49 protein-coding genes, 1 tRNA gene and 3 pseudogenes (1 of these 53 cut by a window edge) are annotated in these 54,996 nt (G+C 71.9%); 24 read left to right on the top strand and 29 right to left on the bottom strand.

Annotated elements, in window-relative coordinates; all coding sequences use genetic code 11:
• Window positions 1-349 precede the first annotated feature (349 nt).
• Window positions 350-1,696 (top strand): MFS transporter, encoded by a 1,347-nt coding sequence (locus ACZ5AJ_RS13565; RefSeq protein WP_464135563.1) that lies wholly within the window; start codon window positions 350-352, stop codon window positions 1,694-1,696.
• A gap of 16 nt (window positions 1,697-1,712) precedes the next feature.
• Here ACZ5AJ_RS13565 and ACZ5AJ_RS13570 read toward each other — a convergent pair whose 3' ends face one another.
• The 6 genes from ACZ5AJ_RS13570 to ACZ5AJ_RS13595 form a co-directional block, all read right to left on the bottom strand.
• Window positions 1,713-2,996, bottom strand: a complete 1,284-nt coding sequence (locus ACZ5AJ_RS13570; RefSeq protein ID WP_464135565.1) for a mannitol dehydrogenase family protein — start codon at window positions 2,994-2,996, stop codon at window positions 1,713-1,715.
• A complete protein-coding gene (gene uxaC, locus ACZ5AJ_RS13575; protein ID WP_464135567.1) occupies window positions 2,993-4,426 on the bottom strand; it encodes a glucuronate isomerase in 1,434 nt (477 codons plus the stop codon). The genes ACZ5AJ_RS13570 and uxaC overlap by 4 nt, the downstream gene beginning before the upstream one ends.
• 103 nt (window positions 4,427-4,529) lie before the next feature.
• Window positions 4,530-5,534, bottom strand: coding sequence for a LacI family DNA-binding transcriptional regulator (locus ACZ5AJ_RS13580; protein ID WP_464135568.1), 1,005 nt, complete (start codon window positions 5,532-5,534; stop codon window positions 4,530-4,532).
• A gap of 157 nt (window positions 5,535-5,691) precedes the next feature.
• Window positions 5,692-6,387, bottom strand: a complete 696-nt coding sequence (larB, locus tag ACZ5AJ_RS13585; protein WP_464138772.1) for a nickel pincer cofactor biosynthesis protein LarB — start codon at window positions 6,385-6,387, stop codon at window positions 5,692-5,694.
• A 91-nt stretch (window positions 6,388-6,478) separates the two neighbouring features.
• Entirely contained in the window at window positions 6,479-7,474 is a 996-nt protein-coding gene (gene larE, locus ACZ5AJ_RS13590; RefSeq protein ID WP_464135570.1) for an ATP-dependent sacrificial sulfur transferase LarE, read from the bottom strand.
• Window positions 7,471-8,829 (bottom strand): lactate racemase domain-containing protein, encoded by a 1,359-nt coding sequence (locus ACZ5AJ_RS13595; protein WP_464135572.1) that lies wholly within the window; start codon window positions 8,827-8,829, stop codon window positions 7,471-7,473. The genes larE and ACZ5AJ_RS13595 overlap by 4 nt, the downstream gene beginning before the upstream one ends.
• 84 nt (window positions 8,830-8,913) lie before the next feature.
• Between ACZ5AJ_RS13595 and ACZ5AJ_RS13600 the strand changes: the two are divergent.
• A pseudogene (locus ACZ5AJ_RS13600) lies at window positions 8,914-9,191 on the top strand (IS1634 family transposase); the annotation flags it as partial.
• 155 nt (window positions 9,192-9,346) lie between these two features.
• Here the strand turns inward: ACZ5AJ_RS13600 and ACZ5AJ_RS13605 are convergent.
• Entirely contained in the window at window positions 9,347-10,702 is a 1,356-nt protein-coding gene (locus tag ACZ5AJ_RS13605; RefSeq protein ID WP_464135574.1) for an MFS transporter, read from the bottom strand.
• A gap of 95 nt (window positions 10,703-10,797) precedes the next feature.
• On the opposite strand from ACZ5AJ_RS13605, the gene ACZ5AJ_RS13610 reads away from it, so the two are divergent.
• Window positions 10,798-11,409, top strand: coding sequence for an ArsR/SmtB family transcription factor (locus tag ACZ5AJ_RS13610; protein ID WP_464135575.1), 612 nt, complete (start codon window positions 10,798-10,800; stop codon window positions 11,407-11,409).
• Here ACZ5AJ_RS13610 and ACZ5AJ_RS13615 read toward each other — a convergent pair.
• Window positions 11,373-12,209: an ABC transporter ATP-binding protein gene (locus ACZ5AJ_RS13615; RefSeq protein ID WP_464135577.1), complete on the bottom strand. Its 837-nt coding sequence runs from the start codon at window positions 12,207-12,209 to the stop codon at window positions 11,373-11,375. The two genes, ACZ5AJ_RS13610 and ACZ5AJ_RS13615, sit on opposite strands and share 37 nt — an antisense overlap.
• Window positions 12,206-13,270 (bottom strand): ABC transporter permease, encoded by a 1,065-nt coding sequence (locus ACZ5AJ_RS13620; protein ID WP_464135579.1) that lies wholly within the window; start codon window positions 13,268-13,270, stop codon window positions 12,206-12,208. The genes ACZ5AJ_RS13615 and ACZ5AJ_RS13620 overlap by 4 nt, the downstream gene beginning before the upstream one ends.
• 152 nt (window positions 13,271-13,422) lie before the next feature.
• On the opposite strand from ACZ5AJ_RS13620, the gene ACZ5AJ_RS13625 reads away from it, so the two are divergent.
• The 3 genes from ACZ5AJ_RS13625 (at window position 13,423) to ACZ5AJ_RS13635 (ending at window position 16,650) form a co-directional block, all read left to right on the top strand.
• Window positions 13,423-14,661 (top strand): sensor histidine kinase, encoded by a 1,239-nt coding sequence (locus tag ACZ5AJ_RS13625; RefSeq protein ID WP_464135580.1) that lies wholly within the window; start codon window positions 13,423-13,425, stop codon window positions 14,659-14,661.
• Window positions 14,658-15,449, top strand: a complete 792-nt coding sequence (locus ACZ5AJ_RS13630) for a response regulator (protein WP_464135582.1) — start codon at window positions 14,658-14,660, stop codon at window positions 15,447-15,449. Before ACZ5AJ_RS13625 ends, ACZ5AJ_RS13630 begins: the two co-directional genes overlap by 4 nt.
• Window positions 15,450-15,837: 388 nt before the next feature.
• Complete coding sequence (locus tag ACZ5AJ_RS13635) at window positions 15,838-16,650, top strand: LOG family protein (RefSeq protein ID WP_464135583.1); 813 nt, start codon at window positions 15,838-15,840, stop codon at window positions 16,648-16,650.
• An 87-nt stretch (window positions 16,651-16,737) separates the two neighbouring features.
• Here ACZ5AJ_RS13635 and ACZ5AJ_RS13640 read toward each other — a convergent pair whose 3' ends face one another.
• Entirely contained in the window at window positions 16,738-17,274 is a 537-nt protein-coding gene (locus tag ACZ5AJ_RS13640) for a GNAT family N-acetyltransferase (RefSeq protein WP_464135585.1), read from the bottom strand.
• 67 nt (window positions 17,275-17,341) lie between these two features.
• Between ACZ5AJ_RS13640 and ACZ5AJ_RS13645 the strand changes: the two genes are divergently transcribed.
• Window positions 17,342-17,959 carry a GNAT family N-acetyltransferase gene (locus ACZ5AJ_RS13645; RefSeq protein ID WP_464135586.1) on the top strand — a complete coding sequence of 206 codons (618 nt, stop codon included), beginning with the start codon at window positions 17,342-17,344 and terminating at the stop codon, window positions 17,957-17,959.
• A gap of 118 nt (window positions 17,960-18,077) precedes the next feature.
• Window positions 18,078-19,004 carry a phosphotransferase gene (locus tag ACZ5AJ_RS13650; RefSeq protein WP_464135587.1) on the top strand — a complete coding sequence of 309 codons (927 nt, stop codon included), beginning with the start codon at window positions 18,078-18,080 and terminating at the stop codon, window positions 19,002-19,004.
• 683 nt (window positions 19,005-19,687) lie between these two features.
• Here ACZ5AJ_RS13650 and ACZ5AJ_RS13655 read toward each other — a convergent pair.
• Entirely contained in the window at window positions 19,688-22,633 is a 2,946-nt protein-coding gene (locus tag ACZ5AJ_RS13655) for a family 78 glycoside hydrolase catalytic domain (protein WP_464135588.1), read from the bottom strand.
• 293 nt (window positions 22,634-22,926) lie between these two features.
• Between ACZ5AJ_RS13655 and ACZ5AJ_RS13660 the strand changes: the two genes are divergently transcribed.
• Window positions 22,927-23,577 carry a hypothetical protein gene (locus ACZ5AJ_RS13660; protein WP_464135589.1) on the top strand — a complete coding sequence of 217 codons (651 nt, stop codon included), beginning with the start codon at window positions 22,927-22,929 and terminating at the stop codon, window positions 23,575-23,577.
• On the opposite strand, the gene ACZ5AJ_RS13665 is transcribed toward ACZ5AJ_RS13660, so the two are convergent.
• Window positions 23,567-23,977, bottom strand: a complete 411-nt coding sequence (locus ACZ5AJ_RS13665; RefSeq protein WP_464135590.1) for a VOC family protein — start codon at window positions 23,975-23,977, stop codon at window positions 23,567-23,569. The two genes, ACZ5AJ_RS13660 and ACZ5AJ_RS13665, sit on opposite strands and share 11 nt — an antisense overlap.
• Before the next feature lie 298 nt (window positions 23,978-24,275).
• Between ACZ5AJ_RS13665 and ACZ5AJ_RS13670 the strand changes: the two genes are divergently transcribed.
• Window positions 24,276-24,692, top strand: a complete 417-nt coding sequence (locus ACZ5AJ_RS13670) for a hypothetical protein (RefSeq protein WP_464135591.1) — start codon at window positions 24,276-24,278, stop codon at window positions 24,690-24,692.
• Between the two features lie 143 nt (window positions 24,693-24,835).
• Complete coding sequence (locus ACZ5AJ_RS13675; protein WP_464135592.1) at window positions 24,836-25,126, top strand: hypothetical protein; 291 nt, start codon at window positions 24,836-24,838, stop codon at window positions 25,124-25,126.
• Window positions 25,127-25,219: 93 nt separating this feature from the next.
• On the opposite strand, the gene ACZ5AJ_RS13680 is transcribed toward ACZ5AJ_RS13675, so the two are convergent.
• The 3 genes and pseudogenes from ACZ5AJ_RS13680 to ACZ5AJ_RS13690 form a co-directional block, all read right to left on the bottom strand.
• The gene (locus ACZ5AJ_RS13680) at window positions 25,220-26,008 is read right to left on the bottom strand and encodes an OST-HTH/LOTUS domain-containing protein (RefSeq protein WP_464138773.1); all 789 of its coding nucleotides are present in this window, start codon (window positions 26,006-26,008) and stop codon (window positions 25,220-25,222) included.
• A 20-nt stretch (window positions 26,009-26,028) separates the two neighbouring features.
• Window positions 26,029-26,593: pseudogene (locus tag ACZ5AJ_RS13685) on the bottom strand (NYN domain-containing protein); the annotation flags it as partial.
• Between the two features lie 524 nt (window positions 26,594-27,117).
• Window positions 27,118-28,239: an aminoglycoside phosphotransferase family protein gene (locus ACZ5AJ_RS13690; protein WP_464135593.1), complete on the bottom strand. Its 1,122-nt coding sequence runs from the start codon at window positions 28,237-28,239 to the stop codon at window positions 27,118-27,120.
• A gap of 409 nt (window positions 28,240-28,648) precedes the next feature.
• On the opposite strand from ACZ5AJ_RS13690, the gene ACZ5AJ_RS13695 reads away from it, so the two are divergent.
• The 4 genes and pseudogenes from ACZ5AJ_RS13695 to ACZ5AJ_RS13710 form a co-directional block, all read left to right on the top strand.
• Window positions 28,649-28,936 (top strand): helix-turn-helix domain-containing protein, encoded by a 288-nt coding sequence (locus ACZ5AJ_RS13695; protein WP_464135594.1) that lies wholly within the window; start codon window positions 28,649-28,651, stop codon window positions 28,934-28,936.
• A gap of 69 nt (window positions 28,937-29,005) precedes the next feature.
• Entirely contained in the window at window positions 29,006-29,149 is a 144-nt protein-coding gene (locus tag ACZ5AJ_RS13700; protein ID WP_464135595.1) for a hypothetical protein, read from the top strand.
• Window positions 29,149-29,382 (top strand): hypothetical protein, encoded by a 234-nt coding sequence (locus ACZ5AJ_RS13705; protein WP_464135596.1) that lies wholly within the window; start codon window positions 29,149-29,151, stop codon window positions 29,380-29,382. The genes ACZ5AJ_RS13700 and ACZ5AJ_RS13705 overlap by 1 nt, the downstream gene beginning before the upstream one ends.
• Window positions 29,367-29,513, top strand: a pseudogene (locus tag ACZ5AJ_RS13710) (ISL3 family transposase); the annotation flags it as partial. The gene ACZ5AJ_RS13705 and the pseudogene ACZ5AJ_RS13710, both read left to right, overlap by 16 nt.
• Here the strand turns inward: ACZ5AJ_RS13710 and ACZ5AJ_RS13715 are convergent.
• Together ACZ5AJ_RS13715 and ACZ5AJ_RS13720 are read right to left on the bottom strand one after the other, a co-directional pair.
• Complete coding sequence (locus ACZ5AJ_RS13715) at window positions 29,470-31,593, bottom strand: heavy metal translocating P-type ATPase (RefSeq protein ID WP_464135597.1); 2,124 nt, start codon at window positions 31,591-31,593, stop codon at window positions 29,470-29,472. The pseudogene ACZ5AJ_RS13710 and the gene ACZ5AJ_RS13715 sit on opposite strands and share 44 nt — an antisense overlap.
• A 29-nt stretch (window positions 31,594-31,622) precedes the next feature.
• The gene (locus ACZ5AJ_RS13720) at window positions 31,623-31,892 is read right to left on the bottom strand and encodes a heavy-metal-associated domain-containing protein (RefSeq protein ID WP_464135599.1); all 270 of its coding nucleotides are present in this window, start codon (window positions 31,890-31,892) and stop codon (window positions 31,623-31,625) included.
• A gap of 282 nt (window positions 31,893-32,174) precedes the next feature.
• Here ACZ5AJ_RS13720 and ACZ5AJ_RS13725 point away from each other — a divergent pair, with 282 nt between their 5' ends.
• The 4 genes from ACZ5AJ_RS13725 to ACZ5AJ_RS13740 all read left to right on the top strand — a co-directional run bounded on the left by ACZ5AJ_RS13725 (window position 32,175) and on the right by ACZ5AJ_RS13740 (window position 35,678).
• A complete protein-coding gene (locus tag ACZ5AJ_RS13725; protein ID WP_464135600.1) occupies window positions 32,175-32,957 on the top strand; it encodes a Crp/Fnr family transcriptional regulator in 783 nt (260 codons plus the stop codon).
• A 190-nt stretch (window positions 32,958-33,147) separates the two neighbouring features.
• Entirely contained in the window at window positions 33,148-33,579 is a 432-nt protein-coding gene (locus ACZ5AJ_RS13730) for a VOC family protein (protein ID WP_464135601.1), read from the top strand.
• A gap of 61 nt (window positions 33,580-33,640) precedes the next feature.
• Window positions 33,641-35,197 (top strand): nickel pincer cofactor biosynthesis protein LarC, encoded by a 1,557-nt coding sequence (gene larC, locus ACZ5AJ_RS13735; protein ID WP_464135602.1) that lies wholly within the window; start codon window positions 33,641-33,643, stop codon window positions 35,195-35,197.
• Window positions 35,198-35,330: 133 nt separating this feature from the next.
• Window positions 35,331-35,678, top strand: a complete 348-nt coding sequence (locus ACZ5AJ_RS13740) for a cupin domain-containing protein (RefSeq protein WP_464135603.1) — start codon at window positions 35,331-35,333, stop codon at window positions 35,676-35,678.
• Window positions 35,679-35,709: 31 nt separating this feature from the next.
• On the opposite strand, the gene ACZ5AJ_RS13745 is transcribed toward ACZ5AJ_RS13740, so the two are convergent.
• The 6 genes from ACZ5AJ_RS13745 to ACZ5AJ_RS13770 form a co-directional block, all read right to left on the bottom strand.
• Entirely contained in the window at window positions 35,710-36,438 is a 729-nt protein-coding gene (locus tag ACZ5AJ_RS13745) for a class I SAM-dependent methyltransferase (protein WP_464135604.1), read from the bottom strand.
• A gap of 106 nt (window positions 36,439-36,544) precedes the next feature.
• Window positions 36,545-37,585: a hemolysin family protein gene (locus tag ACZ5AJ_RS13750; protein ID WP_464135605.1), complete on the bottom strand. Its 1,041-nt coding sequence runs from the start codon at window positions 37,583-37,585 to the stop codon at window positions 36,545-36,547.
• Entirely contained in the window at window positions 37,582-39,018 is a 1,437-nt protein-coding gene (locus ACZ5AJ_RS13755; RefSeq protein ID WP_464135606.1) for a hemolysin family protein, read from the bottom strand. The genes ACZ5AJ_RS13750 and ACZ5AJ_RS13755 overlap by 4 nt, the downstream gene beginning before the upstream one ends.
• Window positions 39,019-39,369: 351 nt before the next feature.
• A complete protein-coding gene (locus ACZ5AJ_RS13760; protein ID WP_464135607.1) occupies window positions 39,370-40,047 on the bottom strand; it encodes an alpha/beta hydrolase in 678 nt (225 codons plus the stop codon).
• A 515-nt stretch (window positions 40,048-40,562) separates the two neighbouring features.
• Window positions 40,563-42,035, bottom strand: a complete 1,473-nt coding sequence (locus ACZ5AJ_RS13765) for a mechanosensitive ion channel (RefSeq protein WP_464135608.1) — start codon at window positions 42,033-42,035, stop codon at window positions 40,563-40,565.
• Between the two features lie 263 nt (window positions 42,036-42,298).
• A complete protein-coding gene (locus ACZ5AJ_RS13770; protein ID WP_464135609.1) occupies window positions 42,299-44,080 on the bottom strand; it encodes a protein adenylyltransferase SelO in 1,782 nt (593 codons plus the stop codon).
• A 192-nt stretch (window positions 44,081-44,272) separates the two neighbouring features.
• On the opposite strand from ACZ5AJ_RS13770, the gene ACZ5AJ_RS13775 reads away from it, so the two are divergent.
• Together ACZ5AJ_RS13775 and ACZ5AJ_RS13780 are read left to right on the top strand one after the other, a co-directional pair.
• Window positions 44,273-45,628 carry an ROK family transcriptional regulator gene (locus tag ACZ5AJ_RS13775; protein WP_464135610.1) on the top strand — a complete coding sequence of 452 codons (1,356 nt, stop codon included), beginning with the start codon at window positions 44,273-44,275 and terminating at the stop codon, window positions 45,626-45,628.
• A complete protein-coding gene (locus ACZ5AJ_RS13780; RefSeq protein ID WP_464135611.1) occupies window positions 45,625-46,176 on the top strand; it encodes an NYN domain-containing protein in 552 nt (183 codons plus the stop codon). The genes ACZ5AJ_RS13775 and ACZ5AJ_RS13780 overlap by 4 nt, the downstream gene beginning before the upstream one ends.
• 61 nt (window positions 46,177-46,237) lie before the next feature.
• Here ACZ5AJ_RS13780 and ACZ5AJ_RS13785 read toward each other — a convergent pair whose 3' ends face one another.
• Window positions 46,238-47,971 (bottom strand): MDR family MFS transporter, encoded by a 1,734-nt coding sequence (locus tag ACZ5AJ_RS13785; RefSeq protein ID WP_464135612.1) that lies wholly within the window; start codon window positions 47,969-47,971, stop codon window positions 46,238-46,240.
• A gap of 170 nt (window positions 47,972-48,141) precedes the next feature.
• Between ACZ5AJ_RS13785 and ACZ5AJ_RS13790 the strand changes: the two genes are divergently transcribed.
• Window positions 48,142-48,843 (top strand): TetR/AcrR family transcriptional regulator, encoded by a 702-nt coding sequence (locus ACZ5AJ_RS13790; RefSeq protein WP_464135613.1) that lies wholly within the window; start codon window positions 48,142-48,144, stop codon window positions 48,841-48,843.
• A gap of 521 nt (window positions 48,844-49,364) precedes the next feature.
• Here ACZ5AJ_RS13790 and ACZ5AJ_RS13795 read toward each other — a convergent pair.
• From ACZ5AJ_RS13795 to ACZ5AJ_RS13805, 3 genes are all read right to left on the bottom strand, one after another.
• Window positions 49,365-49,448, bottom strand: a tRNA-Leu gene (locus tag ACZ5AJ_RS13795).
• Window positions 49,449-49,623: 175 nt separating this feature from the next.
• A complete protein-coding gene (locus ACZ5AJ_RS13800; protein ID WP_464135614.1) occupies window positions 49,624-49,920 on the bottom strand; it encodes a ribosomal protein L7/L12 in 297 nt (98 codons plus the stop codon).
• A 21-nt stretch (window positions 49,921-49,941) separates the two neighbouring features.
• Complete coding sequence (locus ACZ5AJ_RS13805) at window positions 49,942-51,300, bottom strand: amino acid permease (protein ID WP_464138775.1); 1,359 nt, start codon at window positions 51,298-51,300, stop codon at window positions 49,942-49,944.
• Between the two features lie 390 nt (window positions 51,301-51,690).
• Here ACZ5AJ_RS13805 and ACZ5AJ_RS13810 point away from each other — a divergent pair, with 390 nt between their 5' ends.
• Complete coding sequence (locus tag ACZ5AJ_RS13810; protein ID WP_464135615.1) at window positions 51,691-52,131, top strand: MarR family winged helix-turn-helix transcriptional regulator; 441 nt, start codon at window positions 51,691-51,693, stop codon at window positions 52,129-52,131.
• Complete coding sequence (locus tag ACZ5AJ_RS13815; RefSeq protein ID WP_464135616.1) at window positions 52,128-53,525, top strand: MFS transporter; 1,398 nt, start codon at window positions 52,128-52,130, stop codon at window positions 53,523-53,525. The genes ACZ5AJ_RS13810 and ACZ5AJ_RS13815 overlap by 4 nt, the downstream gene beginning before the upstream one ends.
• A 33-nt stretch (window positions 53,526-53,558) precedes the next feature.
• Here ACZ5AJ_RS13815 and ACZ5AJ_RS13820 read toward each other — a convergent pair whose 3' ends face one another.
• Both ACZ5AJ_RS13820 and ACZ5AJ_RS13825 read right to left on the bottom strand, forming a co-directional pair.
• On the bottom strand, window positions 53,559-54,263 hold the full coding sequence (locus ACZ5AJ_RS13820; RefSeq protein WP_464135617.1) for a TetR/AcrR family transcriptional regulator: 705 nt from the start codon (window positions 54,261-54,263) through the stop codon (window positions 53,559-53,561).
• Window positions 54,264-54,345: 82 nt separating this feature from the next.
• Window positions 54,346-54,996: the 3' portion of an IS110 family RNA-guided transposase gene (locus ACZ5AJ_RS13825; RefSeq protein ID WP_464135618.1), read on the bottom strand. Its footprint extends 573 nt past the window's final position; 651 of the gene's 1,224 nt are visible here — the last part of the coding sequence; its start codon lies beyond the right edge, outside the window — the gene reads right to left on this strand; the stop codon is at window positions 54,346-54,348.

Raw genomic sequence — 54,996 nt, forward strand, 5'->3', positions numbered from 1 at the left:
GTCGAAGAGCCGCCGGATCTCCAGCGCGCGATCGATCTGCTCCGCCAGCTCTGACATCCGGGGACGCTCCTTCCGGAACGATGCTCTGGTCTCGACCGGTGGGCCCATGCACTTCCCTCGGACATGGACGCCGGCACTCATCGGAATCACCTCGGAACCAGTCAAACCCCTCATCGCGGATGCTCCGGGCGGTTTCACCCCGGATTCACCCTGGGGAGACCAGCCCGGCTTCCGGTCAGGACTCGACTCCCGGTCAGGACTCGACTCCCGGTCAGCATGGGGAAGAATGGGCTGTCGTCCCTCGCATGCCGCCGCGCGGGATGCCCAGAGCCGCGAGGAGATCCGCACCGTGCAGAGAGTCCTCCGGCTGGCCGCGATGCAGTGCGCGGCCCTCGGCGCTCTGACCGCACCGGCGATCGTGGCGGTCTCCGTCCTCGTCGGCCGGCTCGTCGGCCATGCGGACGCCCCGCGGACGCTCGCCCTGGTCGACGGCGCAGCAGCCGTCGCGGCAGTCATCGCGGCCCCGCTGTTCGGAAGGCTCGCGGACCGTGGCATCGGGAGACTGGGTCGGCGCCGTCCCTGGTTGATCGCCGGTGCCCTCCTCGGCATCGTCGGCAGCGCCGCGATGGCCCATGCTCCCGGAATCGGAGCGCTCACGCTCGCCTGGATGGGGACCCAGGCGGCCTACAACATGGTCTTCGGAGCCGTCAACGGACTGGTCGCCGAGGGCCTCGCGGCGGAGGATCGCACCCGAGCCTCCGGTGCGCTCTCCGCGGTCAGCTTCGTCGGCACCCTTCCCGGGCTCGCCGCGGCGGCTCTGTTCGCCGATCAGGTGGAGACGACGCTGCTGGTGGTGCCGATCCTCGCGGCGCTCGTCATCATCCCTCTGGCCTTCTCCGTGCCCGATCCGCCGCCCCCGGACGCATCAGTCGCGGCCGACGGCGCCTCGTCGGCGGCGTCGGACGAGACACCTCGTCCGGAGGGCGCTCGGCGCACGGAGCAGCTCCGGTCAGGAGCATGGAGGTCCGCTCTCGATCGTCGCCTCGCGATCGTCGTGCTGTCGCGGTTCGCGCTGTCCGCTCTGCTGTCGGCGAGCATGGCCTTCGCGCTGTACCTGTTCATCGCACGATGGGGTCTGGACGAGGCATCTGCCATCCGGGCGACGTCGTTGTCCACGATGCTCGGATCGGTGGGCATCGTCATCGCGTCCGCCGGGCTCGCCCTGGTGCGCCGACCGCTCCTCTCCGCGCGGATGCTTCTCCTCGTCTCCTTCTGCGCCCTGGCGACTGCCATGGCGGCGCGCGGTCTCGCGACAGCACCGGTGTGGTTCCAGATCGCGACGGCCCTGACTGGACTCGCCATGGGGCTCGGCTTCACGGCTGTGCGTTCGCTCGCCTATGAGGTCGTCCCCGCTCAGAACGCGGGCTTCGGGCTCGGGCTGGTGAGCGCAGCGGGCAGCGCTGCGGGCATCGTCGCCCCGCTCGGCGCGTCCTATCTGCTCGACCTCGGACGATGGCTCCCGTTCGGTGACGCCTATGCCGGGATGTACATCCTCCTCGCCGTCGCGGCCCTCCTGCTGGTGCCCGTCACTCATCGCCTCGGCCGGTCCGGGAAGGACATCGACCGAGCCGTTCCTGCCTCAGCACCGGCAGCCGCGGAGGACGTCCCTCCACGGCTGCCGGCAGACCGAGACTGATCGCCAGGGGGCGGCGTCAGCCTCGCGGCAGGCGCTGCTCCTCGGCGACGACCGCGGTGACCAGCGGATCCTCGGCTCCGACGCCCAGCAGCGCGAGGAGTGCACCCACCCGGGCGATCTCGGCGGCCTCGCCGGACGCAGCAGCACCAGCACCCACGGCGGCGGCGATGGCCTCGGCCTGCGGGTCGGAGACCTCGGCGCCGGCGCGGACACGATCGGTGACCCAGGCGGTCCAGGCGGCGACCGCGGAGACCTCGCCGGGGGCGGCGTCGGGCCCGCCGCGCTCGGCGATCACCGGCAGGGCGCGCACGGGGAGCTTGACGGTGCCGTCGGCGGCGATGCGGATGAGGTTGTCGGCGAGGCGCGGGTTGCGGAAGCGCTCCTCGAGGGCCTCGGTGTAGGCGTCGAGCTGCTCGACGGGCAGGTCGAGGGTCGAGCGGGCCTCGGACCACAGGGCCTCGACGAGGGCGCGCACCTCGTGGTGGCCGATGGCCTCGTCGACGCGCTCGACGCCCGCGACCTGGCCGGCGTAGGCCATGAGGGTGTGGGCGCCGTTGAGCAGGCGCAGCTTGCGCAGCTCATGCAGCTCGATGTCGTCGGTGAACTGGGCCCCGGCCTTCTCCCATTCCGGGCGTCGGCCGCGGAAGACGTCCTCGAGGACCCACTCCGAGAAGGGCTCGGTGACCACGGGGACGGTGTCGGCGAGGCCGGTGCGCTCGGCGACCAGGGCTGAGGCGCCGTCGTCGGCCGAGGGGGTGATCCGGTCGACCATGGTGGAGACGACGTCGACGTGAGCATCGAACCAGGCGCGGGTCTCGTCGTCGGCCGCGGCGAGGACCGCCTCGCGCAGGACCGCGCCGTTGCCGGTGAGGTTGTCGCACGAGACGAGCGCGATGATCTCCTCGACGCCTGCCTCTCGGCGCGCCCGGAACCCGAGGGCGAGGCGGGCCGGGGCGGAGACGGCGGGATCGTCGCCGGCGGCGTAGCCCTTCTCGGTGATGGTGAGGGTGACGACGGCGGTCAGCGGGTCGGCGATGAGCCGCACCAGGGCGTCGACGTCGGAGGCCGGATGCACCTCGTCGAGGACGTCGATGATCTCCACCTCGTCGTCCTCCGCCCCGCGGACGATGAGCCCGTACTTCCCGCCCTGGGCGTTGAGGGCATCGGCCATCGCGGCGGAGCGGCCCGTGAAGGCGCTGACGGTCCAGCCCCCGGCGCGCTGGGTCATCAGCAGGGTGTGGGCGCGGGCGAAGTTGCCGATGCCCAGGTGGACGAGGCGGCCCTCGGGTGCGGCGGTCACTTGCTGCTCTCCTGGTCGAGGCGGAATACGTGGCGGGGCTGCTGCTCGGGGAGCGTGTCGGCGATCGCGGCCGCGTCCTCCTCGCGCATGCGGTGCTCGGCCACGAGGCCCGCGAGGTGGGTCGCATCCAGCCGGCGGGCCATGTCATGACGGGCCGGGATGGAGCAGAAGGCGCGGGTGTCGTCGATGAAGCCGCTGGTGCGGCTGTATCCGATGGTCTCGGAGACGGCGCGCCGGTAGCGCAGGATCGCGTCCGGTGCGTCGATGAACCACCAGGGGGCGCCCGCGTACACCGAGGGGTACACCCCGGCCAGCGGCGCGATCTCGCGGGAGAAGACGGTCTCGTCGATGGTGAAGAGCACCGAGCGGAAGTTCGGGTCCAGGCCGACGTCGTTGAGCATCGGGCGGATCGAGTGGACGTAGTCGACCGAGGTCGGGATGTCGAAGCCGACGTCGGCCCCGTACTTCTCGAAGATCACGTCGCTGTGGTTGCGGTCGACGGCCGGGTGGATCGTCATGACCAGGCCGTCCTCGGCGGCCAGGCGGGCCTGGTCGGCAAGCAGGTGGCGGCGCAGCGCGACGGCCTCGTCGGCCGCGATGGTGCCGGCGAGCGCCGAGGAGTACAGCCGACGGGCGTCCTCGATCGCGAGGCGCTGGGTGCCGGGGTCCAGGTGCGCGTGGTCGGAGGAGACGGCGCCGTGGTCGCGGAAGTGGAGGCGGCGCACGCGCATCGCCTCGAGGTGGCCGTCGTAGCTGCCGGTGTCCACGGCCGCCGAGGCGCCGAGCGCCTCGACCAGCTCGCGGAAGTCGGCGCGGCCGGGCTCGAGGTACTTGTCGGGACGGAAGGTCGGCAGGACCTGGCCCGTGAAGGAGGCGTCGGCCGCGAGGGCCGCGTGCGGGGCGAGATCGTCGGTGGGATCGTCGGTCGTGGCCATGACCTGGATCCGGAACCGCTCGAACAGTGCGCGGGGACGGAACTCGGGCTGGGCGAGCTTCGCGGAGATCTCGTCGTACATCTCATCGGCGGTCTCCGGGGAGAGCACCGTGGTCAGGCCGAAGACCTCATGGAACTCGTGCTCCATCCAGAGCCGAGAGGGGGTGCCGGCATAGGCGTGCCAGTGCTCGGCGAGCAGGCGCCAGGCGGTGCGGGAGTCGGCCTCGTCGAGGGGTCCGCGGCCGACGCCGAGCTCGGCCAGGTCCACGCCGCGCGAGAACATCAGCCGGTTCACGTAGTGGTCCGGGGTGATGAACAGCGAGGTCGGGTCGCGGAACGGCTCGTCGTCGAGCAGCAGTCGCGGATCGACGTGGCCGTGCGGGGAGATGATCGGCTGGTCGGCCATCCGCGCGTAGAGGGTCCGCGCGATGTCGCGCACGGCCGGGTCGGCGGGCAGCAGTCTGTCCTGATGGGGAACGTAGGCCTCGTTGCTCATAGGGGCATCGTGCCGTCCCTGTGCGCGCGCCGCGCATCGTTGTCATCGGTTGCCTGCCCTGGCAATCGCTTTCCGCCGTGTTCGCGCCTGCTGCGCTCCCCCGTCAGCGACCGTTGCGGGGACCGCTCGAGCCGCGCGGGACCAGCTTCACCGGCAGCGACCCCTCCACCGGGGTGCGGTGCGAGGAGGGGCTCTCGATGCGGCGCACCAGGCGCTCGACGGCCGCGCGGCCCTGTGCGCGCTTCGGGGTGACCAGCGTGGTCAGCCCGCCGCCGACGAAGCGCGACAGCGGGATGTCGTCATGGCCGACGACCGAGAGGTCCCCGGGGACCCGCACGCCCGTGCGTGCCGCCGAGACCAGGAATCCGAGCGCGATCAGGTCGTTGTAGCAGATCACGGCGTCGGGGAGCTCGGGGATCTCCGCGAACGCCTGCTCCCCGCCGATCGCCGTGGGGGCGTACGGGCCGTGCCGGGTGATGTGCAGGCCGTGGGCGCGGGCGGCCGTGCGGGCCGCCCTCCAGCGCTCCCCGTCGGACCACGAGTTCACCGGCCCCGCGACATAGGTGACGGTCCGCGCCCCGGTGCCGGCGATGTGCGCCATCGCCTGTCCCATGCCGTGCTCGTAGTCCGGCGTCACCGAGTCCAGGCCCGCGACGCGCCGGTTGAGCACGACCACCGGCAGGCGCTTGGTCAGATGGTTCAGGACCGCGTCCGGCAGCCGCGTGCCGGAGAGGACGACGCCGTCGACGACGTTCACGGCGCTCTCGAGGCTCTCGCGCTCGCGCTCCTCGTCCTCGACGCTGTCCAGCAGGAGCAGCAGGTATCCGTGCTCCTTCGCGGCCTCCTGCATGCCGGAGATGAGCTCGGCGAAGTACGGGTTCGTGAGATCCGGGATCTCGATCCCCAGACGGTGATGGCGCTGGTCGCGCTCCTGCGACGCCGGTGCGGAGGTGCGGTAGCCGAGCTCCTTCGCAGCCGCCATGACCTTCGCGTGGGTGGCGGCGCTGACACGGCCGGGCCGCGAGAACGCGCGCGAGACGGTCGACGGCGCGACATCGGCGAGCTTGGCCACGTCGTAGATCGTCACGCGCTGCTCGTCGCCCACCATCGGTCTCCTTCGTCATCGTCGCCGTCGGGGATCGCCCGCGGAGCGGAGGTCCGCTGCACAGCACCGGAGTTTACCGTCCGCGATGACAGCGCCCGACGGGACCAGGCGGGACCCGACGCGACCGGGCGGGACCGGGCACAACCAGGCGGGACCGCTCTCAGGCGCCGTGCGTCGGCTCGGGGGCCCAGCGGGCGATCTGGGCGGCGAGATGGCCGGCGCCGTAGCCGTTGTCGATGTTGACGGTGCCGATGCCGGGGGCGCAGGCGGAGAGCATGGTCAGCAGGGCGGTGCGCCCGCCCTCGGCGACGCCGTAGCCGACGGAGGTGGGAAGGGCGACGACGGGTGCGGCGATCTGCCCGGCGACGACGGTGGGGAGCGCCCCGTCCATCCCGGCGGCGACGACCACGCACGCCGCCTCCCGCAGCTCGGGAAGGCGCGCGAGAAGGCGGTGCAGGCCGGCGATGCCGATGTCCGCGATCAGCCGCGTGGGCCGGCCGAGGTAGCGGGCGGTGGTCTCGGCCTCGCGGGCGACCGGGAGGTCCGAGGTCCCGGCGCAGGCGACGATCACCAGACCCCCGCTCGGCGCGGGCGGCTCCCCCGGCCAGGCGAGCAGGCGGGCGACGGGATCATGGAAGGCCCCGGGGAGGGCATCGAGGATCGCGGCGGCGCGCTCGTCGTCGGCCCGGGTGAACAGCACCGGACCGAGGGCGGCGAGCTCCTCGGCATCGAGCGACCCGGCCAGCCGCGCGTACTCGCCCGCGATGGCCGCGACCTGCTCGACGCTCTTCGCGTCGCACAGCACGGCCTCCGGCGCACCCCGGCGCCGGGCACGGCCGAGGTCCAGCTCGAGCATCCCGTCGATCCGTCCGTCGGCCGACGCACCCTGCCCGGCCGACGGACCGGGGCCGCTGGTCCCGCCGTCGGCCGACGGGCCCGGGCGCCCCTCAGCCACGGGTCCCCTGGCCGACGATCTGCAGGGAGAACAGACCCGAGCGGATGCCGTCGAGATCGATCGTGACGTGCAGGAACCCCGTCTGCCTGCCCGCCTGGACGAGGGCGGAGCGGATCGCGGGATCGAGGGCGCGGGCGATCTCGTCCGTCGGCAGCTCGATGCGTGCGAGATCGCCGTGATGGCGGACCCGGCAGTCGCTGAAGCCCTGCTCGTAGACCGCGTCCTCGAGATCGTCGATCTGGCGGAGCTTCTCGGGGGAGACGGGCTGACCGAAGGGGATGCGGGAGGCGAGGCAGGGGGCGGCGGGCTTGTCGGCGACGGGCAGCGAGAGCGCCCGAGCGACATCCCTGACCTGGGACTTCGACATGCCGACGACGGACAGCGGACGCAGCACCCGATGCCGGGTCGCCGCGCCGGCGCCGGGCCGGTCGTGCTTCTGGGCGTCGTCGGCGTTCTCCCCGTAGGCGACGGCGTCGAGGCGATGCTCGGCGACGATCTCGGCGTCGATGCGCGTGAACAGCTCGTCCTTGCAGTGGAAGCAGCGCGCGGCGTCGTTCCTCTGGTAGTCGGGGTTCTCGCCCTCGAAGGTGCGCACCTCGACGACCTGGGCGCCGATGACCTCGGCGGTGCGCAGGGCGAGGCGGTGCTCGCGCCGCGCGAGGGAGGGGGAGACCCCGAGCAGCGCGACCACGTTCTCGGCACCGAGGCTGCGCACGGCGAGCGCGAGCAGGGTCGCCGAGTCGACGCCCCCGGAGTAGGCGACGCCGAGGCGGGTGACGCCGGCGAGCTCCCGGCCCACGGCGTCGGCGAGCGCGAGGGCCTCGCCCTCCAGCGCGTCCGGGGTCATGGCGGCATCCTCGAAGGCGCCGTACGCGGGATGGAAGACCGACGTCGGCGGCTGGGCCGACAGCGGAGCCGCCGGCTGAGTGGACGGCTGAGTGGACGGTGGGGCCGACGGGCGATGGTCGGACAGCTGGTGGATGGTCACAGGGGCTGGCGCTCCTCGGCGAGTCGGAACAGCACCTCGCCCGCGTGGTCGATCACGAGGGTGTCGGGATCGGCGCGCAGGGCGTCGAGGTCGAGGCTGTCGGGGTCGACGTAGGTGACGTTGTACTCCTCGCAGACCTCCTTCGGGATGCGGGTGGCGAAGGAGCGGCGCACGCGCTGACGCTCCTCCCCCGTCTCCGGATCGTAGGTGCCCAGACCGGTGACGTGCGTCGAGTGCGCGAGCTCGCCCCACGGGTGGTCCGCGAACCGATCCCACTGCTTCGTGAAGTACTCGATGCTGTGGTAGCCGATGTCCCGCAGGCCGGGGTGCATGGCGGCGACCTCCGTGATGTGGGGGGCGAAGATGATGACCTCGCCGCCGTCGGCGCACACGGGCTCGGACTTGTAGAAGCCCTTGGCCCCCGTCCAGATGTCCTCGTACATCTCGGGGACGATCGCCACGATCCGCCGGTAGGGCTTCTCGACATAGGTGATGTGGGTGAGCGCGGAGATCTTCGCCATCGCCGCCCAGGCGGCCTGCGGGTCGCCGAAGGCGATCGCGTTGAGGTCCTCGCCTCCGGAGACGACGTCCATGGTGAAGCACAGCTTCTCCGCGGGGACGAGCTCGGTCGCCGCGTCGATCAGCTGCCGCACCGGCGTGATCCCGAGGGTGCCGATGATGCGGCTCGCGGTGATCAGCGCCCCCACCCAGTGGGACACGTCGATGACGTCGTGCACGGAGCAGCCGGGGAAGAAGTACTTGTTCCCGCCGGAGAAGCCGACCACCTCGTGCGGGAACACGGGGCCGACGACGAGGTCCACATCGCTCTCGACGCACAGGCGGTTGATCTGCACGCGCATCGGGGTGTCGGCGAGCAGCCCGCCGGTCAGGCGCGAGATCTCCTGCGCGGAGATCTCGCCGAGGTCCGCGATCTGGTCCTCGTCGTGCCAGGCATGGTTGACGACCTCCCAGCCCGGGTAGGCGTCCTCGACGCCCTCATCCTCCGCGCCGAGCAGCTTCGCGATCGCCTCGTCGCTCATCGCCGCATGGGTGCCCAGCGCGATCAGCACGGTCACGGACGCCGCCCGGCCGGCGAGCGCGGCATGGAGCGGACGCAGCACCTTCGGCAGCGGGACGGAGCGGGTGCCGTCGGGGATGATCACGCACACGGACTTCCCGTCGACGTCGGCCCTGGAGATCTGCTCGGCGACGAAGGAGCGGATCTGCTCCTCGTCGAGGATCCCCTCCGGTCCGCCGAGCAGCGCGGCCCGCTCGGCGAGGCCCTCGGGGATGGGATCGATGGTCGGTGTGCTGGTGGGCGCCTGCATCTGCGTCGTCGGAGTCTGCTCGCTCATCGCCCCATCATGCGTCCGCGCGACAGGGGATGCCAGCGGGAGCGGCCAGTTGCCACGGGTGGCCGGTCGCGGCAGACGGTGGCGCTCGAGCGAGCCCGGAGCCTGGTCGAGCTGGAGGGCTGCGTCACCGACATCCCCACCTCTGCGATGGCGACGGAGGTGGTCTCCAGCTGTCACGACCTCTGGCACATCGAGCGGCAGCCCCGGATGAGCGCGACAGACCTGCAGACCAGGCCCATGCTCCACGCGCCCGCGATGCGATCGGAACCCACCTCACGATCGTGCTCACCAAGCTCGCGATCGCGAGATACCCCCAGGACACGACCGGATCCAGCATCCACCGGATCAGTAGTTCTCGGAGATCGCGGGACAGTCGACCGCTCGCCTCATGTTGTTAACCTGAACAGCGGCGACGCTCGTCGTTAAAGTCAACTGCGGTCCGACTCGCCGACGCGTCGACGGCGATGCCGCCTCTGACCACCTCGTTCGTGGTCCCGGCCATCTCGGGCCGGTGCCGTCACGCACGATCGGCGGAGAACCTCCGCAGGGTCGGGCTGAGGGCACCGACGAGCGACGTCAGGAGGAAGCCGAGCCCGGCCAGGCACAGCGCCCACGCGCCACCGAGGCCTCCCACGACCAGCCCGCCGACGAGGGGGCCGAGCGGGGACAGCAGCATGCTCGCGACCCTGAGCAGGGCACCGACCCTGCCGAACATGTCCGCGGGGACGAGCTGCGCGGTCACGGCCCCTGAGGCGACGTTCAGGGCAGGGGTGGCCAGGCTGAACGCGAGGATCGGGAAGAACGGCCACCAGGGCGCCAGCGGCAGCGCGGCAAGCATCAGGCAGGCGCCGAGCACGGCGGGGACGCCGATCGCGAGCAGGCCGGCGCGGAGGCGCCCGGTGACCCAGCCCGAGGCGAGCGCCCCCAGCAGCCCGCCGATGCCGATGCCGGTGAGCACGAGCCCGGCCAGCGCCCCGGAACCGCCGAGGTCGGTGATGCGCACGATGAGGGAGAGGGTGACGCTGCCGCCGAAGAAGTTCATCGCCATGATCACGAGGGTCAGCTCGCGCAGGCCCCGTCGGCCGATGAGCCAGCGCAGCGCCTCCCCCGACTCCGCGAGCATCCCCCGCAGCCCCTGCATCCCCCGGAGGCCCCGGGCCCTTCGCACCTCCCGTCCCTCAGGTCCCGCCTCGGCACGCGGCGACGTCCCGCCGTCGGCCGGTCCCTCCTCAGCGTGCTCGCCATCGGCCGCGCAGACCTCACCTGCCGCGTCGGCCGGTCGCCGCGGGATCCTCGCGAGGAGAGCGAACACCCAGGCCACGACGATGCTCGCGGCCATGGCGAAATAGGGCGCGAGCATCCCGACCGCGTGGAGAGCGCCGCCGACCGCGGGTCCGACGACGCGGCCGGCGTGCGAGCGGGCCTCCTCCTGCGCGAAGGCGCTGTTCAGCTGCCGGGCGGGGACGACGGAGCGGATCGCGACCTGTCGGACCGGGCCGAGGAACGCCTGGCAGATGCCGTCGGCCGCCGCGAAGACCAGGAAGGCCGCGAGCCCCGCGCCCCCGGTCGCGAGCCCGACCAGCAGGACGAGGGCGTTGAGCACCTGCACCTCCTGGGCGATCAGGAGGATGCGCCGACGGTCGTGGCGGTCCACCCAGATCCCGGCGGGCATCTGCGCGATCAGCATCGCGGCGGTCAGCGTCGCGGAGACCAGACCGGCGCGGGCGGCGCTGCCGGTCACCGCGAGGAGGGTGAGCGGCAGGGCGACGCGGTTGATCTCGGTGCCGAGGGTCGAGAACGCGGCACCCGACCACAGGAACTGGAAGCGGGCATTGCGGTGCAGCGGGACCTCGGCCGCGGCGACCGGGCTCATGGGGCGCCGACCGGCGAGAAGAATCTCTGAAACATCTGCTTCATAGTTGTGAAGGTACTGCTTCACATCTCGGGCGGCAACCTACGATGGCGTCCATGGACTCCGCACCCGCCCATCTGGACGATCTCGAGCGCATGCGCGTGGTCAGCCATCCCGCGCGCTGGCGGGTGCTCCAGGAGCTGTGGTCGGGCACCGCGCTGACCAGTACGGAGGCGGCTGCGCTGGTGGGCCTCACCCCGTCGGCGATGAGCTATCACCTGCGCAGGCTCGCGAAGCTCGGCCTCGTCGAGCAGGCGGAGTCCGCCGACGGCCGCGAGCGCCCGTGGCGCGCGAGCACCGACGGCATGCGCATGACCGGCCAGCCCGATGACGCCCTGGGCGGCACGATGATGCAGAACCTCCGGGCCGACGTCGAGCGCACCCTGGCGGTCCCCCCGCCCGTCGACGGCGATCCCCGGCCGTGGCCGCCGAACTTCGGGCATCGGCGCCTGCGCCTGACCCGCGCGGAGGCGAAGGACCTGCACGCCCGGTTCCAGGCGCTGGTCGACGAGGTCGAGGCCGCGGTCGCGAGCGCGGGACGGGACGGGACGGATCCCGGTGTCGGGGCCACACCCGATGCAGAGACCGACCCCGGCGCGGCGGTCGCTCCCGACGCCGCCCCGGACTATCTCTACGACGTCTTCTGGATCGCCGGCGCACGCCCCTGACCGAGGCCCACCAACTCCGCCGGGCCTCCCTCAGCGCTGTCCTCGACGAGCCGGCCGTCGACGATCGTCACCAGGCGATCCAGCGCCCCGCGGTGCACGAGATCGTGTGTGACCAGCATCGTCGCCGTCCCTCGGGCATGGGTCAGGCGGGAGATGAGGTCCATGATCTCCGCTCCGCGCTCCTGATCCAGGGCGCTGGTGGGCTCATCGACGAGCAGCACCGCGGGGTCGTGCACGAGGGCCCGCGCGATCGCCACCCGCTGCCGCTGGCCCCCGGAGAGCTGGGCCGGCAGACGGTCCGCCTGACCGGCGAGTCCCACGGCCTCCAGCAGCTCGTCGGCCCGCATGCGCAGCATGCTGCGCCTGCCCCGGCTGCCGAGCTCGCCCATCACCAGCAGCTGCTCGCGGGCGGTGAGCGAGGGGACGAGGTTCGACTGCTGGAAGACGATGCCGATGCGCTCTCGGCGCAGCGCCGCGGCCTCGGCCCGGGACAGCCGCGCGGCGTCGACAGCGCCGTCGGAGCCGTCGGAGACGTCGGACCCATCGGAGCCGTCGGAGACGTCGGACCCATCGGAGCCGTCGAAGGCGTCGGACCCGCCGGAGCTGCGGATGAGGACGCGCCCGGAGTCGGGGCGGATGAGCGTTGCGGCGACGGCCAGCAGGGAGGACTTCCCGGAGCCCGACGGGCCGGTGACGCCGACGACGCGGCCGGCGGGGACGATGAGGCTCACGTCGTCGACCGCGGTGAGGCGGCTGTCGCCGTCGGGGTAGGTGAGGGTGATGCGGTCCAGGGTGATCATCGGGCGCTCCCGAGGGCGGTGAGGGGGTCGGCGGAGGTGACGGTGCGCAGCGCGAAGGCGGCGCCGGCGAGGCCCAGCACCGTCATCACAGCGCCCGGCAGCACGGTGGTCAGCGGGCTCAGCACGAAGGGCAGCGCCCCGCCGGCCAGGGTCCCGAGGACGGCCACCAGCGCCAGCCCGGCGCCGATCCCGACGGCGAGCACCACCAGCGCCTGCCCGAGGGCGTCGCGGACGAGCGCGGAGGTCGAGGCTCCGAGTGCCTTCAGCACGGCGACGTCGGCGCTGCGCTGCATCGTCCAGACGGTGAAGAATGCACCTACGACCAGGGCGGACACTCCGAACAGCAGGACGATCATCAGGCCCAGCGAGCCGATCTCCGACCGGAACGTCTCGAGCGCGCCGAGGCTCATGAGCGGACTGGCCGCCTGCGTGCCGGTCTCCGCTGCGACGGCATCCCAGTCGGGGTCCCCGGTGACCGCGAGGACGGTGGACTCGCCGTCGCCGCCGAACCGCTCGGAGGTCTGCGCCCAGGCGTCCGGGGCGAGCACGATCACCGGGGTGTGGCTGTACCAGGCGTCCGCGCCGATGCTCTCGACGCGATAGGAGGTCCCGGCGATCTCGACATCGTCCCCGACCCGGGCACCCAGGTCGTCGGCGGCGCCGGCGGACAGGCCGACGCCGTCGTCGGACGAGGGTGCGAGGTCGGCGACGGACGAGGCGGGGGCGTCCGCGGGGATCCCGAGGATCGCGAGCGCGGTGTCGTCGACACGGCCCTGGAGGATCCCGATCCCGGTGACGCTCGAGACGCCGTCGGCGTCCTCCCAGGTCGCGACCATCCCCTCGTCGAGGGAGGACTGCGAGAAGGAGGCGGAGCCGTCGGCGTCCTCGGCGAGGACGAGGCGGTCGCCGGGCAGACCCAGCACCGCCGACACGTTCTGCTCGGCGAGGCCGCCGGCGAGCCCGGCGAGGAACCCGACGAGCAGGGTGATCAGTGCGACCACCGCTCCGATGAGGGCGAAGCGCCCCTTGGCATGGCGGAGGTCCCGCCAGGCGACGAACACGATGTGCTCCCTTCCGGCGCCGCGGACCGTCCCCGGCGCCGGGATCCAGGCTCGTCGGACCGGCTCTCGGATCCATCGCCCGCAGGGGCGGTCCGACGATCGAACTTTCGATGGATCCGCCGTCGTCGTCGGAGGCCTACGCTGAACCGGACATGTCGCACCGCACCCTCGCCCCAGTCTTCCTCGGCCTCCGCATCGGCCTGCATGCGATGGTCCTCGGGCTGCTCGTGCTGACCGCCGTGCGCGCCGTCGCACTGGACAGCACGAGTGAGACGACCGTCGCGCTCGCACTGGCCGCGGTGTTCGCCGCGGTGTACGTCCTGGGGGCATGGCGCGCCGCGCGGCCGACGGTGGTCCGGCGGACGGCGGCGCTGTGGTGCGCGGTGCTGACGCTGCTGTGGATCGGGCTGCTGCTGCTCGTGCCCGACGCCGCCTATCTGGTCTTCCCCCTGTTCTTCCTCTACCTGCATGTGCTGCCCTCGCCCGCCGGTCCCGCCGCGGTCGTGCTCACGACGCTCATCACGATCCTCGCGCTCGGCGCTCGTTCGGGCTTCAGCGTCGGAGGTGTGACGGGTCCTCTGGTCGGCGCCGCGGTCGCTCTCCTGATCGGGCTCGGCTATCGGGCGCTTGCACGCGAGGCCGCCGAGCGCGAGGCCCTGCTGGCGGAGCTGCTCGCGACCCGCGACCGCCTGGCCGCCGCCGAGCGCGAGCAGGGGGTCCTCGCCGAGCGAGCGCGGCTGGCCCGCGAGATCCACGACACGGTCGCACAGTCGCTCTCGAGCATCCAGATGCTCCTGCACGCCGCCGAAGCCGCCGACGGCGACCGGCCCGGGATCGAGCACGTGCGCCTGGCCCGCACCACCGCGGCCGACGCCCTCTCCGAAGCCCGACGCTTCATCCGCGAGCTCGCCCCGCCGTCCCTCGAGGCGGGCCTCGGTCCGGCCCTGCAGCGCCTCGGCGCCCAATGGCAGCGCGATGACCTGCGCGTCGAGGTGGATGTCGGGTTGGACGTCGGGGCAGGCGTCGGGGCAGGCGTCGGGGTGGATGTCCCCATGGAGCAGTCCATCGACACCTCTGCAGGGCTGCCGATGGATGTGCGCACGGCTCTGCTGCGCGTCGCCCAGGGTGCTCTCGCGAACGTCGTCCAGCACGCCCGGGCCACGACGGCATGGATCGTCCTGCGGGTCGAGGACGGCCGAGCCCGCCTCGAGGTGCACGATGACGGCATCGGCTTCGACCCTGCGGCTGTCCACGCCCACCCCGGGGGCACCGACTCCTTCGGGCTGCGGGCGATCGCCGAGCGGGTCGACCAGCTCGGCGGCACCCTGGAGGTCGACAGCTCCCCCGCCGGGACCTCCCTCCTCGTGACCCTCGAGGTGGACCGCCCGTGATCCGACTGCTCATCGCCGACGACCATCCCGTGGTCCGCGCGGGCCTGAGGGCCCTGCTGGACACCGCCGCCGACCTCGAGGTGGTCGGCGAGGCCTCCACCCCGGCCGACGCCGTCGCCCTCGCCGCCTCTCTGCGCCCCGACCTGGTCCTCATGGACCTGCAGTTCGGATCGGCCGGCTCAGAGGGATCGAGCCGCACCGGCGCAGAGGGCCCGGCCCGCACCGGCACAGCAGGCACCGGCACCTCACGCATCGGCGCAGCAGGCACCGGCACCTCACGCATCGGCGCAGCAGGCACCGGGGCGGCCGGCAGCGGGGCAGCCGGCAGCGGGGAGGTCGACGACCCGACCTCGGGGGCTGAGGCCACGCGCCGGATCCGTGCCTCCGACGACGCCCCGTTCGTCCTGGTCCTGACCAACTACGACAGCGACGGTGACATCCTGGGCGCCGTCGAGGCTGGCGCGAGCGGATATCTGCTCAAGGACGCTCCTCCCGAAGATCTCCTGGCGGCGGTGCGGGCCGCGTCCGCGGGAGAGAGCGCGCTGGCACCGGCCATTGCCGGCCGACTCATGGAGCGGATGCGGACGCCCCAGCTCAGCCTGTCCTCCCGGGAGATCGACGTTCTGCGCCTGGTCGCCGATGGCGCCTCGAACAGCGAGGTCGCCGCCCGTCTCCACATCTCCGACGCGACCGTGAAGTCCCACCTCGTGCACGTCTTCACCAAGCTCGACGTCTCCTCCCGGACCGCTGCCGTCTCCGCCGCGCGTCGCCTGGGCATCCTGCGCTGAGCCCCGGCCACTCCCCCTCGGCCCAATGCCCACGCACCTCCCACCGGGACCAGCGCCTCCCACCGGGACCAGCACCCTCGCACCTCCCACCAGGCCCAGAACCTCGGGGCTGCGGTGCCTTCGGTCTCCGGCCCGGGCGCATCTCTGGTGCCCCGCGTCCATTCGAGGCAGGTCTGTCACCGAACGGCAGATCAGCGGCATCTGCCCTCCACTATGCAGGGCAACTGCTCCTCACCTGCCATTCATGGTCACGAGCCCCCGCCTCCCCGAGCTCCTGCCTCCACGAGCCCCGGCTCCACCGTGCCCGGTCCGGCTCCAGCGGACCATGGAAGACTCTGCCCACGGTGCCCTGACCCTGCACCGCCCTTGACCAGCTGGAGGTTCCTTCATGCCCGACCCCGTCCGCCGCACCGACTCCGTCCGCCGCACCGCCGCCACTGCCGACGCACGCCGCACCGACCCTGCCGAGAACCCCACTGCACCCTCTGCCCCGGCCGCTGTCCGCGAGCTGCAGCGGGTCACGGTGTTCAGCGGCTCCGCGATGGGGCACTCCCCTGCCTTCGCGCAGGGGGCGGCGGAGCTCGCGGGAGCGATCGCTGCAGCAGGTATCGGGGTCGTCTACGGAGGCGGACGGGTGGGTCTGATGGGCACGGTCGCCGATGCCGCACGCGCTGCGGGAGGCGAGGTGCATGGTGTGATCCCGCAGGCGCTGATGGACAAGGAGGTCGGTCATCCCGGTCTGAGCGAGCTCGACATCGTCCCGGACATGCACACCCGCAAGCAGCGGATGGCGGAGCTGGGCGATGCGTTCGTGGCGCTGCCGGGAGGGGTGGGCACTCTCGAGGAGCTCTTCGAGGTGTGGACCTGGCAGCAGCTGGGGTACCACGCCAAGCCCGTCGCGCTCTTCGACATCGAGGGGTACTGGCAGCCCCTCATCGCCGCGGTCGACTCGATGGCCGGGGCAGGGTTCCTCTCCGACCGCTTCCGGTCCGCGCTCATCGTCGCCGACGAGCCCCAGGCGCTGATCGAGGCCCTGCGCACCTGGCAAGCGCCCGAGGCGAAGTGGAGTCGGGCGGAGGACCTGTCCGAGGCCGAAGGCCTCCCTGCGGAGGCTGCCGAGAACCAGGTGAGGCACAGCGAGGCGGAGCACGACGGGGAAGCGCTCAGCGAGGCGAGCCCCGACGGGGGCACCGAACGCTGAGCGACAGGGCGACAGGGCGACAGGGCGACAGGGCGACAGGGCGAGAAGACGCCAAGGCGACAAGGTGGCGTGGCGACGCCCTGCTCATCACCTCGTCGTCGCAGCGAGCTCCTCGGGGCTGAGCTCGCGGTCGGCGAGCACGAGACGCACGGCCGTGGGATCCGGATTGCCGGCGTCGAGTCCACGACGACGGAGCATCAGCCCGACCTTCGTCGCGACCGCGAGGGAGGCCCGGTTGTGCTCGAGCAGATAGGCGACGACGGGCAGGTCGGGGCGCAGCTCACGGGCACGGTCGACGGCGGCGCGTGCGACTCTCGTGGCGAGCCCTCTGCCCTGCGCCTCCGGGGCGAAGCGGTAGCCGAGGTTCCAGAAGGAGTCCTGACGCACGGAGCATCCGCCGTGGCCGACGACGACGCCGTCCTCCCGCACCACCCATGCGCCGAGACCCTGCTGGTTCCAGTGCTGCATCCAGCGGCCGAGCGCCGCCCGCGTGGTGGCGAGCTCAGCGAAGCGTCCGCTGGGGAGATGGGTCCAGGTGCGGGCGTCGGAGTAGATGCGGTGGAGATCCTCGAGATCTCCTTCCCGCGGGGGTGCTAGCTCGAGGTGCGGTTCGGCGGCAGGCAACGATCCAGCGTATGCCCCGGGCCACGACGAGTCGCCGAGGTGCTCGAAGTTGACGGATGATCAGTGCATGGCCCTGAGCACGATGACAGACGCCCTCCGCATCGGCCCCGCCGACGTCGACGACCCCTCCGTCCAGGCGCTGCTTCGAGAGCACATCGCGGACATGCGCACGATCACCCCGGCGGAGGAGAGCTGCCACGTCGTCGATCTCGAGGATCTGCACCGTCCTGAGCTGCGGCAATGGGAGGCGCGGCTCGTCGGCACCGTCAGCAGTGCCACCGGCGGGACCGGCCGCGAGACCAGCCGCGGCACCGTCGTCGGGACCCTCGCGCTGGTCGACCTCGGCGACGGGCACGAGGAGCTGAAGTCGATGCGGACGTCGTCGGCCCATCGGGGGCAGGGGATCGCCCGGAGGATGCTCGACCATGTCCTGGCCGACGCCCGCTCCCGGGGCGTTGCGAGGATCTCCCTCGAGACCGGCACCGAGGACGCCTTCGCGCCCGCCCGCGCCCTGTACCTGAGCAGCGGCTTCACCGAGTGCGCACCCTTCGGGAGCTACGTGCTCGATCCGCTGAGCGTGTTCATGACGATGGACCTTCGCGCGCCATCCGCGACTGCACCCGAGCCGCGCGGGGTGCCCGCCACCATCTCGAACGCGAGCGCCGTCGGGCGCGCGGACGGCTGAGGCGGGCGCGCGGACGGCTGAGGCGGCCGTGCGGGGCGAGATGTCGGCGGCGCTGAGGGTCGCGAGCGCGCTCGGTCTGGAGGCGGACCACGCGGTCGTGCTGCAGGACTCGAATCGCATGACGCTGCGACTCCTCCCCTGCGACATGATCGCCCGCTCCGTCCGCATCGCCGACGACTCCGACGGCTCCCACGGCTCCCACGGCTCCCACGGCTCCGACGGCTCCGACGGCTCCGACGGCTCCGACGGCTCCGACGGCTCCGACGGCTCCGACGATCCTGATGCTCCCGAGGTGTCCTCTGCCCTGGCGGCGGCACGTCTCGAGGTCGAGATCGCGCGGCGCCTCGAAGCCGTCGGGGCGCCGATCGGAACGCTCGAGCGGCGGGTCCCACCGCGGGTGCATCTCCTCGATGGCTTCGCGGTCACGCTGTGGACGAGCATCGCGCTGCGCGAGGGGCATTCCCGGGACACCGGGGCGGAGCGGCGCTGCGCCTACGCCCTGGCCTCCCTGCACGCGGCGAGGAGACAGGTCGACCTCGGCAGCCTGCAGGGAGAGTCCGACGCAGGGAGCTCCGGCCTGCACGTCCCACTGCTCGCCGAGCGCGTCGGGCGGGGGCTCGCGATCCTCGAGGACGAGGAACACAGCCCATCGCTCAGCACGAAGGACCGCCGATTCCTCCTGCGGACCCTGCGGGAGCTCACCGTGGAGGCGACATCGGGCCCCGCGCAGCAGCTCCTGCACGGCGAGCCGCATCCCGGCAACATCCTCGACGGTATCGGCGGGACGGTGCTGATCGACCTGGAGACCTGCTGCATCGGCCCCGTCGAGTTCGACGTCGCGCACCTTCCCGTGCAGGTCGCAGCCCATTACCGCTCGGCCGACCCGGAGCTGGCCGAGACCTGCCGGATCCTCGCGACAGCGCTTGCGACCGTCTGGCGCTGGGATCGCGAGGACTCACTGCCGGACGGCCGACGCATGGGCATCGACGGGATCGAGCAGGTGCGCGGGATGATGCGCCGACGGCGGCCCGACCCGGCAGGGTGACCGCTGTTCGCCTGACGCCTGGGCCGGCCTCCCGGCCGACATCCCGCGGACCCCGGCCACGATGCTCGCAGGCTGACGGGGTACAGGCGGCATACGAGGAGGCGGGGAAGCACTGGAGGCAGGAGGCGGCAGGAGACGTGTGTCCAGGAACGGCAGGTGAGGAGCAGCTGCCCTGCATAGTACGGGGCAGATGCCGCTCAGCTACCGGCAACGGACAGGACTCCGGTCTGAAGGTGCATCATGCCGGGCGCGGGGCCATGAGCGGCAGGGAGAAGCAGGGGTTCCGGGAGAAGCAAGGGTTCAGTGAGCAGGGGTTCAGGGAGACAGGGACTCGGGGACTCGGGGACTCGGGGACTCGGGGACTCGGGGACGCGAGAGCTCGGGGAGGAGGGGGCTCGTGACCATGAATGGCAGGTGAGGAGCAGTTGCCCTGCATAGTGCAGGGCAGATGCCGCTGATCTGCCGTTCGGTGACAGACCTACCTCGAATGGACACGGCACGCTCTGGGGAGGGCTTCGGGGCGGAGACCGCGGCGGACCCGGAGCTGACCAGAGCAAACCTGACCGGAACCACCCGAACCGGGACCTGCCGAACCAGAGCAAGCCTGACCTGAACCTGCCGAACCAGAGCAAGCCCGACCTGAACCTGCCTGACCGGAACCTGCCGGACCGGGACCTGCCTGATCAGCGCGGCAGGGTGACCTCGATCCGCGTGGCTCCAGGGCCGACCTCCCGGTCGACGTCCCCGAACCGGACCATGGCGACGGTGTTCGCGGGCAGGCTGACCTCGAGCACCGCCGCCTCACCGCCCACCACCTCGTCGCCGACCGCGTCACCGTCCACCGCGTCGCCACCCACCGCACTGCCGACACCACTAGCGCAACCGCCCACCCCAGCCGCCGCACCGCCGCCGGATCGGCGGAAGCGCACGCTCACGTCGCCGCGGATCGTCGGCACGACGCCGTCGAAGCGGGTGAGCGGCCCGGGCTGAGGGGCGATGTCGAGGCGCGCCGCACCGGGCGCGACCACCTGCACGCCCAGGACCCAGCGCGCGATCGCTCCGACCGGTGCGGTGCCCCAGACATGGGAGTAGGTCATGTTGGGCTTGAGGGACGGATCCCAGGCCTCGGGGACGATCGTCGCGCCGAGGTCGTCGATCAGGTGCAGCCAGGAGCGGTCGCCCCGGGCGGTCATGAGGGCGATGGCGTCGTCGGCCCGGCCGAGGGTGAACAGCGCATCCAGCAGGAACTGGGCTCCGTAGACGCTCATGCGCATGCCGCCCGCGGCGAGCGCATCGGCGACTGCCGTCCGACGCTCCTCGGGGACCAGCCCCAGGGCCGCGGGGATCGCGTTCGCGTGCTGGGCGGAGTGCTCGCTGCCGACGCCGTCGCGGTAGGTGCCGTCCGGCCGCACGAGCTGCTCCTCGATGCCGGCGCGCAGCCGTTCGGCGAGCTCGGTGTGATGGGAGGCGTCCGACCGTCGGCCGAGCACCGCGCAGATCCGGGCGAGGGTCTCGTGGGCGGCGGTCTGGAAGGCGTTCAGCACGGTGTTCACGGGCGTGAACTCGTAGCCGTCCCGGCAGGTCTCGGGCCAGTCCACGAGGTCGGCGTCCCAGGCGCTGGAGGTGCCCGGGTCCTTGTGGAGGAGGCCGTCGTCGGCGAGATGGCGGTCGTAGTTCACCGCCCGCCACAGCTCGAGATCGGAGCGCAGCTGGGCGTCGTCGCCGGTGGCGAGGTAGTCCTCCCAGCCGATCAGCACGGGCATGAGGTGGTACTCGGCCGGCCAGGTGGGGCGGCGCGCGAGATAGGCGTTCGAGGTCCGGGCGAGCGCGAACGAGCGCTCGCAGGCGTACTGGGAGCGCTGGTTGACGTAGGCGTCGCCCTCGTAGGGGAGCCGCTCCCGTGCCGGGGTGTCGAGGTAGAGGTCCAGCGTGGTCGCCTCGATCGAGCGGCGGCACAGCTCGTGCACGCGGTCGAGGTCCGGGTCCGACGACGAGAAGGCCCCCGTATGGTGGTGCGGGGAATGCAGGATCACCGGGTTGAGCTGCAGGGATTCGGCGACGTCGGTCGGAGGGGCCGATGCGGCCGATGCGGTCGATGCCGGGCCGTCGAGCAGCTCGAGCTCGCCGTACCGGAAGGCCCGATAGCCCCAGTGCTCGATCTCATGGAGGCCGTCGCGGAGGGTCCAGGTCTCCTCGTAGACGTTGCCGGTGGGCATCTCCGACACGACGCGACCGTGCTCGTCCCGCTGCTCCCCCAGCCGCACGCCGATCCGGGTGCCGCTCCGTCCGGAGCAGCGCACGCGCAGTCCGCCGACGATCTCCCGGCCCAGATCGAATCCCCAGGTCCGTGGTCCGACGGGATGCAGCTCCGCTGAGGCACCGACGGTCAGGTCGAGGTTGACGGTCGCGGGCGACGGCGGCGCGGGGAGCGGTGCCGCGGCCGCCGCGGGTCCCCAGCAGGGCGAGGCTCCCGTGGGCGCCTCCTCGAGGCCGGGGAGCAGCCAGCCCACGGGCTCCGCCCGCAGGTCCCAGTCCTCCGCGGGCGCGAAGTACCACCATCCGCCGATGTTCCCCTCCCCCGGCAGCAGCGCGTCCCCGGCCATCGCCTGCCAGGTGTCGGGGCCGGTCAGGTGCTCGATCCGGGTGCCGTCGGCGAGGACGACGACGAGTCGGGCGGCGAACTGCCGGCCGTGCTGCGCCCAGCACAGCGCCGCGAGCGCGTTGCGGCCGGGGCGCAGCGCATGGGCGAGGTCGTGGGTGTGCAGGCGAGGCCGCTCATCGCCGCTGCGGACGCTCCCGAAGCCGACGACCTCACCGTTGGCCCACAGCTTGTAGACGTGCTGGCGCCCGCCCCGAGGGCCGTCAGCATCATCGGCATCATCGGTGCCGTCAGCATGGTCGGCATCATCGACATAGGCAGCGTCGTCGGCCGACGATCCGCTGCGGACCCACGGCCCGCCCTCCGGGCCGCCGTCGGGCGAGAGGCCGACGGCTTCGACGAAGGCCGCGCGCACGGGGACGTCCGGCAGCTCGACCTCGGTGCGCAGCAGCGCCCAGTCGGGGACGCGGCCCGACCGCGCGGGCGCCCAGATCGGCACCGCGGGCCAGGCATCCGGGGCGGTCGTGAACAGCGACGGCTCCGACCATCCGCTGGTCAGCGCATGCCCGTCGGAGGCGGCTGTCGCGACCCGCACCCGCCACCAGTACGGGGACGAGGGAGCGAGCGGGAGGTCCTGGACGAGGACGCCTGTCGAAGCCGCGGAGCCGACCTCGCCCGAATCCCACACAACAGCCCCATCGTCCGCGGCCCGAGGCTCAGCAGCCCCGTTCTCAGCAGCCCCGTTCTCCGCAGCGCCATCCGCCGCTATCGGCCCGGCCCCGGGATCCTGGATGGGGGCCCGGAGGATCTGGAGGCGGTAGGAGCGCTGCATCGCGTCGCCGAGCATCGGCACGATCCACGAGAAGCGCAGTGCTGCGGGGTCGACGCCCACGGCCCGCTCCTGCAGGTCCAGCAGCAGGCCCGTCGGCCGCGATCCGGCACCGGCCTGCGCCTGCGCTGCCTCTTCAGCCTGCGCCCGCTCTGCCTCGTCGGCCGACGCAACGGGCCCTCCGGTGGGATCGGAACCCATCTCTCGCAGCTCCTTCGCTCGCTCCGCCTCGACCCGAGAGGTCACGACCCGAGAGGTCACGACCCGAGAGGCCGCGACCCGAGAAGGCTATCGGAAAGCGTTGTCACACAGCGGATCCCCAGGCGCTCCACCGAAGCAGGACATCGGCGATGGCGCATAGTGGACACCGCACGGTCCACCGCGGACGACCAGGAGGACAGATGACCCCGCGACCTCCCGATCCCCGTCCCGCCAGAAGTCGAGGCCGACGCCCTCAGCGCGTCCGTCTCGATCTCGACTCGCTGCCGGCCGACGTGGCGGCCCTGCTCGAGGCCGCGTCGGACCCGGATGGTCCCGGACTCGAAATCGAGCTCCGCCGCTCGGGAGAGTCCCGGGGCGCCGTCTCCCTGCACTCGGCGACCCTCGTCGGCGACATCCTGTCGGAGCCCCGCCCTGCTGGCGATCGCGCTGCCTCAGCGGGGGATGAGGGCCGGGATGCGCCCGAGGACCTGCCCGAGGACGCGGGCGGGAACGCCGGCGGGGATGTGACCGTGGTGGCGACCGCGATGGAGCTCTCGGCCTCGGCGCGCTCTCGCCTCGCCGAGCAGTTCGGCGAGGGCTTCCTGGTGCTCGATCTGCACGAGGCGCCGCCGTCGGCCGAGGTGCTGCTGGTCCCACCGGTCAGCCCGCAGCTGATCGGAGCGCTGAAGGCGCAGTTCCCGCAGGCCACCCTGCTGATCACCGAGATCGAGGACGAGGAGCTGGGGGTGCACTGCGCCGGCCCCGTCAGCCGGATGCTCGACGCCGGCGCAACCGCCTATCTGCCCCCGCGGGCGCTCGACGAGGTCGCTCCGACGGTCGCCGCCCACCTCGAGCGCAGCGCCCGTCGGCAGCTCGACGGCCCCTCGACGACGGGCCGTCGAGCTGCCGACGGGACGCAGGGCCCTCGCGAGATCAGCCGATGAGCAGGCAGAACGGGTGCCCCTCGGGGTCGCCCATCACGTAGAGGGGCTCCTCGGGGTCGTCGGACCGGTCCATGAGCAGATGCGCCCCGAGCTCCTCCGCCCGAGCCCGCTGGACCTCGAGCTCCTCCGCATCCGGCACCCTGAAGTCCATGTGCATCTGCATGGGGATCTCCTCGCTGGGCCAGGTGGAGGGCCGCAGATCGGGCTTCGCCTGGACGGCGAGCACCCGCCGCTCGGCGCGGTCCAGCAGCACGATCCAGTCGGTGTCGTCGGGCTCGGGCGGGGGCGGGGCCTCGTCCCCGGGCCGGCAGTGCAGATCCAGGAGGGCGGCGTAGAAGTCGGCGAGCGCACGCGCATCGCGGGCGTCGATCGCGGTGCAGCTGAGCACGGGATATGTCATCGGAGCCTCCTCGCTCACCCGCCACGGTACGCCCCGCCCCGTCGGCCGACGGTCCTCCAGGATGTCGCCCCGCGACGTACGGAGTCTGCGTCAGGGAGCGGTCGGGAGGGCGACCGACGGCCGACGACGGCGCGGCGCCCCCGTTCCTAGCCTCGTCAGCATGACTCGCCGCGCCCCCTCCTCCAATCCCCCGCCCGGCCGCTCCTCCAGCACGTCACCCGGCCCTTCCTCCAGACCTGCTCCCGACGCTCCTGTCGCTCCTCCTCCCGCCCCTCTCCCGCACCGGCTGGGCCTCCCCATGCTCGCCGTCGTCGGCCTCGCACTGCTCGCGGTTCCCCGCGTGGTCCTCCACGACCTGGGTCTGATCCACGAGGGCACGGCGGTCAACGCGCTGCTCGTCGCCGTGCCGCCCGTCGTCTGGATCGCGACCGCGCTGCTGGCACGAGTCCCTCGGCCGCTGCTGACCCTGCTCGCCGTCGGCCTCGTCCACGCCGTCCTCCTGGCCGCCGTGCACCAGCTGCTGTGGACGCAGTCCTTCCCCGACGGTCCGCCCCGCCTCGGCGGGAACCTCGCCGACCTCGCTCCCGGTGTGCAGGCCGTGCTGCTGCGGGGCGCCGCAACCGCCTCGAGCCTGGTGGTCGGCACCCTCGTCGGGGTGCTGTGCGGTCTGGTCGCCGAAGGCCTGAAGCTCCTGCTCGGAAGACGGATCACCTGAGGATCCACCCCCGGGTGGACGAGGACCATCCCCCAGGTGGATCCGTCGGCCTCCGCCCCGCTCCTACTGTGAGGTCATCAGCCCGGAGGACCGGGCGGACCTCCCCCGCGGACGCGGGGACCATCGCAGAAGAAGGACCAGACGTGACCGCCTACGGCACCATCGCCCACCACGGGACCGGCAAGGGGACCGCCAGCCTCCTGCTCGGCATCTGCTCGCTCCTGGCGGGGTGGACGCTGATCGCCCCCGTCATCGGACTCATCCTCGGCTTCAGCTCGCTCGGCAGCGAGCCCTTCGCCCGCGGTCGCGCCGGCTGGGGCATCGCCCTGAACCTGCTGGCGATGATCGGCTGGGCGATCGTCCTCGTCCTGTTCGCCGCTGCGGGCATCGGCCTGACCGCACTGAACGGGAACCTCGGCGGGCTGCTCGGCTGATCCGTCCGACGGCCGGGCCCCTTCCCGGGCCCGGCCGTCGGAGACCGCACCGGACCCCCGGCCTCAGAGCACGTCGTCCCAGAGATCGCCGTCTCAGAGCACGTCGTCGCGGATGCGCACCAGGCGCTCGTTGCCCCGCTCGGAGAGCTCGACGATGTCGTCGTAGTGCTTGAGGAAGTCGGAGAAGGAGCGGAAGCCCAGCGCCTTCTCGCTGAAGGACGGATCCATGCGGCGCATGTACGTCTTCACCGCCGAGCTGTGCAGCCACTCGGACTCGTCGGGATCGCTGAGGTGCAGCGCCCGCTCGAGCAGACGCGCGGCGACCTCGTAGAGGTCCTCGTCGTGGTCGTCGTCATCGCCGTCATGGTCGCCGTCGAGGTCGTCCTCACGGCCCCCGCGCCCGTCGTCGAACTGCAGCTCGAAGGTCAGAGGCTCGCTCTCATCGGCCGCCTTCGACCGGCTCCGACCTCGGCCCCGGCCCCGGCCCGTGGCCTGCTCCTCGGACTTCTCAGCCCGTTCGGGTCTCTCAGCCTTCGCCTCGCCGCCGTCCCGGCCCGATCCCTTCTGGTCGGACTGCTTCTGTCCGCTCTGCTTCTGATCAGACTGCTTCTGCTCGGGCTGCTTCTGGTCGTCGCGGGACTCCGACGTCCCATCCGCCTTCTGCCCACCGCCCCGCTTCGAGCCGGCGCCCTGCGTCTGCTTGTCCTGCTTGTCCTGCGCAGACTGCCTGCTCGGCCTGCCCTGCTTGTCCTGCTTGTCCTGCACGGTTTGCGCGGTCTGCTCCTCGGTCGACGGCTCGACCGCCGTCTGCCCATCCGCTGCAGCTGCGGCGCTCTCCGAGCGCGAGCCGCCCCGCCCCTTCCGGCCGCGCTTCGCCACCACCGCCGCAGCCTTCTCCGTGCCCCGGACCCCCGGGAGCGTCTCGTACGAGTCGAACTCGTCGCAGGCCGCCGCCAGGGACTTCGCGGTCGACCCGGCCACGCCCACGCCGATCACACGACGGCCCAGACGCTTGCACCGCTGGGCGAGCGGGACATAGTCCGAGTCGCCGCCGACGATCACCACATGGGTCAGCGCCGGGATCCGGAACATGTCCTCGACGGCGTCGACCGCGAGACGGATGTCCGCCCCGTTCTTCGCATAGGCCGCGGCGGGGAACAGCTGCACGAGGTCGACGGCGCGGGCGACCAGCTGCGAGCGGTACTCGGCGTTCACCTGCGCCGACCAGTCGGCATAGGCGCGGGTCAGCATGAGCGAGCCGAAGGAGGCCGCGTAGTCGATGATCGCTCCGACGTCGACCGTCGCGGCGGCGAGCTTCTCGGCTATCTCCGGCTGAGTGGGATCCTCGGCGATCTTCTGCCGGTCCCTGCTGTACGCGCTGCGCCCGTGGACGCGGTCGTACCAGGACATGACGATGTTGTCGAAGTCCAGATAGACGGCGACGCGGGGATCCGGGGTGTCGGTCATGCCCCCAGTCTGCCAGCCCGGCCAGCCCGGCCAGTAGTGCCGGCACTGCCAGTGATGCCGGCACTGCCAGTAATGCCGGCACTGCCCGATGCCCCTCAGACCACCCCAGGGACCGGATGCCGTCCACAGATGGCAGATGAGGAGCATCTGCCCCGTCATATGCAAGGCAGGTGCCGCTCATCTACCGATCATGGACAGGACCCCCGGGAGCCAGGCCCCAACCGGCCTGATCCAGAGCAGATCCCGGCCCCAGCCAGCCCGATCCCGGCCCGATCCAGCCCCAGCCAGCCCCGAGCAGCCTGAACCACGCCCGATCCAGCCCCCAAGCAGCCTGAACCCAGCCCCGGAGAGCGGGCACTGACCATAAGAAGCAGATGAGGAGCATCTGCCCCGTCATATGCAAGGCAGGTGCCGCTCATCTACCGATCATGGACAGGACCCCGGGGAGCCCGGTCAGGCCCAGCCCGGCCAGGACCAGCCCATCCCTGACCAGCCCAGCCCGGCCCAGCCCAGCCGAGTCCGGATCACCCGAGCACACGGGCGACCAGGTCCCGGGCCACCTGCGCCCGCTGCTCGACCTGGTCGGGTGCCCGGTCGATGGCCCAGCGCACCAGGTCGATGGTCTCGAGCATCTGCAGAGCCCGGGCCTGCTCGAGCAGCCGGTCGACCCGCTCGGGTGCTGGAGGTCGGATGGAGCCCTGCCCCGAGTGCGGCTCCGAGCCCTGCCCCGAGTGCGGCTCCTGCGGCTCGGGCTCGTCGGCCTGCGCGTCCAGATATCCCTCGAGGAAGGCCCGGATGCCCTGTTCACCGGGGCCGCGGCCCTCGTACTTCCGTCCTTCGGCGGTGGCGATCCAGTCCTCCATGCCCAGCAGGTGCACGACCTCCTGGAGCGGCACGGGGCCGGTGCGGACGCTTCCCCAGTCGATGAGGACCACCTCGCCGTCGTCGGTGATCAGGAGGTTCCGCAGGGCGAGGTCGCCGTGGAGGAGTCCCTGGCGCAGCGGGGCATCGGCTGAAGCTCCAGCGCCGACACCAGCACCGGCACCAGCACCGGCACCCACCCCAGCCCCGGCCATGGCTCCGATCGGCAGGAGGATCTCCCGCAGCCTCTCGCGGTCCGCATCGCGGTAGACGCCGAGGTCGACGAGGGGATCGCCGGGGGCGAGCTCGGCGAGCCCGTACTCGAGATGCTGCCGCCATGCGACGTCGAGGTCGCGTCCGAAGCGGCTGAAGAGACCGTCCGGAGCATCGGTGAGGTCGATGCGGGAGACCTGATGGGTGAGCCGTCCGAGCTCGCGCCAGAGCGGGCCGTCGTCCGGGGCATGCTCGCCGAGGGTGCCGGTGACCAGCTCCTGGACCGAGTACGCCCAGCCGTCGAGGTGCCCGACGGCGAGGATCCTCGGGGTCGGGATCCCGACGGCCCGGGCGGCGTCGGACGCCCATCGCTCGCGCTCGAACTCGGCGAGGACCTCAGCCCCGGGCGCGTCCGAACGCTGGCATCTCACGACGACCTGCTGGCCCGCGGGTCCGGCGACGGCCACCCTGTTCACCTCGCCGGGCCAGTCCGGTTCGCGCAGCGGCGCCGCAGGGAGGCCGAGCGATCGCAGGATCCGGCCGACGGGCGGTGCGGGCGACGGCGAGGTCATGCCCCTATCGGATCATCCGAGCGTCCGCGGCACCATCGATTTCCGGCGCTTCTGACGCATCTGTGGGTGCGTGGAGCGTGACGTGACGAGCGCACGCCGTGCTCATAGCAGGTTTCTGAACTGTCAAGGAAACAGGGACCAGTGCTCAGGAGGACGGTGTGCGCGATGTCAGCATATGGCGGGGTCTGCGCGGGGTCGAACAGGGCGCCTTACCCGTGTTCGTGTCCATCATCGTCATGGACACATCGTGCGCCCGCGGCCCGTGCTCTCGCTGATCTCGCGGCCGCCCACGACGTCGCGGACCCCGCGCGAGGGCCCGTCGGGACGCGATCCACGGCCTTATGGCGAGCCTCCTCGTCGTAACGACTTGCTACGGCGAGCACACTCTTCATAGAGGAGAGGAGTTGTCATGGCCGGCTATCACATCGACCGGGAGATGCAGGAGCTCGGGGAGCACGTGCGCGGATGGCGCATGGTGCTCGGTCTGACCGCCCAGCAGGTCGCTGAGCGCGCGAGCATCACCCGTGACACCCTGCGTCGGATCGAGAAGGGAGAGAGCGGCGTCAGCTTCGGCAACGTCGCCCCGGTGCTCCGCGCGATCGGCGTCCTCGACGACGTCGTCGACGTCGTCGACCCGCTGCGCAGCGACATCGGCCGCCTGCGTGCCGCGAAGCTGCAGAAGAGGCGCGCACGATGACCACGCTCGACGTGATCTGGGATGGCATCGGAGCACCAGAGGACGGACAGGTCCTGGTAGGTCGGGCGTATGTCACCCGGAGCCGAGGTCGCCGAGATCGCCTGCACCGCCTTCACCTCCCGCACGAAGAAGGAGCACGTCACGGCCCGGTTGATCGTGCACCGCGTGAAACGGCTGAACCCCCGCCATGGGGCAGTGAGCAGGGCGGACTGATGGATGCGTATCGCCACCACGCGGTGTTCACGGACTCCCCGCTGGGCATGCCGGCCGCGGAGGCCTCCCACCGCGACCAGGCGATCATCGAGCAGGTCATCGCCGACCTCAAGCACGGGCCGCTGGCCCACTGCCCCTCCGGCGCGTTCACCGCCAAAGGTGCCTGGACCGCGCTGGCCGCGATCGCGCTCGACCTCGCCCGCACAGCCGGGGTGACCTGTCCAACGGTCTGATCGAGTCGACCAACACCGAGATCCGATCGATCACCCGGCTCGCCTTCGGGTTGAAGCCACCCGCAGCACTCATCGCTCTCGCACTGCTCAGCCTCGGCGGCCTCCGACCAGCCCTGCCAGGCCGAAGCTGACCCGCAGATGCGCCAGTGGCGCCCGATTGCCGCCCGACCGCCCGTCGGCCGGACCGCCGCCAGCTCGGTCGGCCGGGCTTCCGGCCCGACGGCCGACGACATCTCCGGAGCGGGATCGCAACAGACGCATGCCGTTGCCGATGACCAGCAGCACGGAGGCTTCGTGGACGAGCATCCCGATCGCCATCGTGACGTCCCCCAGGAGCACCCCGGCCAGCAGGGCGATCACGGTGACCAGGGCGATCACGATGTTCTGGCGCATGACGGCGACGGTGCGGCGAGCCAGGCCGATCGCTGCAGGGAGCCGGAGCAGGTCGTCCGCCATGAGAGCGATGTCGGCCGTCTCGATGGCGACGCCGCTGCCGGCCGCACCCATGGCCACGCCGACGTCGGCGGCGGCGAGGGCGGGGGCGTCGTTGACGCCGTCGCCGACCATGGCGACGGTGCGTCCGTCGGCGCGGAGCTCCTGGACCGCGGCGAGCTTGTCCTCGGGCAGCAGCTCGGCGCGGACCTCGTCGATGCCGATCTCGGCGGCGACGGCCTCGGCGACGGGGCGGGCGTCCCCGGTGAGCATGACGACCTTCCGGACGCCGACGGCGTGGAGACGACGGACCGTCTCGGCCGCGTCGGGCCGCAGGCGGTCGGCGACGCCGAGGACACCGATCGGGCGGGAGTCGACGGCGACGATCATCGGGGTCCGTCCGCGAGCTGCGAGCCGCTCCGCCTCCTGGCGTGCCCGCGCGGCGGCGCGGCTGCCGTCGGCCCCGCGGCTCCCGTCGGCCCCACGGCTCCCGTCGGCCCCGTCGATCCGCTCGTCGGCGAGCAGGGCCGGGTTGCCGACGATCACGCGGTGCCCGTCGACGATCGCGACGACGCCCCTGCCGGGCACGGGGTCGGTGCTCTCGGGGAGGCCGACGACGGGGATGCCGGCCTCGTCGGCCGCCTCGAGGACGGGGCGGGCGAGGGGATGCTCGGAGCCGGCCTCGGCGCGCGCGGCCCAGCCGAGCACGTCCTCGCGATCGAGGGCGGGATCCAGGCCGACGACGTCGGTCAGGCGAGGGCGGCCCTCGGTGAGCGTGCCCGTCTTGTCGAGGGCGACGGCATCGATCCGGGCGCTGGTCTCCAGGTGTTCGCCGCCCTTGATGAGCAGACCGTCGCGGGCTCCGCGACCGATGCCGGCGACGATCGCCACCGGGATCGAGATGACCAGCGCGCCGGGGCAGCCGATGACGAGCAGGGTGAGCGCGAGGACGACATCCCCGGTGATGAGACCGGCGATCACGGCGAGGACGATGATGCCGGGGGTGTACCAGGCGGAGAAGCGCTCGAGGAACGACTGGGTGCGAGCGGTGGCGTCCTGGGCCTCCTCGACGCGGCGGATGATCCGGGCGAGGGTCGTGCTGGAGCCGACGCCGACGGCTCGCACCTGCAGCAGGCCGCCGGTGGAGACAGTGCCGGCGAAGACCTGGTCGCCGGGGGCCTTCTCCACCGGGATCGACTCACCGGTGATGGTGGACTCGTCGAGCGCGCCGGAGCCGTCCAGGACGATGCCGTCCACGGGGACCTTCGCCCCGTTCTTGACCAGCACGGTCTGCGCGACGCGGACCTCCGTGGCCGGCACCTCCCGCTGGATGCCGTCCTCCAGCACGACCGCCGTGTCCGGCGCGACCTCGATCAGCTCGCGGAGCGCGGAGCGGGTGCGGTCCATCGTGCGGGCTTCGAGCGCATGGCCGACGGCGAACAGGAAGGTCACCGCGGCGGCCTCCCAGAGCTCGCCGATGACGAGCGCCCCCAGGGCGGCGACCGAGACCAGCAGGTCGATCCCGACGGTGCCGACCCGCAGCGCGCGCAGCGCGGCGACGAGGATCGGGGTGCCCGCGACGATGGCCGCCGCGATCATCAGCAGGTCCGCAGCGACCAGCGGGAGCGGGCCGTCGAGCGACAGTCCGAGCTCCCGGTGGCCGCCGCCGAAGGGGCTGACCCCGACGGAGAGCGAGGCGATGACGGCCGCGATGATGAGGAGACCGGAGAGGACCGGGATGGTCCAGGGGCCGCGAGATCGTCGGATGAGCGTGCTCATGGAGGATGCCTCTGCTCGTCGGCGGGCCGTCAGAAGGCCGTGGGGGCGGCGGAGTAGCCGGCCTTCGCGATCGCGGCGACCAGGTCGTCCGTGCTGGTCCGGGCGGGATCATGGGTGACCTCGACGCGTCCGGAGGCGAAGCGGACGGCGACGTCCTCCACACCGGGCAGGCGTCCGACCTGCTTCTCGATCTTCGCGACGCACGACGGGCAGCTGAAGCCCTCGGCGCGGAGGACCGTGCGAGTGCTGGTGCTGGTGCTGGTGCTGGTGCTGGTGCTGGTGCTGGTGCTGGTGGTCATGATGTGCCTTCTTCCGGGGCTCTCCTCGGGGGGCGTTCCCCTCGAGATGCCCTCACGGTAGGAAACCGTCGAGCGGCGTCCCATGACGGCCGTCAATCGTCCGCACCCTGTTCCGCAGCCCGTTCCGCAGCCCGTTCCGCAGCCCGTTCCGCAAGGAGCATCGGAGCATCCGCCGTCGGTCCCGGTGCGCTCCGCCGTCGGCCGATAGCCTGCTGGGGCCAGGCCGGGAGCCGTCGTCGAGCGTCGGCCCGAGGCATCGAGCCGGGAGCAGCGGAGGGCGTCGTGGCAGAACCGCAGGAGCATGCCGACCGAGCGGCGGCGCCCCGGCGCGCGATCCCGCTGCGGGAGATCGCCCTCCCGCACGAGTGCCCGCTCCCCGTCCGCCTCGAGGTCCTGGGGCGCACGCCGTACTTCCACGGCCTGGGCGAGGAGGCGATGCTGCGCATCGACTCCTTCCTCCTCACCCGCAGCTTCGCCGCGGGCCAGCCCATCTTCCGGGCCGGCGAGCCGGCCGATGCGCTGTTCATCGTCGCCGAGGGCAGGGTCAAGCTCTCCCAGCTCACGCCCGACGGCACCGAGACGGTCACGGATCTGCTCGTGCCCGGCGAGCTGTTCGGGGCGATGGGGACCCTCGGCGAGCCCCGTCATCGGCAGACGGCCGTCGCGCTCGTCGGCACCTGCGCCCTCCGCATCAGTCAGACGGACTTCCGCCAGGTCCTGACGGAGCAGCCCGCGGTCGCCCTGCGGGTCCTCGACGACGTCGCCGAGCGTCTGTCCCGAGCCCGCGCCGACATCGGCGGGCAGGTCACCGAGACCGTCCCCCAGCGGGTCGCGATGGCCCTGCTGCGCCTGGCGGACAAGCTCGGCGAGGACCACGGCCCGGACGGGATCCTGCTCGAGGTCCCCCTCTCCCGAGCGGATCTCGCAGGCCTCGCCCGTTCCACGCCCGAGTCCGTCTCCCGGACGATGAGCCGCTGGAAGAAGGAGGGCATCATCGACTCCGGTCGGCGCTGGACTGCCCTTCGGGACCTCGATCGTCTCCGCCAGGAGGCCGACGGCCTCTGAGCCGGGCCGGAGGTCGGACCGGACATCGGACTCGACATCGGAATCGACGTCGAGTCCGATGTCGCGGATGACGTCGACCCCTGTCGTCCGGACCCTTCCGTCACCACGACTCGCGGGCCTACGATGCGCGCGAGCCCGAGGTCGCGCCCGCGGCCGGTAGAACGGGCGCATCGACTCCGAGGAGGGCGTCATGCCCGCAGCACTCCACCCCTATCTGAGCTTTCCCGGCACGACCCGCGAAGCCTTCGATTTCTACGGGGAGGCGCTCGGAGGGACGCCGACGTTCGCGACCTTCGGCAGCTTCGGCGCCGTCCCCGAGGACCATCCCGCCGCTGACCTGATCATGCACGCGAGCCTCGAGGTCGACGATCTCATCAAGCTGTATGCGGCGGACTGGGTCGAGGGCATGACCCCGCATCCGCACATCGTGGGCAACAACATCTCCCTCGCGCTCATGGGCGACGACGAGCCGCTGATCCGCGGCGCCTTCGAGGCGCTCGCCGTCGGCGGGGAGATCGTGATGCCCCTCGAGCTGCAGGTGTGGGGCGACCGGTACGGCGCTCTCACGGACCGCTTCGGGATCATCTGGCAGGTCGACATCGGCGCCGGCGACGAGGGGTGAGCCGCGCTCCCGCCGCCCGTCGGCCCGCAGCCATCGCTCGTCGGCACCCTACGATCGGGACATGACCTCGAGCTCCGCCCCCTCCCCCGCCGTCGGTCCTCCGCCCGTCGGCTCTCGCGCCGTCGGCCCTGGCCGCCTCGCGTACATCGACGCCACCGCCGGGATCGCCGGCGACATGCTGCTGGCGGCGCTGGTCGACGCCGGCGCGGATCTCGAGGGTGTCCAGCGGGTGCTCGACGCCCTCGTCCCAGGCTCGGTGAGGTTCGTGCTCGACCGTGTGGACCGGGGCGGGCAGAGGGCCGCGAAGGTCGACGTCGAGGTCCTCGTCGAGGATCCGCCGCACCGCACCTGGGCGTCGATCCGTGAGCTGCTGGAGCGTTCCCGCGGGAACCCCGACGTCCCGGACCGCACGATCGACCTGGCGCTCGAGGTGTTCGGGCGCCTCGCCGACGCCGAGGGTGCGACCCACGGGGTCCCGGCCGACGACGTCCACTTCCATGAGGTCGGGGCGCTCGACTCCCTGGCCGACGTGATCGGAGCCTGCGAGGCATGGCGGCAGCTGGGGATCACCGAGGGCGCGGGCAGCGTCATCGCCGTCGGCTCGGGCCGCATCCGTGCCGCGCACGGCGACATCCCCGTCCCCGTCCCGGCGGTGGCCCGCCTCGCCGTCGGCTGGCCGACGGTCGCCGGCGAGCTCCTCCCCCCGCGCGGCCACATGCACAGTCACGATCACGAGCACAGTCACCATCACGACCACGAGCACGAGCACGAGCACGAGCACGAGCACGAGCACGAGCACGGTCATGATCACTCAGCCGACCATGGTCATCCTCATGCGCACTCGCATCCTCTCGAGGTCCCGGACTCCGACGCCGACCTGCCCGCGCACCTGGCCGACCTGCCCGCGCACATGGTCGGGGGTCCGCATGAGCAGGGCGGGCGCCGCGTTCCTGCCGGGGTGGCACCCGGCATCGGCGAGCTCGCGACCCCGACCGGGGTGGCTCTCGTGCGGGGGCTGGCGTCGGTCGCGGGACCGCAGCCGGCGATGACGCTCGAGGCCCTCGGCGTCGGCGCCGGCACCAAGGACACGCCCGGCCGCCCGAACGTCGTGCGCGTGCTCGTCGGCCGTCCCGGTGCTCCGTCGGCCGCACCTGCCGACGCCCATGACACCCCGACCTCCGCGCTCCAGCTCGAGGCGAACGTCGACGACCTCGATCCGCGCCTGTGGCCGGGCGTCGTCGACACCCTTCTCGCGCAGGGCGCGCTCGACGCCTGGATCACCCCGATCGTCATGAAGCGCGGTCGCCCGGCCGTGACGGTCCACGCGCTGGTCAGGGAGGACTCTGCCGACTCGGCCGCGGCGACGATCATGGATCGCACCGGCAGCCTCGGCGTCCGGATGCACCGGGTGGAGAGGGTGATCCGTCGTCGGGCGTTCGAGACGATCGAGGTGCGCGGGCATCGGATCGCCGTGAAGGTCGCCCATGCGTCCGACGGCACCGTCGTGCGGCGCGAGCCCGAGTTCCGCGACGTCGCCGCCGCCGCAGCAGCACTGGGCGTCAGCGAGCGCGAGCTCCTCGCCGAGGCACGAGCGCTCGCGGATCCCCCGCAGCGCTGAGCCGCCGCAGCGCTGAGTCGCCGCGGGCGGGCAGACCTCGCCGACGGCGGACCGACGGTTCCCCGGTTCGCCTGACGCGCACGGCACGCTGTCGGATACTGGGTTCGTCACCCCACGCGACCAGGAGGTTCCCATGGCTGCCCTGTCCGACGAGATCCAGAGGGCCATCGACCAGGCCCGCAAGTCCGAGCACGGGCGCCACGCCGAGCTGCTGGTGAGCGACGGCCCGCTGCGTCAGACCGTCATCGCCCTCATGCAGGGGGTGCGTCTGGCGGAGCACAACTCCCCGCCCGCCGCGTCGATCCAGGTGATCCGGGGCCGGGTCCGCGTCACGGGCCAGGAGTCCGTCGAGCTGCCCACCGGGAGCATCGAGGCGCTCACCCACCACCGCCATTCGGTCGAGGCGCTCGACGACTCCGTGTTCCTGCTGACCACGGTCACGAGCATCCCCGGCAAGGAGTCCTACGGCGACGAGACCTGAGCGCCCGCGCGGTCACGGGAGCGCCCAGCGGTCAGCGGCGCGAGAGCACCGCGACCAGGAAGTCGTCGTCGGCCGGGCGCAGGTCCCAGGACGAGAAGCGCTGCTCGATGGCCAGGCCCGACGCGGCGGCGTCGGCCGCGAAGGCGTCGGCCGAGTAGCCGCGCCCCAGTCCGAAGCCGACGACGAGACGGCCCCCGTCGGCGCGGTGCTCGGCGAGGCGGGCGAGCGCGGGCCGACGCTCGTCCCGCGCCAGGAAGGTCATCACGTTCCCGGCGCTGACCTGCAGGTCGAACAGCATCCGTCGGCCGTCGTCATCGCGCAGATCGAGCTCCGCGAGGTTCTGGACCTCCCAGCGGGACCGAGGATGGTCCTGCTTCGCGATCGCGATCAGCTCGGCGTCGAGATCGACGCCGACGACCCGGTGCCCTGCCGCTGCGAGATATCCGCCGATGCGCCCGGTCCCGCAGCCGGCGTCGAGGATCCTCGCGCCGCGCTCCGCCATCGCATCGATCAGCCGGGCCTCCCCGACGATGTCCTTCCCCGCGGCGGCCATCCGCCGCCACCGCTCGGCGTACGCCTGCGCATGCTGCGGGTTCCGCTGCACCGCCGCCGTCCAGACGTTCACGGCGGGACCCTCCGGCTCAGATCCGGCCTGCCGGAACGCCGGCATCTCCCCCGACCACGGGGACGCGGGAGCGGCGGGCCGGAGCGGTGGGGTGCTGCCGGGCTCGGGCGCAGCAGGGCCGAGGGGAATGCTCATGACCCCATTTTGTCCGCTCCGCCCGTCCCGTGCGCGGGACCCCGCGCACAGCGGAGCCGTGCGCGGGGTCGAGCGGCAAGGTCGAGCGGGGGGTCGAGCGGCAGAGTCAGGCGGCCAGACGGGAGTCGTCGCGGATCTGGCCGACGAGCTCCTCGAGCATGTCCTCGAGGGTGACGATGCCGATCACCGCGCCCTCGTCGTCGGTCGCGGCGGCCAGATGAGCGCCGGAGGCCTGCATGCTGGTCAGCGCCTGTCGGAGGGGCTGATCGGATCCGACGGACGGCAGGTGCCGGATGCGGGAGGACGGGATCGGCAGGCCTCGATGCTCGGCGTCGGCCTCGAGGAGGTCCTTGATGTGGACGTAGCCGGTCAGCTCCCCGGACGCGGAGCGCACGGGGAAGCGGGAGTAGCCCTCGACGGCCGCGTCCTCGGCCTGCTCGGCCGTGACGCCCTCGGGGAGGGTCGTCACCTGCGCGAGCGGGATGACGAGGTTTGCGACGCTGCGCTGATCGAAGCTGAGCGCCCCCAGGAGGAGCGCCTCGTCGTTGTCCTCGAGGAGCCCGTCGTCATGGGACTCGCTGACCATGGCCGCCACCTCGTTGCGGGTGAAGGCGCTGGTCACCTCGTCCTTGGGTTCGATGCCGAGGATCCGCAGCGTCAGGTTGCCGACGGCGTTGAAGCTCCACAGCACGGGCCGCAGCACGGTCGCGAACCCCATGAGCACAGGGGCGAGGATGAGGGCCATCCGCTCGGGGCCCGCGAGTGCGATGTTCTTGGGGACCATCTCGCCGAAGACGACGTGCAGGTAGGTCACCAGGGACAGGGCGATCACGAACGAGATCGGGTGCTGGAGCGCTTCCGGCACGCCGACGGCCTCGAAGGGCACCTCGAGCAGGTGCGCGATCGCGGGCTCGCTGATCGCACCGAGCGCGAGGGAGCAGACGGTCACGCCGAGCTGAGCGCCCGCGAGCATGAGGGAGACCTGCTCCATCGCCGAGAGCGTCACCTTGGCCGCCCAGCTGCCCTCGAGGGCCTTGGGCTCGATGATCGAGCGTCGGGCGGAGATCAGGGAGAACTCGGCACCGACGAAGAACGCGTTGGCGAGCAGCAGCACGAGGGTCAGGGCGATGCCCGTGAGGTCGCTCATCGTCGGTCCTCCTTCTCGCGGCTGTCGCGCTTCTCGCGCGCTTCCCGCTTCTCGCGGCCGTCCCGCTTCTCACGGCCGTCATCGTCGGCCTCGTCGTCCTCGGGCATCGCCTCGACCTTCACGTGGACGGTCTCGATGCGCAGGCCGTCGATCTCACGGACCTCCATGCGCAGGCGCGCGGGGTCCTCACCGGGAGCCGGATCGGTGTCCACGACGATCTCGTCGCCGACCTCGGCGAGCCGGCCGAGCTCCATGGTGACCAGTCCGCCGAGGGTGTCGTAGTCCTCGTGCTCGGGGACCGTCACGCCGAGCCGCTCGGTGGCCTCGTCGGGCCGCAGGCGGGCGTCGAGGTCCCAGGAGCCGTCGGGCTCGGGGCGGTCGTCGGTCTCCTCGTCGTGCTCGTCGCGGACCTCGCCGACGATCTCCTCGACGAGGTCCTCGAGGGTGATGAGGCCGGCGTGGTCGCCGAACTCGTCGACGACGACGGCCATCTGCAGGCCGCCGGCGCGGAGGGTGTCCATGAGGTCGTCGAGCGGGACGGTGTCGGGGACGAAGGTGGCGGCGTCCATGATCGTGTCCACGGCGACGTCGGCGCGCTGCTCGAACGGCACGGCGAGCGCCCGCCGGATGTGGGCGACGCCCGCGATCTCGTTCTCCTCGGTCAGCACCGGGAAGCGGGAGTGGCCGGACTCGCGGGCGAGCTCGAGCATGTCGGCGACGGAGTCGTCGACGTCGAGGGAGTCCATGCGTCCGCGCGGGACCATCGCATCGTGGGCGCGGCGATCGCCGAAGGCGAGGGTGCGCTGGACGAGATGGGCGGTCTCCGCGGCGAGCGAGCCCTCGGCCGCACTGCGGTTGACCAGGGCGGAGAGCTCCTCGGCGCTGCGGGCGGAGCTGAGCTCCTCCTGCGGTTCCACGCCGAGCCGGCGCACGATCACGTTGGCGTTCCCGTTGAACAGGCGGATGGGCAGCGCGAAGATCGTCGAGAACACCCGCTGGTAGCCGACGACGGCCTTCGCCGTGCCCAGCGGCTTGGCGATCGCGAGGTTCTTGGGGACCAGCTCGCCGAAGACCATGGTCAGGCCCGTGGCGAGCACCAGGGCGATCGCGACGGACACCGAGCGTGCGGCGACGGCGTTCACGCCGAGGTCCTCGAGCGGCGGCGCCACGATGTCGGCGATGGCGGGCTCGGCGAGGAAGCCGATGGCCAGGTTCGTCACCGTGATGCCGAGCTGCGCGCCGGAGAGCTGCGTGGACAGCGTCCGCATGCCGTGCAGCACGCCCTGGGCGCGCTTGTCACCGGACTCGGCGGCGGCCTCGACGTCATTGCGGTTGACGGTGATGAGGGAGAACTCGGCGGCGACGAATCCGCCGCAGGCGGCGATCAGCAGCAGGCTGGCGCCGAGGGAGAGGAGGATGCCGATCAGTTCCATCGGCGGTCCTGACCGGGAGTGCGTCCTCGGTGGGGTGCTGGGTCGTCCTCTGGCCCGCGGAGGGGCCGGGATCCGACCCCGGGTCTATGTCCGTCCTCGGGGCTGTCTCCGCCGTCGGCGCTGTCGCCGGCGTCGGGACGGTCCCCGTCGGGGGATGCGTGCGATGTCAGGCCCGAAGGCCTGGGACTGTCACAGGGGGCGTCGCCGACGGCGCTCATGATCTCCTGGTGCTCCTCGTGCCCGCCGCGTCCTTCGCAGCGGAATGACGGAATGCTACAACCACGATCCTGGACCCTGTCAGCGTCCTGTGGGCAAAGGCTCCGTCAACTCCGCCGACGACGGGTCGCCGCCTCAGGAGAGCGCGGCCCGCTCGTCCGCGCGACGCTGCAGGAAGCTCGCGATGGCGCGCAGCTCGACCTCGTCGACCGCATGGCCGAGGTAGGGGCGGCGCTCCTCCTCGAGGGTGAAGTGGGCGCGCATGAATCCGCGCACCGCGTCCTCCCGCTCGGGGTCGAAGTGCGGGTCGAGCCCGCCATGACCCCACAGCGCTCGCGGTGCGAGCTCGGCGAGCGCGGCGTCCCCCGGCATCGGCGCGGGGAACGGCGCTCCCGACAGCTGGACGATCCAGTCGAGCGCACGGGGGTTGCGCCGCAGCAGCTGGAGGCCGAGGAACCCGCCCTGGGAGAAGCCGATGGCGCCGACGACGGGCGCATCCTGCTGCCCGATCCAGGTCTCCACGGCGGCGGCGGACGTCTCCAGGGACGTCGGGTCCGACGGGTCCAGCGGCCAGTCCATCCAGGCGTATCCCTGGACGTACCGGAAGATGCCGCGCAGGGAGACGTAGCGGAAGTCGGTCGGCAGGTGCGGCGCGAGGCCCACGAGGTCCCGCTCGTGGCTGCCGAGGCCGTGCAGCAGGATCACGATCGGAGCGTCCCGGCGCGGCCCGGGCACGCGGACGACGGCGCTCTCGTCGATCGTCGGAGCGATGAGCTCGACGGCGGGGGTCTGCTCGGCGGAGGGCTGGCTCATGGTCCGAGCGTATCGCCGGAGTCCGGTCGGACCCGGGGACGGACGGATCCGGAGGTGGACGGGCCGAGGGCGGACGGACCGGGGCGGACGGACCGGGGGGCAGCGGGCGGAGAAGGCATGGGAGGACCCGCAGGTCGCGCGATCGCGCTGGCCGGATGGACGAGTTCCGACCCCTGCGGGTCCCGGCAGCTCGGTGGTATTCGCTGCAGGTCCGTCGATCTGAAGGTCCGCCGAGGCGGATCAGGTCGATGGTCGCCTCAGCGGCGAGCCACCTCACATGTCCGATGGGAAATCATTCCTCGGATCACCTCCTTCCTTGTGTGCCTCCACGCTAGACCCGCCGTCGCCGACGGGGCAACGGATTATCCGGTCGACCCTCGGGAGCCCCCTCAGCCGGCGACCCGGGCATGCCGCGGCCCCGCCCACCGGCGAGGTGGACGGGGCCGCGGATCTGTCCGCAGACGGCGGCGGTCCGGCGCCGCCGCCTGCGGGGACCAGGGACGATACGCCGATCGTCAGACGTTCGGGCCGGGGTCCGTCGTCGGATCGGAGCCGGGCGCGCCGCCGGGCCTCCCTCCGGGGGCCGACGGGGCAGAACCCGGGGCCGACAGCCCGGCGTCGGGCGCGGAGGCGGAGCCGAAGCCCGCGCCGGCAGGCGCCTTCTCCTGCTGAGCGTTCTCGAGCCGCGCCAGCTGACGGGCGGCGGCGTCGCGCCCGCCGAGACCGAAGGCGAGGACCGCCGCGGCCGCACCGCCGATGACGAGAGCACCGAAGGCCATCTCGATGATCGAGTCGGCCACGCCCATGGACTGCAGGCCCATGGCGGTGAACAGGATGATGATCGCCCAGCGCACCACGACGGACACGGTGCCGGACAGGAGCTTGCCGACGATCGTGGCGATGAGGAAGCCGGCGGCGATGATCGCACCGCCGAAGATGACGCTCCCGCCGAGCGCGAGGATCTCGGAGAGGATCGCGGTGATCTGCGGGAAGCCGAGCACCTGAGCACCCATCACCGCGAAGAACAGCACGACGGCGATCTCCACGATCCGCAGCACCGTCGGCACGACCGAGGATCCCGCAGGGAGGATCTCCTGCTTGATCAGCCAGCCGTCGATCCCGGAGGCCTCGAGGATCGGTCGGAAGAGCCCCGAGACGAAGCGGGCGATGAGCACGCCGAGGCCCACCAGCACCACGGCCGCGATGATGTTCGGGATGGCGGTGAAGACCGCGGTGAGCATCGCCGACGCCGGGTCGGAGATCGAGGCGATGCCGAGGATCTGCAGTGCCGCGATGGACACCACGATCATGATCAGCGCGAACGCCACGGAGCCGAGGATGTCGGCGATCTGGGATCCGGAGCGCCCCGCCGCAGCCGAGCCGCCCTGCGGGGCGGGCTGGCCCGGCTGGCCCTGCTGTCCCACCTGATCCTGCTGCTGTCCCTGCTGTCCCACCTGACCCTGCTGATCCGTCTGTGCAGGCTGCGCGGGCTGGGTCTGCTGCGCGGGCTGACCGGCGCGACCGGTGGAGGTGACGCCTCCGGTGGCGCGCTCGAACCCGGACTGGGCGGTGCCCAGCAGCCTGCCGAAGTCCACCGCGTTCAGCGCGGTGACGATGAGCGCCCGGACGATCTTGGCGATCGTCAGACCGATGATGAAGACGAACACCGCGCCGACGATGTTCGGGATGAAGGTGAGCGCCTGCTCGAGCATCCCAGTGACAGGGCTCAGGACTCCCGACAGCTGGAAGATCCCCAGCACGACGATCAGGCCCAGCAGCCAGACGAGCAGCGAGGCGATGGTGCCGAGGGCTGCGCCGATGCCGGCACCGTCGGCCCCGGGCCGCTGCAGCGCAGGCACCTTCTGGGTCAGCTTGGCGACGCCCGACTTGATGAGCGACGCGAGGATCGCCGTCAGGACGATGACGACGACGGCGGCGAGGATCTTCAGCCCCAGTCCCGCCCAGTCGTAGTTCAGCAGGGGGTTCACGGTCTTCTCCGATGCTCGGGATCGACGGTCCGACCGTCATGGCGCTCCGGCTGCCCGGTCGCCGCGACGGCGGCGAGGAACCCCTCCGGAGCACATCCGCAGTGCTCCCCGCCCCGACAGCATGCACCGATCCGAGTGTGACGTCCACCACACCGAAGCGGTCGGTGGGCGGCCGACGGCGTCCGCGCGCCCCGATCCCCGCTGCCGCGACAGGCCGTCCGAGCTGCAGCGATGACCTGGCTGAACTGCGGCGGAAGCCTGGCTCAGGTGCCGCAGAACGTCATGAAGCCGCCGTCGTCCCCCACCGGGCGTTCGAGGTGCTCGAGGCCCGGCCGACGGGCGAAGGGCTCGCGTACCGCCTCCATGAGCTCCTCGAAGGGGGCGAGATCGCCCAGGTGCGCTGCCCGCAGAGCGGTATCGAGGGCGAGATTCCGGGGGATGTGGACGGGGTCGGCCCGCAGCATCGCCCGGCGCGCCTCCTCGGCGCGCACGGCCGGGGAGGACGGGTCGTCGGCCGCGGCCGCCCGACCGCGCAGCTCCTCCAGCCGCTCGTGCCAGGCCGTGAAGGGCTCCGGATCCCCGAAGAGGGAGGAGGGGCCGGTCCCCGCATCGGCGCCAGGCTCGGCGCCCGCGTCCGCATCGGCGTCAGCATCCGCGTCGGTCTCGGCGAGCGCGTCGGTCTCGGCGAGCGCGCGGAAGAAGCCCGTGTGATCGATGCTCTGCGCCTCGAGCAGGGCGAAGAGCTCCTCCCCGAGCTTGCGCACCTCCCGAAGCAGGCTCCCCTCCGCCGCCGCGCTCCCCGCGACCGCGTCCCGGCCGTCGGCCGCACCCGGTCCGTCAGCCGCATCCGGTCCGTCGACCGCGATGCCGAGCTTCGCGGCGAGGCCTCGGGCGTGAGCGCGCTGGTAGCAGGCGTCGAACTCCTCGAGGACCGAGGTCGCGGCATCGACGGCGGCCTCGGGCTCGTCAGGGTCGATCAGCTCGAGGAGCGTCTCGGCGAAGCGCGAGAGGTTCCACAGCGCGATGCCGGGCTGGTTGCCGTAGGCGTAGCGTCCGCCGTGATCGATCGAGCTGAACACGGCACCCCGGCGGTGTGCGTCGAGATAGGCGCACGGACCGTAGTCGATGCCCTCTCCGGAGAGCGCCATGTTGTCGGTGTTCATCACCCCGTGGACGAAGCCGATCAGCATCCACTGCGCGACGAGCTCCGCCTGCGCCTCCATCACCGCTCGCAGCAGCGCGAGCGGAGGGTTCTCGGCGCTGCGCGCGGCGGGATGATGCCGCTCGATCACATGGTCGACGAGCGCCCGGCGCACCTCGAGGTCGTGATGCCAGGCGGCGAACTGGACGGTGCCGACGCGCAGGTGGCTCGCGGCGACGCGCACGAGGATCGCACCCGGCTCGGGGACGACGCCCTGCCGCGGCGCGATCCGCTCCCCGGTCGCGATCACTGCGAGCGCCCGCGTGGAGGGGATGCCGAGCGCGTGCATGGACTCGCCGACGACGGCCTCCCGCAGCATCGGCCCCAGCGGCGCCTTCCCGTCCCCGCCGCGGGCGAAGGGAGTGCGCCCGGACCCCTTGAGGTGCAGGTCGCGACGGTTCCCGGCGGTGTCGACGAGGTCGCCGAGCAGCATGGCCCGGCCGTCGCCGAGCTGCGGGTTGGGACTGCCGAACTGGAACCCCGCGTAGGCCTGGGCCGTCGTGAACGGCTCGGCGGAGTCCGCCGTGGACGAGGCATCCGCCGGGGATGCCGCGGGATCGCGGGGTCGGCCCTGCGCGTCGACCTGTCCGGTGAGCAGCGCGATCCCCTGCGGTGTGCGCAGCTGATCCGGATCGAGGCCGAGCTCCCGGGCGAGGTCCTCGTTCAGCCAGACGAGGTTCGGCTCGGGCGGAGCGTCGGCCGCCCAGGGCACGGAGAGCTCGGGGACGGCTGCGGCATAGCTCTGATGCAGTCGGGGACCGAGGAGTCCCGGCCCGGTCCCGCCTGCTCGCGTCGCGGCATCCCCGCTCCAGCCTGGCTCGGTCGACCAGTCCGCATCCGTCATGCCCGCACCTCCGTCGTGTCGCGCCGCTCGTCCTCCCGCAGCTCCACGCCAGCCCCACGCTAGCCCCACGCCCGAGGAGCGCGGGTCGGAGCTCTTGACACCGTCGCGCCGGCGCGGAAGACTCGCTCCTCATTGTGCAACCCGGTTTCAGAATCGCCGGGCCGCAGCGCACCGCCGCACCCGGGGAGGCCCATGACCACGCCTGATCGCGCCGGATCCGCCCTGCGCGAGGCGAACGCCCGCGCCTGCCTGCTCGCCCTGCGCGACGGACGCGACGGTGCAGCCGGGGTGCCCGGGGCGTCCTCCGTCTCCGAGCTGGCCTCCGCCACCGGGCTCTCTCGGCCGACGGTCGACGCGGTGCTCGCGGACCTGGTCACCACGGGGCTGGTATCCCCTGCCGCGCGCGAGGACCAGACCGCTCCGGGCGTGCCCGCCACCGCCCCGGGCAGGCCCGCCCGACGCTTCGCCTTCGCACCCCATGCGGCGAGCGCGGTCGCGGTCGACGTCGGCGCGAGATCCGTCGGCGCCCTGCGCGCCGACGCCTCCGGCACCATCCTGAGCAGGACCTCCGTGGAGGTCGGGTCCCTGCAGGACCCGACGGACGTGCCCGACGGACAGGACGAGCCCAGCGGACAGGACGGGGCCGGCGTCGAGGGGATCGTCCGGGCCATCGAGAGGGTCTGCGATCCGGAGCCCGACCTGCCGCGCGCGACCGATGCCGCTGCCGTCCGGGGCGCACCGTCGTCGGTCGCGATCGCCGTTCCCGGAATCCTCGGGGCCGACGGGCGGATCGCCCAGAGCCTCGCCGCACCCCGCCTCGTCGGCCTCGATCTCGTCGGGATGCTCGAGGAGCGGTTCGGGTGCCCCGTCACGCTGGAGAACGACATCAAGCTCGCCGCCTACGCCGAGCACCACCTCGATCCCGCCGCGTCGGACACGGTGCTGGTGCAGATCGGCCACCGCATCTCGGTCGCGCTCATCCTCGACGGCCGGATCCTGCAGGGAGCACATCGGCAGGCCGGGGAGCTCGGCATCCAGCGCGGCATGCGCTGGACGTCGACCTCGGAGCGCGGACGTCTGCGCTGGTCCACGGGCGACCTGGCGGAGCCCCTGCTGCGCCGCGCCGCCGACGGCGACGCCGCTGCGATCGCCGAGGTCGACGCCTTCTGCGCGGAGATCGCTCCACGGCTGGCCGGTCTGCTGCTCACGGTCGACCCGGAGCGCGTCGTCGTCGGCGGCGGGCTCTCCCGTGCCGGCGAGGTCCTGCTCGGCCCGCTGCGCTGGCACGTCCATCGCCTCCTGATGACAGTCGAGCGGCCGCGCATCGACGCCGCCCGACTCGGAGCGGACGCCTCCCTCATCGGCGCCCTCGGCCGCGCCTTCGAGCACGGCTCCGCACGGGTCAGCGGCGTCGTCGGCGTCCCGGCCCCCTGGCCCCGTCTGATCGCCGGCATCGCCACCCCGACCGCGGACGCGGGCCGGGAGATCGTGCTGCCGGGTCCCGATCGTCCGACGGGCCCGACCGCAGCGCGTAAGGTCGACCCATGACGGAACGAACGACCTTCCTGCTCGTCGACGGCGAGAACATCGATGCGACCCTCGGCGTCTCCGTCCTGGGGCGGCGTCCCCAGTCCGACGAGCGCCCCCGCTGGAACAAGCTCCTCACCTATGCCGCGGAGAGCTGGGGCCAGGAGGTGCGCGGTCTGTTCTTCCTCGCCGTGGGCGACTCCCTGCCGATGAACTTCGTGCAGGCCCTGCTCGCTCTGGGCTACAAGACGATCCCGCTGCGCGGCGAGGGCAAGGTCGTGGACATCGCGATCCAGCGCACCGCCGAGGCGCTCGTCGAGCGCGAGGCCGACGTCATGCTCGTCAGCCACGACAGCGACTTCGCCCCGCAGATGACCCGCCTGGCCGAGGACGCGGAGCGCCGCACCGGCATCGTGGGCTTCCAGGAGTTCATGTCCAGCGACCTGCGGGCCATCCCCGGGATCGAGTTCTTCGACCTCGAGTACGACGTCGCAGCGTTCACCAGCCGCCTCCCGCGCGTGCGCATCATCGACATCGACGAGTTCGATCCCCTGGAGTTCATCCTCTGACCGGGACTCGCCCTCCGACCAGGACTCACCCTCCGATCAGGACTCAGCCTCCGATCCGGACTCAGCCTCCGATCCGCCGGTCCGGACCCGTGGTCGCCGAGGCTCCCGCGACCGTGCCGGCCCCCGCCTGATCAGGACCGCCGTCGTCAGCACTATCGGCGGGTCCGTCGTCAGCACGGTCGGCGGGTCCCTCGTCAGAGCCGATGGAGTCCTCGGATCCGTGATCGTGACCACCGAGATCCTCGCCGAGGACGGCCTCACCCCGGGCCACCAGACCGCTCTCGTGCGAGAGCGGGATCTGACGCAGGAACAGCGCGAGGATCAGAGCGCCGACCAGGAACGGCAGCACGTACCAGAACACCGGCGAGAGAGCATCCGCATAGGCGCCGACGATGCCGTCGCGCACCGAATCCGGAAGCTGCGAGAGGGACTCCGGATCGATGGTGGCGGCGGAGGAGCTCGCCTGATCGGCATCCTGTCCGGTGCTCGTGAACACCGCGATCAGACGCTCGGTGAGTCGGGTGGTGAACACCGACCCGAACACGGCGGTCCCGAGCGTCGCTCCGACCTCACGGAAGTAGTTGTTCGTGCTCGTGGCGGTGCCGACGGTGCTCGCGGAGACGGCGTTCTGCGCCACCAGCACGATGTTCTGCATCACCAGGCCGAGTCCGGCACCGAAGACCAGCAGGTAGGCGCAGATGACCCAGATCGGGGTCTGCGCCGTCATGGTCGTGAACAGCAGCACCCCGCCGATCATCACGACCACGCCGGCCGCCGTGACCCGCCGATAGAGACCGGTGCGGGAGACATAGGCTCCGGAGATGATGGACGTGACCATCATCCCGCCCATCATCGGGATCATCAGCAGACCGGACTGCGCGGCGGACGTCCCGGAGGCCATCTGCAGGAACGTCGGCATGAACCCGATCACGGAGAACATGCCGATGCCCAGCGCGAAGCCGATCACGGCGCACTGCACGAACAGGCGGTTGCGGAAGAGGGACAGCGGGATGATCGGGTCCTCGGCCCGAGCCTCGATCAGAACGAAGACCGTCACGGCGACCAGGAAGCCAGCACCCAGCAGCCAGGTGGTCGCGGAGTCCCAGCCGTAGGCGTCGTCCCCGCCGAAATCGGCGAACAGGATCAGGCAGGCGGTGGTGATCGACAGCGCCACGACCCCGGCGACGTCGATCTTCCGGGTGGCTCGCTTGGAGGGCAGACGCAGGGCGAACAGCCCCACGAGGAAGGCGGCGATGCCGACGGGGATGTTGATGTAGAACGCCCAGTGCCAGCTCAGGTGATCGACGAAGTAGCCGCCGAGCAGCGGCCCGGCGACCGCGGAGACTCCGAAGACGGCGCCGAGCACGCCCATGTACTTGCCCCGCTCGTCAGCCGGGGTGATGTCGGCGATGATCGCCTGCGACAGGATCATCAGACCACCGCCTCCGAGGCCCTGGATGCCCCGGAAGAGCACGAACACCCAGAAGTCCGACGCGACGGCGCAGCCGATGGACGCCACGGTGAACAAGGCGATGGCGATCAGGAAGAGGTGCCGCCTGCCGAGGAGGTCGCCGAACTTGCCGTAGATCGGCATGACGATCGTGGTCGCGAGCAGGTAGGCGGTGGTGATCCACATCTGGTGGTCCACGCCGCCGAGCTGGCCGACGATCGTGGGCATGGCCGTGGAGACGATGGTCTGGTCGAGGCTGGAGAGGAACATCGCCGCCAGGAGGGCGGCGAAGATCGTCCAGACCCGACGTCGGGTCAGCACCATGGGTGCGGCGGCGGTGGTCATGGGCGCTCCGTTCCGTACGAGGCAGTGCGCAGATCCCGACAGCTCCGGGTCCCGTCGGATGCAGGTCGTCGGGTGTGCCGCTCCTGCTCGGTTTAGCTACTGCAGTTTGCAACTTTAGTCGCTGCACTTTTCTGAGTCCAGCGGAGTGTGGCGCGCCGTACTGTGGATCCATGAGAGAGAAGTCCGCCCCGGCACCAAAGAGCCGCGCTCCGAAGAGTCGCGGGGAGCGCACCGCCGACGCCATCGAGAGGGCCGCGGTCGACCTCGTGGTCGAGCACGGGTACGACGCCGTCACCGTCGCGATGATCTGCGAGGCCGTGGGCATCAGCCAGCGCACCTTCTTCAACCACTACCCCGCCAAGGAGGACGCGCTGCTGGGACGCCACATGCCGCGCGTGGATCAGAGCGCCGCCCGACGGTTCATCGTGAGCCGCGGTCCCGTGCTGCTGGACGCCGTCGGCCTGGTGGGCCCCCCGCCGAACGACTCCCCCGTCCCCTTCGCCGAGCGCATGCGTGTCATCGGCACCCACCCCGCCCTGCTGATGGCGCAGATGCAGCGCATCTTCGAGCTGGAGGAGGAGCTGGGGGAGATCATCCAGCTGCGGGTGCGCACCGAGCATCCTGAGCTCCCCGAGGACGAGGTGGAGCCCGTCGCCGTGATGGTCACGAACCTCATCGCCGGCGTGGTCCGCGCCATCGGCCATCTCTCCGAGGAGGAGTCCCGCCGCAGCGCGTCCGGCGAGGGAGGGGCATCCGGCAGCGAGGCGGTCGGAGACTTCGCATCCGGAGACGGCGAGGATACGGCCTACGACGACATCGTCGAGCGCACGCGGAAGATCCTCGCGACCGTACTGGAGGGCACCTCGAACTGACCACCGGCGTCGCATCCGCGATGTTCAGGCGAGCCGGCCTGAGAGCGAGCCGGCCTGAGAGCGAGCCGGCGCAAGAGCGAGCCGGCCTGAGAGCGAGCCGGCCTGAGAGCGAGCAGTGTCCGTCTACCACCGCTCAGACACGCTTCCAGCGGTGGTAGACGGACACTCCCCCGACGAACACGGCTCGCCGACCCCGACGAGCACTGCGGCCTCTGACGAGCACGGCGGACTCTTCAGTCACCCCGGACTTCCGATCGTCGGCGCACTTCACCCCTCACGAACGGCGCACTCACCCCTCACGAACGAGCAGTGTCCGTCTACCACCGCTCGAAGACGTTTCAAGCGACGGTAGACGGACACTGCCCACCCCCAACAGGCCCACCCCCAACAGGCCCACCCCCAGCAGGCCCACCCCGCGCAGGCCACGCTGCGGGCAGTCCCGGCCCAGACGACCGCCGTTCGTGGAATGACGGAAGCCCCGTCCGGATCTCTCCGGACGGGGCTCCATCCACTGCATGCGGTGCGCGAGGGGGGAGTTGAACCCCCACGCCCTTTCGGGCACACGGACCTGAACCGTGCGCGTCTGCCTATTCCGCCACTCGCGCATATCTTCGACACCAGGATCGTACACACCAACGCCGAAGGTTCCCTCAGGTTACCCTGCGAGAACACCCCGACCAAACCGAGGCGCGCCAACGTAACGCACGCCACGCCGCTGCCAGCCCCGAGGTCGCCACCCGGTCCAGCCCATCGTGCTGAGCGGACCGAGGGGCGCCGCAGTCACCCCAGGGGGCCTCGGGTCCTGCGGTCGAGGTCGTCGATGGCGTCCTTCGCCTCCTTGAGGCCGACGCCGGTCCCTTCGCGGTAGAGCTTGATCGCCATGATCTTGTTGCCGCGCGCGAGCTCCTGCTCGATCTGGGGCGTGATCCCCGCATCGGCGCGGCCACGCAGGGCGAAGAGCTCCGCCTCGCCGACACCGGCACGCCGCGCGAGCTCGCCGACGAGTCCCTCGAGCTCCCTGTTCCTCGCCCTCAGGCTGTCGATCTCCTGCTGCTGCCGCTTCGATGTTCCGAACATGACGTCGAATCTACCGGGCGATCACCGCATGGTCTCCGCCTCCTGGAAGGCGTCCTCGATCTCGGCCTGATCGATCCGTCGGCGTCCGACGGCGATGTACAGGACGGTCGCGACGATCACCGCGGGGATGCCGACCATGGCGGCGATCTGCATGCTCTCGCGGACGAAGACGGTCGCGAAGACCGCGAGCAGGCCGACGATGCCGACGCATGCGGTGGCGATCCCGCCCGGCATCCGGAAGGTGGCGCCCTCGATGCCGGAGCGACGGAAGGCGATGTAGGTGATGAGGATCAGCATCCACACGGTGATCACGGCGAAGACGACGAGGCTCATCATGTAGCCGAACACTCCTCCCACGCCGCTGAACGCGAGAGCCGCGGCGCACACGATGCCGAGGGAGCTCAGCGCGATCCCGACGACGGGGACCCTGCGGGCCGTGGTGTGCGCGGCGATGCGGGGGGCGAGGCGGTCGGAGGCGAGCGAGTGGATCATCCGGCTGCCCGCGTACAGGTTCGCGTTCGCGGCCGACAGTGCGGCGATCAGCACCAGCAGGTTCGTCACGGAGGCCGCTCCGGGCACGCCGATGCGGTCGAAGACCATGACGAAGGGCGAGGTCGCCACGTCCTCGCCGGTCGAGGCGGCCTCGCGCCATGGGACGAGGGCGAGCACGATGCCGATGCAGAGCACGTAGAAGAACGCCAGGCGCACGATCGTGGTGCGGGCCGCGGTGCGGATGGAGCGTGCCGGGTCCTTCGCCTCGGCAGCGGTGATCGAGAGCAGCTCGATGCCGCCGAAGGAGAACATGACCACGGACAGCGCCACCCAGACGGAGGACCAGCCCATGGGCATGAAGCCGCCGTCGGAGGTGAGCAGCGTCAGCCCGGGTGCGCTCTGGCCGGGCATGCCGAAGAGGACGAGGAACAGCCCGATCAGGATGAAGACGAGCACCGCGATGACCTTGATGGAGCTCAGGGCGAACTCGACGATGCCGAACGAGCCGACGCTCGCGAGGTTGATCGCCACGATGATCGCAGCGAACAGAAGGATCCCCGCCCAGACGGGCACTGCCGGGAACCAGTACGCGAGGTAGGAGGCACAGGCGACGAGCTCGGTGCCGGTGACGCCGACGGTCACGATCCAGTACAGCCAGCGCGAGAGGTAGCCCCAGTAGGGGGAGAGGTAGCGGGCGGCGAGGGTGCCGAAGCCTCCGCGCACGGGATGGCGGGAGGCCATCTCGCCCATCGCGAGGGCGATCGTGGCGGCGATCAGAGAACCGATCGCGAAGGACAGGATGGTCGCCGGGCCGGCGTAGCCGATGGCCTCGCCGGAGCCGAGGAACAGGCCGGTGCCGAGGGCCGAGCCCATGGCGATCATCGCCATCTGCCCATGGCCGAGGGAGCGGGCGAGCGTGTGCTCGGACGCGGGCGCGACGGCGGGATCGGCGGGATCGGCGGGATCGGCGGGATCGGCGGCCGACGGTCCCGATGGGGCTGACGATGCTCCGGTGTGCGTGCTCGAGGAGTCAGGGGGTGGGGTGCTCACCCTGCCCGAGCGTAATCCGCACAGAGCGGCGCGGGCGGGACCGGCGCGGGCGGGACCGGCGCGGGCAAGACCAGCGCGGTCGGGACCAGCGCGAGCAAGACCAGCGCGAGCGGGACCAGCGCGGCCCCGACGGGCGCCGTCGTCACGCATCATGAGCGGGTGTTCCGGAGATCTCCATCGGCTCCACCCCCTTGCAGTAGTTAGCTTCCCTAACTACAGTGGCCGACCGTGACCTCCTCCGATCCCGCCCTCGCCCTCGTCCTGGCCTGCAGCCAGTTCGCCCGACTGTCGACTCGTCGGGCCGACGTGGGCGTCTCCGCCGTGCCGTGGCGCATCACCGCGACGCTCGAGCGCCGAGGCGAGATGCGGCTCTCGGAGATCGCCGTCCACGAGCAGGTCGCCCGGCCAACCGCCACGGCCACCGTCCAGAGGCTCGAGGCGGAGGGGATCGTCTCCCGCCGTCCGGACCCTGAGGACGCCCGCTCCACCCTCGTCGCCCTCACCCCCTACGGGCGGGAGCGTCTGACGGCGTGGCGCGCCAGCCTCGCCGACACCGTCGCGGAGCTTCTCGTGGACGTCCCGGAGGACGATCGCGCGACCCTCGAGGCCGCCGCCGACATCCTCCGCCGCATCATCGACACCGCAGAAGGAGCATCTCCCCGCGCATGAGAACCACCTCAGCCCCGTCCTCCTCGCCCCACACGACCGCCGAGTCCGCGACCGCCGAGCCCGTGACCGTCGAGCCCGTAACCGCCGGGTCCGCGACCGCCGGGTCCGCAACCGCCGAGCCCACGGCCGACGACGCGCCCGCCCGCAGCGGATCGCTGCTGGCCGACGCCTTCCACCAGCCCCGCGCGGTGTGGGCGATCGCCTTCGCCGCGACCGTGTCCTTCATGGGCATCGGTCTGGTGGACCCGATCCTCCCGGCGATCTCCGCCGAGCTCGACGCGACCCCGTCGCAGACGATGCTCCTGTTCACGAGCTACCTGTTCATCACGGCGATCGCCATGTTCTTCACCAGCTGGGCGTCCTCGCGCCTGGGGGTGAAGCGCACGCTGCTGGCGGGTCTCGCGCTCGTGGTCGTCTTCGCCGCCCTGTGCGCCGCCTCCGGTTCGGTGGGCGAGATCATCGGCCTGCGCGCGGGCTGGGGTCTCGGCAACGCGCTGTTCATCTCGACGGCCCTCGCAGCGATCGTCGGCGCGACCGCCGGGTCGAGCGCGAGCGCGATCATCCTCTATGAGGCGGCGCTCGGGCTCGGACTCGCCGTCGGCCCGCTGCTGGGCGGTCTGCTGGGGACGGTCTCCTGGCGTGCACCCTTCGCCGGGACCGCCGTGCTGATGGGCATCGGGTTCATCGCGATCACCGCACTGCTGCGCCGCGAGCCCGCTCCCGCCCGCGTCTCGCCGCTCGCCTCGCTCAAGGCTCTCGGGCACCCTGCTCTGCGGGCCCTCGCCCTCACGGCTCTGTTCTACAACTTCGGCTTCTTCATCCTGCTGGCCTACTCGCCGTACCCGCTCGAGGCGGCTGCCGCCGCGCAGGGCAGCGAGTTCGGGGCGATGGAGATCGGCTGGGTCTTCTTCGGCTGGGGCCTCGCCCTCGCGATCACCTCGGTGCTCGTCGCCCCCATCCTGACCCGTCGTCTGGGCCTGATCCCGACGCTGGTCGGTTCGCTCGCCCTGCTGACCGCGGTGATGCTCGCCCTCGCCCTCGTCCACACCTCGATGGTGCCGATGATCGTCTGCATCGTGGCGGGAGGCCTCCTGCTGGGCGTGCTGAACACGGCGCTCACCGAGACCGTCATGGAGGCCACCGACCTGCCCCGGGGCGTCGCCAGCTCGGCCTACTCCGGTGTGCGCTTCCTCGGCGGTGCGGTCGCCCCTGCTGTCGCCGGCCCCATCTCCACCGCTCTCGGTGCCGCCGCCCCGTACGAGTTCGGCGCGCTCTCGATCGCCATCGCGATCGTCATGCTGCTGCTGGGCCGACGTCATCTGGGCTCCGTCGGCCAGCATCATCTGGACGCGCAGTCCGAGGCGGAGGCCATCACCACCGGCGACGAGGCCTGACCGTCGGTCGCCCAGCCCAGCCCGACGAGCCCGTCACCGGAACGGCGACGGCTCCTCCGGCTGGGCGAGGGCGTCGGCTCGCGCCGGGTCGACGAGCATGCCTCGGAGGGCGACGACGAGGGCACTGCGACAGCGTGCGACTGCGACAGGATCCGTGAGGCTCGCCCCGCGCACGACGATCTGGTAATAGAAGACGCCGTTCATCAGATCGATGCAGGCGTCCACGTCCAGGTCCCGTCGCAGCTCACCGCGGCGGATCCCCTCCGTGAGCAGCCTCGCGATGCCCTCGCGACGCCGGGCGACATGGGATCGCCAGTAGGCCCGGCCCAGCTTCCGGTCCGTCATGGCCAGGCGGATCCGCAGCCGGAAGCGGCCCCCATCCGCCGCCCCCGGATCTGAGCTCTCGGTGTATCCGCGCAGCAGAGCGCCGACGAGGTCGTCGTCCAGAGCGATCCTCGGGACCTCGCGCCCCAGGTCCAGGGCGGCGGCGATCAGATCGGTCATGCTGGGCCAGCGCCGGTACAGCCCCGCTCGGCTGACGCCGCTGAGCTCGACGACGCGACCCACCGTGACCTCCTCCCCACGGTCGAGCAGCTCGCTGGCGGCCTGGAGGATCCTCTCGTCGTGGCCCGCCGTGCGGGGGCGCCCGGGGCCGCGCCGGGGAGGTGCCGCGTCGGGCTCCGGGGCGCCGCTCCGTCGAGCGCCGCTCTCCCACACAGGGGAGGTCGATCTGCTCATCGGGCGATCGCACGCTCCCGGAGACGCTCGACGAGGGCATCGCTGAGCCCGGCCGCGCGGAGGGGTGTCCCTATGTTCCGAGTCAAGCCGCGAGAGCGGCCGGCTCGGGTGTAGGGGCGGTGGTCGGTGGCTGGTAGTAGGTGCCGTCGCGGAGCATCGCGAAGATGACGTTGCAGCGGCGGCGGGCCAGGCAGATCACGGCGGCGTTGTGGCGCTTGCCCTCGGCGCGTTTGCGATCGTAGTAGGCCCTCGAGACTGGGTCGTGATTCGAGGCGACCCAGGCGGAGTAGAACAGCGCGTTCTTGAGCCGCTTGTTGCCCGAACGCGCGGGGAACTCTCCGCGGATCGAGGTCCCGGATCTTCGCGTGACCGGCGCGATCCCGGCATAGGCCGCGAGGTGGCCGGCGCTTTCGAATGCAGAACCGTCGCCGATGGCCAGGAGGATCTGAGCGGCGGTCTTGATGCCGATCCCCGGCATGCTCATCAAGACCGAGGCGAGAGGGAAGTCCTCCAGCATGGCCTCGACCTCCCGCGCCACCGTCGCCCGCTGTTCCTTCAGTTCCTTCACCTGACCAGCGACTCTGGGGATCACGAGCTCCACTGCCGCGGTCGCCGGAACGACGACTGTCTGCTCGCCCAGCGCGGTGAAGATCCGGTCGATCAGCGCTGCGGGATCGCGGCGCGAATGGGAGCGAGCGAACCGCAGAACCCTGGCCCGGCCTGCGGTCGTGAG

The sequence above is a fragment of the Brachybacterium zhongshanense genome (assembly GCF_055385755.1).

What these genes read in the sequence shown, in the direction of transcription:
- ACZ5AJ_RS13775 (WP_464135610.1), top strand. Translation starts at nt 44,273, where the DNA reads ATGACCACGCCTGATCGCGCCGGATCCGCCCTGCGCGAGGCGAACGCC.
- ACZ5AJ_RS13750 (WP_464135605.1), bottom strand. Translation starts at nt 37,585, where the DNA reads ATGAGCGACCTCACGGGCATCGCCCTGACCCTCGTGCTGCTGCTCGCC.
- ACZ5AJ_RS13770 (WP_464135609.1), bottom strand. Translation starts at nt 44,080, where the DNA reads ATGACGGATGCGGACTGGTCGACCGAGCCAGGCTGGAGCGGGGATGCC.
- ACZ5AJ_RS13755 (WP_464135606.1), bottom strand. Translation starts at nt 39,018, where the DNA reads ATGGAACTGATCGGCATCCTCCTCTCCCTCGGCGCCAGCCTGCTGCTG.
- ACZ5AJ_RS13800 (WP_464135614.1), bottom strand. Translation starts at nt 49,920, where the DNA reads ATGTTCGGAACATCGAAGCGGCAGCAGCAGGAGATCGACAGCCTGAGG.
- ACZ5AJ_RS13650 (WP_464135587.1), top strand. Translation starts at nt 18,078, where the DNA reads ATGACGCTGCGACTCCTCCCCTGCGACATGATCGCCCGCTCCGTCCGC.
- ACZ5AJ_RS13760 (WP_464135607.1), bottom strand. Translation starts at nt 40,047, where the DNA reads ATGAGCCAGCCCTCCGCCGAGCAGACCCCCGCCGTCGAGCTCATCGCT.
- ACZ5AJ_RS13815 (WP_464135616.1), top strand. Translation starts at nt 52,128, where the DNA reads ATGAGAACCACCTCAGCCCCGTCCTCCTCGCCCCACACGACCGCCGAG.
- ACZ5AJ_RS13700 (WP_464135595.1), top strand. Translation starts at nt 29,006, where the DNA reads ATGTCACCCGGAGCCGAGGTCGCCGAGATCGCCTGCACCGCCTTCACC.
- ACZ5AJ_RS13595 (WP_464135572.1), bottom strand. Translation starts at nt 8,829, where the DNA reads ATGAGCGAGCAGACTCCGACGACGCAGATGCAGGCGCCCACCAGCACA.
- ACZ5AJ_RS13720 (WP_464135599.1), bottom strand. Translation starts at nt 31,892, where the DNA reads ATGACCACCAGCACCAGCACCAGCACCAGCACCAGCACCAGCACCAGC.
- ACZ5AJ_RS13715 (WP_464135597.1), bottom strand. Translation starts at nt 31,593, where the DNA reads ATGAGCACGCTCATCCGACGATCTCGCGGCCCCTGGACCATCCCGGTC.
- ACZ5AJ_RS13670 (WP_464135591.1), top strand. Translation starts at nt 24,276, where the DNA reads ATGCTCGCCGTCGTCGGCCTCGCACTGCTCGCGGTTCCCCGCGTGGTC.
- ACZ5AJ_RS13820 (WP_464135617.1), bottom strand. Translation starts at nt 54,263, where the DNA reads ATGAGCAGATCGACCTCCCCTGTGTGGGAGAGCGGCGCTCGACGGAGC.
- ACZ5AJ_RS13745 (WP_464135604.1), bottom strand. Translation starts at nt 36,438, where the DNA reads ATGAGCATTCCCCTCGGCCCTGCTGCGCCCGAGCCCGGCAGCACCCCA.
- ACZ5AJ_RS13805 (WP_464138775.1), bottom strand. Translation starts at nt 51,300, where the DNA reads ATGGCGATGATCGCCATGGGCTCGGCCCTCGGCACCGGCCTGTTCCTC.
- ACZ5AJ_RS13625 (WP_464135580.1), top strand. Translation starts at nt 13,423, where the DNA reads ATGTCGCACCGCACCCTCGCCCCAGTCTTCCTCGGCCTCCGCATCGGC.
- ACZ5AJ_RS13605 (WP_464135574.1), bottom strand. Translation starts at nt 10,702, where the DNA reads ATGAGCCCGGTCGCCGCGGCCGAGGTCCCGCTGCACCGCAATGCCCGC.
- ACZ5AJ_RS13615 (WP_464135577.1), bottom strand. Translation starts at nt 12,209, where the DNA reads ATGATCACCCTGGACCGCATCACCCTCACCTACCCCGACGGCGACAGC.
- ACZ5AJ_RS13665 (WP_464135590.1), bottom strand. Translation starts at nt 23,977, where the DNA reads ATGACATATCCCGTGCTCAGCTGCACCGCGATCGACGCCCGCGATGCG.
- ACZ5AJ_RS13780 (WP_464135611.1), top strand. Translation starts at nt 45,625, where the DNA reads ATGACGGAACGAACGACCTTCCTGCTCGTCGACGGCGAGAACATCGAT.
- ACZ5AJ_RS13580 (WP_464135568.1), bottom strand. Translation starts at nt 5,534, where the DNA reads ATGGTGGGCGACGAGCAGCGCGTGACGATCTACGACGTGGCCAAGCTC.
- ACZ5AJ_RS13785 (WP_464135612.1), bottom strand. Translation starts at nt 47,971, where the DNA reads ATGACCACCGCCGCCGCACCCATGGTGCTGACCCGACGTCGGGTCTGG.
- ACZ5AJ_RS13645 (WP_464135586.1), top strand. Translation starts at nt 17,342, where the DNA reads ATGGCCCTGAGCACGATGACAGACGCCCTCCGCATCGGCCCCGCCGAC.
- larB (WP_464138772.1), bottom strand. Translation starts at nt 6,387, where the DNA reads ATGCTCGAGCTGGACCTCGGCCGTGCCCGGCGCCGGGGTGCGCCGGAG.
- uxaC (WP_464135567.1), bottom strand. Translation starts at nt 4,426, where the DNA reads ATGAGCAACGAGGCCTACGTTCCCCATCAGGACAGACTGCTGCCCGCC.
- ACZ5AJ_RS13655 (WP_464135588.1), bottom strand. Translation starts at nt 22,633, where the DNA reads ATGGGTTCCGATCCCACCGGAGGGCCCGTTGCGTCGGCCGACGAGGCA.
- ACZ5AJ_RS13635 (WP_464135583.1), top strand. Translation starts at nt 15,838, where the DNA reads ATGCCCGACCCCGTCCGCCGCACCGACTCCGTCCGCCGCACCGCCGCC.
- ACZ5AJ_RS13790 (WP_464135613.1), top strand. Translation starts at nt 48,142, where the DNA reads ATGAGAGAGAAGTCCGCCCCGGCACCAAAGAGCCGCGCTCCGAAGAGT.
- ACZ5AJ_RS13740 (WP_464135603.1), top strand. Translation starts at nt 35,331, where the DNA reads ATGGCTGCCCTGTCCGACGAGATCCAGAGGGCCATCGACCAGGCCCGC.
- ACZ5AJ_RS13705 (WP_464135596.1), top strand. Translation starts at nt 29,149, where the DNA reads ATGGATGCGTATCGCCACCACGCGGTGTTCACGGACTCCCCGCTGGGC.
- larC (WP_464135602.1), top strand. Translation starts at nt 33,641, where the DNA reads ATGACCTCGAGCTCCGCCCCCTCCCCCGCCGTCGGTCCTCCGCCCGTC.
- ACZ5AJ_RS13610 (WP_464135575.1), top strand. Translation starts at nt 10,798, where the DNA reads ATGGACTCCGCACCCGCCCATCTGGACGATCTCGAGCGCATGCGCGTG.
- ACZ5AJ_RS13690 (WP_464135593.1), bottom strand. Translation starts at nt 28,239, where the DNA reads ATGACCTCGCCGTCGCCCGCACCGCCCGTCGGCCGGATCCTGCGATCG.
- ACZ5AJ_RS13730 (WP_464135601.1), top strand. Translation starts at nt 33,148, where the DNA reads ATGCCCGCAGCACTCCACCCCTATCTGAGCTTTCCCGGCACGACCCGC.
- ACZ5AJ_RS13695 (WP_464135594.1), top strand. Translation starts at nt 28,649, where the DNA reads ATGGCCGGCTATCACATCGACCGGGAGATGCAGGAGCTCGGGGAGCAC.